The organism is Micromonospora sp. NPDC049044 (genome assembly GCF_040649215.1).
Taxonomy (GTDB): Bacteria; Actinomycetota; Actinomycetes; order Mycobacteriales; family Micromonosporaceae; genus Micromonospora.
Genome location: NZ_JBEZFA010000052.1, coordinates 1 through 47,543 on the forward strand (window position 1 = coordinate 1; position 47,543 = coordinate 47,543).

Consider the following 47,543-nt stretch of genomic DNA (forward strand, 5'->3'; position numbering starts at 1 on the left):
CACCTCCCTTACACGGGGTCACCCCCTCCCCACCCCCCCCCGCACCCCCACCCCCCCGCGGAGTCGCCCCCCCACCCCCCCCCCCTGACCCCCCCCCCGGGCCGCGGCGCCGCGCGGCGCCGAGGCCCGGATCGCGGGTCAGCAGGACAGGTTGGCCCCGGCGGGCACGCCGAGAATGCCGACGAACTGCTGGTATCTGGTGACCCGGCTCTGCACCTGGGCCGGGTTGCCCCCGTTGCACTCGATCGAGCCGTTGATGCTGCGGATCGTCTGGCCGAACCCGGCTCCGGTGACCATCGCGTCGTGCGCGGTCATGGTGCCCGGTCCGTTCTGGGTCATCCAGTACCAGATACCGGTCTTCCAGGCCACCGCGGCGTCGGTCTGGACCAGCCACGGGTTGGTCAACAGCGGCAACTGGAGGGCGATCCCGGCGGCGTTGTAGTTGAAGTTCCAACTGAGCTGGATCGGCCCCCGCCCGTAGTAGGCGGCCTGCCCGGCGGGACAGCCGTAGGGCTGGCCGGGATCGCAGTAGTGCGGGTAGTTCGCCGTGTTCTGCTCGACGATGTGCACCAGGCCACCCGTCTCGTGGTAGACGTTCGCCAGGAACGCCGCGGCCTCCTGGCGTTGGACGGTGGCGTTGCCGGACCTGGCGAACGCCGGGTAGGCGCTGAGGGCGGCGACGAGCCCGGAGTACGTGTAGAAGGAGTTGCGACCCGGGAACATCTGGTTGAACTGCGCTTCGGTCACCACGAAGCCACCGGGGTTGGTGGGCGGCTGGCTGGTGGGTGGTTGGCCACCACAGGTGTACGGCTCCCAGTACCAGGTGCTGACGACCGGGTCGTACCCGGGATTGTCGTGCTCGGCCACGTAGTAGCGGCCATCGGTGTACCGCACGATCGCCCCGGTGGTGTACCAGGTCCCGGCGGCCCAGTTCGGGTAGGTGCAGCTTCCCGTGCTGGGTGGCGTGCTGCCTCCCCCACACGCGCCGAGGTCCTCCCAGACCCCTGTCGTACCCGGCGGCGCCTCGTTCTGGGTCCACCACTTCGCCCGGTAGTTGCGGCCGTTGTGCGAGACCTGCGCGTCTCCCCAGTAGACGGCCGAGGCCTGCCACGCTGCTGAGCAGGCCGCCGCCGACGCAGCGGTCGACGGGATGACCGCGACCAGTCCACCGGCGACGATCAGTGCCGCCAGTGCGACAAGCGCACGCAGTCGGACCATGTGATCACTCTCCATTCCTGGGACGCCCGGGGCCGAAGACCCGAGACAACCATCGATGGCAGTGACTGTAACACTTTCTGTTCACAAACTTTACTATTGCGGCGCCGGCAGGCCGCCTCTCGACGGGCCGCCGGTCGCCGATAGTTCCGACGCCTTTCCGGATGACGTCGCCATCATCCTCGGCAGCAGCGTCGATCAACTGCCCGCCGCGCCGATCGGCCGACCCGATGGGCTCGACATAGGACGACCAACGTCTGACTGGATAGTTTCGGATAGTTCCGGAAGTTGTTGACGCTCCGGAAATCCCGCTGCAATACTCCGATCCATCGAGGTCAATGCGGTTGACGTCGCGGCGTTCGGTTCGGCCTCCCACTCCTTCATACCTGCCCGGACCTGTGCTGCCCGCACCCTGGCGCACTCCGGGCCTCCGCAAAGGGGCACCAGATGACCAGGATCTCCCCCAGCACAGCCCTGCGATCGAGGCGGTTGCGCGCGGCGTTGGCCGCCCTCAGCACCGCCGCCGCCATGTGCGGCGTCGTTCTCGCCGCCACCTCGACCCCGTCGAGCGCCGCCGTCTGCAACGGCTACGTCGGCCTCACCTTCGACGACGGCCCGACCGGCAGCACCAGCACGCTGCTCAACGTGCTGCGCAACAACGGCGTACGGGCCACGATGTTCAACATCGGGCAGAACGTCCAGAACAACCGGTCCGCGGCGCAGGCGCAGGTGTCCGCCGGCATGTGGGTCGGCAACCACAGCTGGAACCACTCCCACATGACCTCGATGAGCCAGTCCCAGATGCAGTCCGACCTGTCCCAGACCAGCTCGGCGATCCAGTCGGCCACCGGCGTCCGACCGCAGTTGTTCCGGCCCCCGTACGGGGAGACCAACGGCACCCTCCAGTCGGTGGCCTCGTCACTCGGCATGCGCCAGGTGATTTGGGACGTGGACTCCCAGGACTGGAACGGCGCGAGCGTCAGCCAGATCGTGTCCAACGCCAGCCGCCTGCAGGCCGGTCAGGTCATCCTCATGCACGACGGCATCCAGAACACCCGCGACGCGATCCCCCAGATCATGGCCAACCTGACCAGCCGCAACCTCTGCCCCGGCATGATCTCACCGTCCACCGGCCGTGCCGTCGCCCCCGACGGCACGACCCCGCCGCCCAGCACCGGCACCCCGCCGCCGAGCACCGGAACCCCCTCCCCCGGCACCGGCAGCTGCACCGCGACGGCGACGACCACAAACGTCTGGGGCGACCGGTACAACACGTCGGTGACGGTCAGCGGCGCCAACACGTGGACCGTGGTGGTGGCCATCACCTCGCCGCAGCGCATCTCCACCATCTGGAACGGCAACGCCACGTGGGACAGCAGCGGCACCGTCATGACCATGCGGTCGAACGGCAGCGGCAACACCTTCGGCTTCACCACCATGACAAACGGCAACAGCAGCGCCCGTCCACAGATCCGCTCCTGCACCGCAAGCTGACCGATTCGGTGTCGGCGGACGCCCGGGGCTCTCCGGGCGTCCGCCGATTGTGTCGGTGGCGGTCGTTAGCGTGTGGGCACTGTCGCCGCGCCGGCCCGCTCAGGCCGGTCGCTGACCCCCGGAGGCCCTCATGTCCCAGGAGACGACCTACCTCGAACTGTCCGAAGTGGACGGTGCGCACAAGTTCTACGAGGTCATCGTCGACAACGCCACGCTGACCGTGCGCTACGGCCGGATCGGCGACCAGGGGCAGGTCAAGGCGAGCGCCTATCCGGACAACGCCCGGGCCCGGGCCGCCGCGGCGAAGAAGATCGGGGAGAAGGTCCGCAAGGGCTACGCGCCGGCGGTCCCCGGCGTCCGCCAGAAGCGCACCGTGTCGCGGCGGCAGATCGTCAGCACCCGCTCCACCGCCCACACCGCGCCGGTGCTCTGGCGCTACGACTCCGGGGCACCCGCCTTCGGCATCTTCGTGGACGGGCAGCACTGCATGGTCGGCAACGAACACGGCGTCATCACCACCCTCGACCACGACGCCCGGGTGCGCAGCCAGGTCCGCCTCCCCGACGGGGTGAAGTGCATCGTCGCCGACGACGCCTGGGTCTACGCCGGCTGCGACGACGGCAACGTCTACGACCTGTCCGGCAAGGTGCCCCGGGTGGCGTACACGATCGCCCCGGAGATCGACATCTACTGGCTGGACATCCACGACGGCGTCCTGGGCGTCTCCGACGCCGACGGCGGGATCACCGCCGTCGACCACGAGGACGAGTTCCTGTGGCGCAGGCCCGGGCGGGGACGGTCGGCGTGGATGGTGCGGTGCGACGACGACGCCATCTACCACGGTCACTCGCGGGGCGTGACCGGCTACGAGTGGCGTACCGGCCAGGAACTGTGGCACACCAGCACCGGTTCGGTGCTCTTCGGCTGGCAGGAGCGGGGCAGCGTGTTCGCCGGCACCAACACCCGCGAGGTGGTGCGGCTGTCCAAGGCCGGTCGACTCGACGGCACCTACCGGTGCGACGCCCCGGTGTTCTCCTGCGCCACGGCCGAGGACGGCCGGTACGTCTTCGCCGGTGACAGCCAGTCCTCGATCTACTGCTTCGACGCGGCCGGGACCCGGCTGTGGAAGCTCGGCACCGGCTGCGGCTCGGCGTATTCGATGCAGTACCACGACGACCGGCTCTACGTCGTCACCACCGGCGGCCACCTGGCCTGCGTCGACGCGAGCGAGCCGGCGATCCGGGCCGCCCAGGCCGGGGACGTGCCGCAGGTACGCGACGTCAAGGCTCCCCGCCAGGCGCCACTGCCGGTGCAGCCGACAATCGTCGAGGTGACAAGCGACTCGGCTGCGGGCGTGGTGGTGCAGTGCCTTGACGACCGGGGCCGCCTGCGGGTCCAGGTGCTGTCCGACGGCTATCGACACGACTGGTCCGTGCAGTTCCCCAAGGGGATTCGCGAGCCGGGCGCCCGCTATCTGGTGACCGAGGTGCGCGAGTCCAGCCGGGGTGGGTTCTACCGGGCGTTCGGCGACATCCGCCGCCTGCGCTGACCGGCGATCGCCACGGCTCCGGCGGCGTGTGCCGACCACCGATCGCCGCGCCTCCGGCCGCCTGCGCTGACCGGCGATCCGCCACGGCTCCGGCCGCCGGGCCGGGCGTCGACGGGACGCCACCCGGGTTCGCCGGTGTCGTAGGGTGCCGGCATGGCCCGACCCGTCCACGCCGACGGGGCCTGGTGGGCCGCCCCGCCCACGCGGCGGGTGAGTCACCTGCCGGCCGTCGACCCCGAGGTGCTGCGGGTGGCACTCGACCCGTTGCCGCCGGCGGCACCGGCGGTCGTGCACTACCGGCCCACTGTGGTGGGTCCGCTCGGCGACCTCGTGGACGACCTGCTCGATGGGCTGGACACCGCGGCCCTCGCCATGTTCCCCAGTTGGCTTACCGGCGCGGACAGTTTCGAGAGCGGGGGCACACTCGGCGTGGCGGCGGTACGCGCCCTCGCGGCCCGGGCAGCGGCCCGCTCCCGGCACTTCGGCCCGTTCCTCGCCGACCTCGCCGAGCGTGGGCTGCGCGGTCCGCGCCGGCCCGTCGGCCGGTCCCGCTTCGCCCCCGGGGTACGCGCCGCCGGGCTCGCCCGGGTGCTCGCCGAGGCGTACCACCGGGAGGGCTGCCTCCTCGTCATCGCCCTGCCCGACCTCGGCGCGGATGCGGAGCGGACGCTTGTGGCCGCCGCCGAGTGGCTGGTGCGCCACGGCGGCTTCACTGTGTGGCTGGCCGGCGGGCAGCTGCGCCACGCCGACCGGGTGCGGTCGGTGCCGGTGCTGGTGCCGGTGCGGTTCGCCGAGCTGGCCAGCTCGACCGATCAGCCGGCGGCCACGCCCGCGCAGCCGGGTCCGACGGTGCTGGCCTGGCCGCCGCTCGCTGGCGTTCCCCGTGGTGACAGCGCGGCCGAGCAGGCACTGGAACGCGCGCTCGCACCACACGACTGGGCGCGGGGCCGGCGGTGGAACCACACCTACGAGTGGCACGTGCTGGGTGTGGCGTACCGGCTGGATCTCTTTTGGCCCGCTGAGGGTCTTGCGGTCGAGGTGGACGGCCCGGAGCATCGTGGGCGAATCGCTTTCGCCAACGATCGGCGGAGGGACGTGCAGTTGCAACTCCTCGGGCTGGACGTGCTCCGCTTCACCAACGAGCAGGTGCTCACCGACGCGCCGGCGGTGGTCGACGGGATCCGTCGACTGCTGGCCCGGCGGCGCGCGGGCGGCACGTACCCCCACGGAGATGAGACACCATGACGAGCCCGGCGGACGTCCCGCACCTGACGCCGAACCAGATCAACGCCCTCGTGGTGCTGATGGTCGAGGCGCGCCGACTCACCAATGTCGAGCTGAAGGAGCTGGCCGGCTTCACGCTGACCGGCAAGGACAACAAGAAGCTCGTCGACCTGGGTCTGGTTGACACCGACAAGTCCCGCCGCACGTTCGCCCACGAGCTGACCGACGAGGGCTGGCGGGTGGCCCGTCGGCTGCACACGGCCGCGCCGCCGAAGCAGGGCGGGTCGACCACCCGGTCGCTGTTCGTCGTGTTGTCCAACCTGCACCGTTCGCTGGACCGGCTCCGGGTCAGCCACGGCGACTTCTTCAAGCAGACCGATGAGGCGGCACCGGCGACCAGCGAGTCACCGCACCAAGCACCTGCACCGGCACCGACGACGGCGGCGGCACCCGCATCGGTGCCGGCACCCGCGTCGGCGGCGGCGGTGGAGGCGCTGGTTCGGTCGGCGTACCGGGATCTGGCCACCGCGCCGGGCGCCTGGGTCGGCCTCGCCGACGTCCGGGACCGACTCGCCGACACCGACCGGGCCTCCCTGGACGCCGCGTTGCGGGCGATGGTCGGCCGGGAGGACGTCCGCATCATCCCGGTGGCGAACACCAAGTCCCTCACCGCACGGGACCGGGCCGCCGCCGTCCGCATCGGGAACGAGGACAACCACGCCCTGGCGATCGGCGCGGCATGATCTCGGACGACCAGCGGGCCGCCCTGGAAGCGGTGAGTCTCAACCCGGCGGTCACCCCGGACGACGTCTGGCGACCGAGCCCGCACAACGTGCCGGAGCTGCACGAGAAGGTGGCCGCGGAGATCCTGCGCGGGGTGGCGCGAGCCCGCACCGACGACACCAGCATGCCGCTCGGGGTGGCCATGCAGGGCCGCGCGGGCGCCGGCAAGACGCACCTGCTCGGGGCGGTGCGCGAACGGATCCAGCGCGACGGTGGCTACTTCTTCCTGGTCGACATGGTCAGCGGCAAGACCTTCTGGGAGAGCGTGGCGTTGGCCCTGGTGGAGGGGATGGGCCGCCCCCACGTTGGCTGGGGCACCCAGCTGAAGACCTTCCTGCGTCGGCTCACCCCGCAGCTCGGCCTGCCGGTGGAGGTCCGCGACGCGGTCGCCGGCGCCCGCCCGGTGACCCGCGCGCAGCTCGACACCTTCATCTGGGCGCTGCGCGAGCGCGACCGGGAGGTCGGGCGGGACGCCCAGGACACCGCCCGGGCGCTCGTCCTGCACGGGGCCATCGACTTCGAGGCACAGGACGTCGGTTACGCCCACCTGATCTCCGAACCGGGTGACTCGGCGGCGCGGGCGGCGTGGGGGTTGAGCGCCGCGATCCGCACCCCGCAGCAGGTCGTGCAGGACATCTCCCGGCTGATGGCCCTGACCCTGGACCCGACGGTCATCGCCGTGGACCAGCTCGACACGTTGTTCGCCCAGACCAGCACCTCGCTGCTCAACCATCATCAGGGGCTGGAGGACGCCCAGGCCAAGGTGCTCGGCCCGATCGCCGACGGCCTGCTCAAGCTCCGCGACATCACCCGCCGCACCCTGGTCGTCGTCTCCTGCCTACCGGACACCTGGGTGCTGATGACCCGCGCCGCGCCCACCCCGGTCGCCGACCGCTTCCGTACGTCGACCCTGCCGGACCGGATCCCCACCCCGGAGATCGGGCAGGCGATCGTGGCGAAGCGCCTCACCGCCGCGTTCGCGGGCATGTACTTCGGGCCACCACACCCCACCTGGCCGATCGCCCCCGCCGCCTTCGCCGACGCCCCCACCCTGACGCCCCGCGCCCTGCTGCGCCGGGTGGACCGCCACATCGCCTGGTGCCGGGACCGCGACGAGGTGGTCGAGCTGGACCGGCTCATCGACGGCACCGAATCGACGCCGACGGTGAGCGCCGTCCGCGCCGTTTCCGGTGACCCGACGACGGACGAGCGCCGCCTGCACGAGTTGGACGCACGGTTCGCCGAGCTGGTCGAGGCCGCTGACGTATCGGCCGCCGTCGACCCGGCGGGCGAGGACGAACACATGCCGCGCCTGCTCGCCGCCGGTCTGGCAGCCTGGATCGCCGAGCAGGCGCCGACCGGCGCCACCTACAAGTACGATCCGCCGCCCGGTCGCAAGCCCGCCTTGCACGGGCGGCTGATCGAGGTGCTCGACGAGGCCACCGAGAACGAGGCGCACTGGTGCTTCCGGGCCGTCGCGCACCCCAACGCCATCGCCGTCACCGCCCGGGTCAAGGCCGCCTGCACCCTCGCCGGGTTGGATCGGGACCTGCCCCAACGGCGGTTGATCCTGCTGCGCAACGGTCCGTGGCCGACCGGGAAGCGTACGACCGAGGTGTTGGCCGGCTTCGACGCGGCCGGCGGCCTGCGGTGCGGCGTGTCGGAGGCGGACCTACGGGTCTTCGCGGCGCTGCGGTCGTTGGCGACCGAGCCGTCCGCGGCCCTGCAGGAGTGGCTGGTGGCCCGTCGACCGGCCAGCGGCACCGAACTGTTCCGCGCGGTCCTGCCCGGGCCCGACGGGACGCGCGACGGCATCCCGCCGGCGACACCTGACGGCGACCCACCGTCGGGCGACCCGGAACCCGACCCGACGAGCGTGCCCGTCGCCGACGTGGCAGACGCGCCGTCGGCCGGCCCGGTAGCCGCTGACCCGGCCGACCTCGTGGTCGACGCCGGCGGTCCGGCCGTCGGGCTGGGGCGCACCGTCGACGGCGGCCACCCGTTCACGGTGCCCCTGGAGTCGCTGCGCCGCCACGCCGTGGTGTTCGCCGGCTCGGGTTCGGGCAAGACAGTGCTCATCCGCCGGCTGGTCGAGGAGTGCGCCCGCGTGGGTGTCTCCGCGATCGTGCTCGACCCCAACAACGACCTCGCCCGGCTCGGCGACGCGTGGCCCGAACCACCGAGCGGCTGGGGTCCCGGCGACGCCGAACGCGCCGCCGACTACCTCGCGCACACCGAGGTGGTGGTGTGGACGCCCCGGGTCACCGCCGGTCGACCGCTGAGCTTCCAGCCGCTGCCCGACTTCACCTCACTGCGGGACTGGCCCGACGAGTTCGACCAGGCCGTCCGCTCCGCCGTGGAGGCGCTCGCGCCACGGGCCGGCGTCGACCGGACGAGCCGGCTCGCCCAGCAGGGCAAGGCCGTCCTCACCGAGGCCCTGCAGGCGTACGCACGCAGCGGAATGGTGGGCCTGCCCGGCTTCACCGAGTTCCTCACCGACCTGCCCGAGGGGGTCAGCCGGCTGGCCCGCGCCGGGAAGCTCGCCGAGGAGTTGGCCGAGGCGCTCAAGGCGGCGATGGTCACCGATCCGCTCTTCGGTGGGGTCGGTGCGCCCGCCGACCCGGGGCTGCTGCTGACACCGTCGGCGGGGCGGCGGGCCCGGGTGTCGGTGATCAGCTTCGTCGGTCTCACCTCGGACCAGGAGCGGCAGAGTTTCGTCAACCAGTTGCAGATGGCGCTGTTCGCGTGGATCAAGCGGCACCCCGCTGGTGACCGACCGTTGGGTGGGCTGTTCGTGATGGACGAGGCGCAGACGCTCGCGCCGTCGACCGGCACCACCGCCTGCACCGCCAGTTCGATCGCGCTGGCCGCACAGGCGCGCAAGTACGGGCTCGGGCTGGTCTTCGCCACCCAGGCGCCCAAGGGTCTGCACAACCAGATCTCCGGCAACGCGACGACGCAGTTCTTCGGGTTGCTCAACGCGCCGGCGCAGATCGACGCGGCCCGACAGCTCGCCGAGACCAAGGGTGGGCGGCTGCCGGACATCGGCCTGCTCAACAGCGGTGAGTTCTACGCCGCCGGGGAGGGATTCTCGTTCGTCAAGGTCCGCACCCCGCTGTGCCTGACCCACCACCCCAAGGCGCCGTTGACTCCCGAGGAGGTCGTCGCCCGCGCCCGCCCGGCTGGGTAGCCTGGGGCCATGATCTTCATTACCGCGAAGTTCCGGGTCCTGGCCGAGCACGCCGACCGGTGGCCGCAGATCGCCGCCGAGTTCACCGAGGCCACCCGCGCGGAGCCGGGCTGCCTGTGGTTCGACTGGTCCCGCAGCGTGGACGACCCGACCGAGTACGTGCTGGTCGAGGCGTTCCGCGACGACCAGGCCGGTGCGGCCCACGTGCAGTCCGCCCATTTCCGCGCGGCGCAGGAGACCCTGCCGCCGCACCTGGCCGAGACGCCGCGGATCGTGAACGCCACGGTGCCGCAGGAGGACTGGTCGCTGCTCGGCGAGATGGCCGTCCCCGAGGGCCGCTGACCGCCGCCGGTCGGCGGTCCCGCCGCCCGCCGTCAGCGCAGCCGGCGGGCGGTGAAACGGGCCGGTGGGTCGGCGATCACGTCCTGCGCCGCGATCAGCTGGATCTCCCGGGTGCCCGCCGCGAGGGTCGCCTCCAGCACGGCGTAGACGGAGGCGATGGTGCGTTCCAGGGCTGTCGCGGGTGAGCCGGTCGTGCACAGGTGCGCGAGGTACAGCGCCGCGGTGACGTCGCCCCCACCGTTCGGGTTGATCGGCAGCAGCGGTGTGGTCACCGCCCAGGCGCCCTCGTCGGAGACCGCCACCACCTCCAGCGAGCCCGGCGGCAGATCGCCGTGCAGCACGCTTGTCACAAGCACGTGGCGGGGTCCGGTCGCGCGCACCACGTCGACCGCGTCGAGCACCTCGGCCAGCGAGTTCGTCGTACGGCCGGCGAGGAAGTCCAGCTCGAAGTGGTTCGGCGTGATGATGTCCGCGCGCGGCACCACGGTGTCCCGGAGGTACTCCGGAATTCCGGGCCGGACGAACATGCCCCGACCGGCGTCGCCCATCACCGGGTCGCAGCAGTACACAGCGGCCGGGTTGGCCGCCTTCACCGTCGCCACCGCGTCCAGGATCACCGCGCCCACGGCCGGGTCGCCCTGGTAGCCGGAGAGCACCGCGTCGGCGCTGCCGAGGACCCCACGGTCCCCGATGCCGGCGATCACGTCAGCCACGTCCGCCGCCGGTATCACCGGGCCACGCCAGGCGCCGTAACCGGTGTGGTTGGAGAAGTGCACGGTCAGCACCGGCCAGACCTCGTGGCCGAGGCGTTGCAGGGGAAAGGCCGCCGCGGAGTTGCCGACGTGTCCGTAGGCGACCGACGACTGGATGGACAGGATCTTCACCGGCCCATCATCGCCGCTGCGGCCGGCGCCGCAGGACGGCCCGCCGTTTCTGTCGGGTGGCCCACTCGCCGCCCACCCACCCGGGCGCACGGGCGGGCGGCCCGGACCGTGCCGTCCGGGCCGCCCGAGCGGGTGTACGGTCAGCCGCCGAGGCTGGCCGCTGCCGAGGCGATCGACGAGGCGAAGTAGCTCACCTGGGTGTAGACCCCTGGGTAGTTGGGTCGGGCGCAGCCGTTGCCCCAGCTGACGATGCCGACCTGGATCCAGGCGTTGTTGGCGTCGCGGCGGAACATCGGGCCACCCGAGTCACCCTGGCAGGTGTCCGTGCCGCCGCTGGCGTAGCCGGCGCAGATCTCCTGTGCGGGGATGAGGTCCCCGCCGTAGTTGGCGTTGCAGACGGAGTCGCTGACGAACGGCACCGTCGCCTTGAGCAGGTACCGCTGCTGGCCGCCGCCCTCACGCGCGGCGCCCCAGCCGGCGACGGTGAAGGTGCCGCTGTCGTACGCGGTGGTGGTGGTGATCGGCAGGGTGCTCAGCCCGGTGACGGGGCTGGCCAGCCGGATCAGCGCCCAGTCGCGGCCGGCGCCGTTGTAGCCGGGGGCACGGTAGACGTAGTTGGACCGGACGGTGATCCGGCTGGACGACTGGAGGTCGACCGTCCCGAGCGTCGCGGTGATGCTGGTGTTGGTGCCGGTGGAGCCCACGCAGTGCGCCGCGGTGAGCACCAGCCGGGGGCTGTACAGCGCCCCGCCGCAGCCCATCGAGAGCCGCACCATGAACGGGAACTCGCCCTGTGCGGCGCGGGTGCCGCCGACGACGTTCGGCGTCATGGGGTTGTCGGCCGCGGCGGCCGGCGCGGAGAGGGTGAGACCGGCCGCGGCCACCGCCGCCAGTGCGGCGGCCAGCAGGCCAGTGCGGGTACGCCAGCGAAGCATTGCATTCCTCCGTATCAGGAAGGCACGCCTCGTGAGCGCACCCCGATCGAGATAACGGTCATCGTATTGAACGACATGGATTAGATGGGTCATCCTCGCTGGGTCCTACCACCGGAGTTATGGCTCTCGCGCCGAGCGTCGCCCGCTCGTTCGCCGATCCGCCGGCGAGCAGGCGTTGACGGCAGGACCAGCAGGGCTCTATAACGTTGTACAAGCAATGATGTTCGTCGATTTCAAACATCCGTCGGTGACCACCCGATGCCCCCACCCACGCGCTTCGGGCCTGGCTGCACCGCCCGCGGCGACTCGTCCCTCGGAGCCGGCATGACACGTCAGGTCCCCATCCGCCCCGCCCTGCCGCTGCTGCTCATCCTCGCCCTGGTCGTCGGCGTGCTCGCCGCGCCAGCCCGGCCGGCGCACGCCGCACCGGCCAAGACGCCGCCACTGACCACCCCGTGGACCAGCCAGGCTCTGGTCGGCACACCCCTGCCCGAGTACCCGCGCCCCCAGATGACGCGACCGGACTGGCTCAACCTCAACGGCGAGTGGCAGCTACGCCAGTCGTCCACCGACGACGCCCCGCAGTTCGGCGCCAACCTGCCCGAGCGGGTAAACGTGCCCTTCCCGGTGGAGAGTGCGCTCTCCGGCATCCAGCGAGCCGCCAACGACAACCGCAACTACCTGTTCTACCGGCGCACCGTCACCGTCCCGGCCAACTGGTCGGGACGGCGGACCCTGCTGCACTTCGGCGCCGTCGACTGGCAGAGCACCGTCTGGGTCAACGGCGTCCGGGTCGGCGCGCACACCGGCGGCTACGACGCCTTCACCTTCGACGTGACACCCCAGCTGCGCGCCGGGCTGAACGAGATCGTCGTCAAGGTCTGGGATCCCACCGACACCCGGCAGAACGGCAGCCTGCCCGCCATCGGCAAGCAGACCAAGACGCCGGGCGGGATCTTCTACACCCCCAGCTCCGGCATCTGGCAGACGGTGTGGTTGGAGCCAGTCCCCGCCGCCTCGATCAGCAGGGTGGACGTCTCTCCGAACCTGAGCACCAACACCCTGCGGGTCCGGGTGTCCACCCGCGGCGACGTGGGCGGCCACCGCGTGCTCGCCGAGGCGCTTGACGGAACCACACTGGTCGGCTCGGCCACCGGCGGTTTCACCGAGTTCAGCGTTCCGGTCCCGAACGCCCGCCGCTGGTCGCCCGACGACCCGTTCCTCTACAACCTGCGAGTGTCCCTGCGCAACGCCGGGGGCGCCACGGTGGACCGGACGACGCACTACTTCGGCATGCGGGAGATCACCACCGGCCTGGTCGACGGTGTGTTGCGCCCCAAGCTCAACGGACAGTTCGTGTTCCAGGTCGGCACCCTCGACCAGGGCTTCTGGCCGGACGGGCTCTACACCGCGCCGACCGACGCCGCCCTCGCCTTCGACCTGCAGAAGCACAAGGACCTCGGCTTCAACATGGTGCGCAAGCACATCAAGGTCGAGCCGCAGCGCTGGTTCTACCACGCGGACCGCCTCGGCCTGCTGGTCTGGCAGGACATCCCGTCGCTCACCGCGCAGGACGTCAACCCCACCGACGCCCAACAGGCGCAGTTCGAGGCCGAGGCACGCGAGATCGTCGACGAGCACCGCAGCTCCCCCGCCGTGATCGCGTACACGCCGTACAACGAGGGCTGGGGCGAGCGGTCCCTCACCGACACCCGCCGGGTCGCGCAGAACATCAAGAACCAGGACCCGACGCGCCTGGTCAATCCGCACAGCGGCCACAACTGCTGCCAGTCCCTCGGCGACCCCGGCAACGGCGACATCGACGACTGGCATGTCTACCTCGGGCCGGACTCCCCCGTGCCGTCCAGCACCCGGATCGCCGTGCTCGGCGAGTTCGGCGGCCTGGGCCTGCACACCCCGGGCCACGAGTACAGCCCGAATGGCAGCTTCTTCGCCTACGAGTGGCAGACCAGCTCGAACGCGCTCACCGACCGGTACGTGGGGCTGGTGCAGGGCAGCCAGAACCTGATGCTCGGCAAGGGGCTCAGCGCCTCGATCTACACCGAGATCACCGACCTGGAGGGCGAGCTGAACGGCTTCCTCACGTACGACCGGCAGGTGACCAAGATGGATCAGGCGCGGGTCCGGGCCGCCAACACCGCCCTGATCAACGCCTCGAAGACCATCGGCAGTTCGGCTCCCGTCGCCCTACCGGTGAACAATCGACGGTCGTTGCAGGTGACGACACCCGGCTACACCAACCGGTTCCTGCGCCACCGGGACAGCCTGGCCTACACCGACGTGGTGGACGCCGCGAGCTCCAGCCTGCTCAAGGCCGACGCCACGTACACGATCCGGCCCGGGCTGGCCGACGCCGGTTGCTACTCGTTCGAGTCGGTCAACTTCCCGGGGCAGTACCTGCGGCACCAGAACTCCCGGGTGCGCAACTCGCCGGACGACGGCTCGGCGCTGCTGCGCGCCGACGCCACCTGGTGCGCGCGCGTCGGACTGACCGGCACCGGGGTGTCGCTGGAGTCGTACAACTTCCGGGGCAGGTACCTGCGGCACTACAACTCGGAGATCTGGCTCAGCAACGGCACCGGCGGCGACGCGTACAACACACCGGCATGGTGGGCCGCCGACAGCACCTGGGCGATCGCCGCCCCGTGGGCGCCCTGACCCCGGCCGTGGCCACCGGGTCGCGGTAGGACGTCGCGGGAGGCTCCGGCCTGGCTGAGCGCCTCCCGCGACGCGCGGGCCACCGGCACGGCGTACGGGCCGGCGGCCCGAGACCGGCGTCACCTGCCGTCCCGGAGGTCGTTTCTCCGGTCATGAGGGAGAGCGGCGAATCGGTTGCACCATCGGTAGTGGTCGGTTGTCCGCGCGGCAGCCGTCCCTGATCGTCTCGTTGCCGCCGATCCCGGACGGTCCGCCAACCGGCCCTGACCGGTGGCAAGGACCGAGCCGCAAGTTGCATTCGGCCAACCCCAACCATGCATTGCAACACGCAGATATTACCCGTCGGTAAATAGATGCCGGCCAATCTTGACTTGCGCAGCCAGTCAGCGCACCGTAAAGAGCCAGAGGCAGATGCGCGCCATTATCGGCCCGACTGACGTGGATCGCCGAATGAAGGCGCTGCCGGTTTTCGCGCCGCGTTCACCAGGAGGCGTCCCATGCTGTTGAATCCGTTCGCCGGGGTTTATCTCACCGATCCAGCACGCACGTGGCGACACATTCTCGACGACCCCGGCGAGGTGCACTACGCCGAGGATCTGGGCCTGTGGTTGATCAGCAGGCACGCCGACGTACGTCGTGCCCTCGCCGACGCCACGACGTTCACGAACGCCCTCACCCTCGCCCCGGTCTACCAGGTGTGCCCCGAGGCGATGAGCGTGCTCATGCGGCTCGACGCGCCACCCACGACGGCTGCCGCGGACCCACCGGTGCACCACCGCACCCGCCGGGCCCTGCGGGCGACCTTCGCGAACACCGCCGAGCGGGTCGAGACCGAGTACGGCGCGATCGTCCGGCGGCGGGTCGATCAGCTGGTCTCCCGGCTCGCCGCCCGTCGGGGCGAGCGGGTCGACCTGATCCCGGAGCTCGCCACCGAGCTACCCCTGCTGGTGGTCCTGGACATCCTCGGCGTGCCCGACGCCGACATCGCGCGGATCCGGAGCTGGGCGGACGGCCAGATCGCCCTCGTCTGGGGGCAGCCGGACCCGGCCGAGCAGGTACGCCTCGCGCAGGGCCTGCTCGACTTCTGGCACTACTGCGAGGAACTGGTCGATCAGCGCGTCGACGGCGGCCAACCGGGCGACGACTTCATCGGCCGCGCCCTTACCTACCGGGACGACGACGACGCGGTGCTGAGCGTGCCCGAGGTGGCGAGCCTGGCCTTCAACCTCCTGGTCGCCGGGCACGAGACCACCGCCGGCCTGCTCGCGCACGCCCTCGACCAGGCGCTGTCCAACCCCCGGCACTGGTCGGCCCTCACCGCCGACCGGGGGGCCGTGGGCGCCTTCGTGGCCGAGACCCTGCGGTTCGCGCCCGCCATCGACGGCTGGCTCCGGGTGACCAGCCGGGACGTCACGGTGGGCACCGTGACGATTCCCGCCGGGGCACGCTGCCTGCTGCTGATCGGGGCGGCGAACCGCGACCCCGCGGTCTTCGCCCATCCGGACCAGTTCACTCCCGGGCGGGCGGACGTGGGCAACCACCTGTCGTTCGGCCACGGCCCACATTTCTGCATCGGCGCGGGATTGGCGCGACTGGAGGCCGAGATCACCATAACCAGACTCACCGAAGCCATTCCCGGTCTGCGCCTGGCGACTGCGCAACAGCGCTCGTACAAGCCGAATGTCGCGTTTCGCGCCCACGACACACTGCTCGCGGTAATCGATTCGGTGGCGCCCGCCGAGGCGTCGGCGACGAGCGGTGCGGCGGCCACCGATGCGGCCGCCGCCTGAGCGTGCGCGTGCGCGTGCGACAGCAGGTTCACCGGCGCGCGGGACGAGTGCGGGCCACGCGACGCCGCCCGCCCCACCCGGCGCCGCTCGACCCCGGGACGCACCTTTCCGCTTCGCCCGACGATTCATGTCGGTGAACGTCTTCACACCCATCGCGTCCTGGGTTAAGAATTGCCCTCTATGAATGTTCGGCTCATCGGCGAATTTCGATCTGGCGTCCGCTGCTGATTCCCCGTAGCCACGAAGGTGAGCGCATGGAGCACACGTCCCCGTCGAGTTCTGCTCCCACTGCGGCCAGCGAACGGTTCCGCTGGGAACTGCGCACCTGCCGGGTTCGCCGGGGCCTGACCCAACGGGCCCTCGCGGATCTGGTGCGGTTCAGCCGGGAGACGGTGGCAGCGGTCGAGTCGGGTCGCCGGTTCGGCAGTCACGAGTTCGCGCTGCGCTGCGACGACGTACTCGGCACCGGCGGTCGGCTCGCGGAGCTGTGGCCGCAGGTGGCCGCCGAGCAGTTGGCCGCCGACGGCCGCCGCGGCCCCCGCGCCCCGGGACCGGTTCGGCGAGATCAGCCGGTGCCGCGCCAGCGCGCCCGGCGCGACGCGCGTGACCCGGGCGCCGTGGTGGACGCCATCGACGAGCTGCGTGAGCTGATCGGTCAGGTGCTCAACGGTGCACCCGAGCCGGACGACGCGCAGCGGCGACAGCCACGGAGCAACCCCCTCGACGACCAGCGCTGATCACACCGCTCCAACTCGGTCTCGCGGTGTCACCGGCCGCTGACGTTGGGTACAGATGCTGGTACGGGCAGTTTGTACCACGGCCAGGTCTGGTCTACGAGCGCGGCTTCCGGCCGAATGGGACTTGCATTCGGCAACGTGCGGATAGACCGTCATCGACGAGTCGTGGGAGTCAATCTTGGCGTCGAGCACCCGGTCCCACGCGGCCAGACCCTACCCGACCCGCCGACGCGGCTGGAAGATAGCCGGGCGGATGCGCCTCATCGTCGCGGCACCACTCGTGGCCGTGATCGGCTTCGCTGGCCTCGCGCTCACCGAGAGCGCCCGCCAGACCGCGCGCGCCAGCGACCTCCGGGCCCTGGCACAGGTCGGTGCGGCGGCCGGTGACCTGGCCTACCGGCTGCAACGCGAACGCATCGCCGCCGCCGACCTGCTCACCTACCCCACCGCGGAACAGCAGGACACCTTCGGCGTGGAGCTGGCGGCCACCGACGACGTCGTGGCGCGCTACCGCGCCCAGCGGGACCGGCTCTCCCCCGACGCCGGCACCAACCGCGACCTCCTGCACCGCATCGACGCGGCCCTGGACAGCCTCGCCCCGCTGCGCACCCAGGTACGCACGGCGGCGCACGCCTCGGTGTCCGCGATGACCTTCAGCTACCGGATCGCGATCGCCGACCTGATCAGCCTCCGGGAGAACATCTCACACGGCGTGGTCGACGCCGAACTCGCCGACGGGATCCGCGCCTCGGCGGCCCTGTCGAAGACGGCCGAGGCGATCGGTCAACAGCAGGTCGCCGTGCTGCGGGCGATCGCTGGCGGCGAACTCACCCCCGCCATGCAACAGGACATCACCGCGGCCCGGACCAGCTACACCGAGTCGAGCCTGTCGTTCCTGGCACTGGCTCCGCCCGCGTGGAGCGTCTGGTGGGAACAGGCCGGCACCGGCCCGGAGGCGCTCGCCCTGCAACGGATGCAGGACGAGGTGTCGCGAGCCCAGCCCGGATCGCCACTGCACCTGGAGACCGCCGGCTGGGTGTCCACCACCCAGGCGCGGGCCGCCCGCCTGGCCGACCTGCGCGCCCGGGTCGACGCCGCGGTCGGTGACGACGTCCGGGCGGCGCACGCCGACCAGCGCCGCCGGGCCGTTGCCGAGGCGGTCGGCGTCCTGCTGGCACTGCTGCTCACCGCCCTGGTGACCTGGGCCGTCGCCCGGCAGATCACCCGGCGGCTGCGGGCGCTACGGGACGCGGCGAACGCCGTGGCGTTCGAACAGCTCCCCGCCGTGGTGGCCCAGCTCCAGCAGCCTGGTAGCGCCGCCGTCGACCCGCACCAGTTGGCCCGCCAACAGGCCTCCGCCGCCCTCGAACCGTCGAGCGACGACGAGATCGGCGAGCTGGGCCAGGCGTTCAGCGCGGTCCACCAGGCCGCCGTGCGGACGGCCGCCGAGCAGGCCGTCATGCGCGCCAACACCGCCGACATCTTCATCCACCTCAGCCGCCGCGAACAGCGACTCGTCGACGCCGTACTGGCCCAGGTCGACCTGGTCGAACGGGACGAGACCGACCCCGACCGGCTGCACCAGCTGTACACGTTGGACAACCTGGCCACCCGGATGGGACGCATCAACGCGAGCCTGCTCGTGCTCGGCGGCGTCGGTGTCGGTCGGGTACGCCAGCGCGACGTCCCGCTGCAACAGGTGCTCCAGGCGGCGCTGTCCCAGATCGAGCACTACTCGCGGATCCGGCTCGGCATGATCGACGGGGACGTCGCGGTGGCCGCGAAGACCGTCGACGAGGTCGTGCACCTGCTCGCCGAACTCATGGACAACGCCACCACGTACTCGCCGCCCGGCAGCGAGACCTGGGTGAGCGGTCGAAGCCTCGGTGACCGCGTCATCGTCCAGATCAGCGACGAGGGCATGGGGTTGTCCCCGCAGCGGATGCAGCAGCTCAACGAACTCCTGGCCCAACCTCCGGCCACCGACGTGGCGGCCGTCCGGGCGATGGGCCTCGTCGTCGTGGGCCAGCTCGCGGCCCGGCTGGGGGCCACCGTCCAACTGCGCCGCGGCCCCCGACGCGGCACCCTCGCCGAGGCGACGCTGCCCGCGACCATCATCCGGTCGCTGCCGCCGGAGGAGTACCTGCTCGCACCCGGCCGCCTCTCCCGCCGGGCGGCGCGCACGGCCAGCCCGCCGCCGTCGTACCAGCCGCGTCCCGAGCCCACCGCCGGCCGTCCCCCGGCCGAACGGACCCTGCCGGCGGCGCCGGTGTTCCGGCCAACTCCGCCACCCCCGGACCGGGGTGACGCGCCCACCGAGGAGTTGCTCATCTTCGAACAGGTCAACCACTGGTTCCAGACGGACGCCGCCGACGGCACCGACGACCGGGAGTGGGCCAGCCCCGCCGACGACGCCTGGCACACCGCCGCCCAGGTGAACACCCCCGACGTCACCACGACCACCCCGTCCGGCCTGCCCAAACGGGAGCCGCAACGGCATCTGGTGCCCGGCGGCGTGAGCGTGCCCCGCCAGCAGCAGCGGTCCGAGTACCGCGACCCGGCCCAGGTGGCGACGGCGATGGCCGCGTACGCGCGGGGGGTGGCGAACCGGCGGCGTACCCCGATCAACCTCGGCAACAAATGACGCGACAGGAGCGCACGTGAGCGACCAACAGGACCTCGGCTGGCTGCTGGACAGCTTCGCCGCGCGGGCGACCGAGGTCAGCCATGCGATCGCCATCTCCAGTGACGGCCTGATGGTGGCCGCCACCCGGGACCTGCCCCCGGACCGGGCCGACCAGTTGGCCGCGACGGGCAGCGGACTGGTCAGCCTGCTGCGCGGAGCGGCGGCCTTCTTCGACGCCGGCGCGGTGATCTCGAACGTCACGCAGCTCGAGGGCGGGTTCATGTTCTCGATGGCCTTCAACGACGGCGCCTCGCTGCTGGTGCTCGCCGCACCCGAGTGCGACGTGGGCAAGGTCTCCTACGAGATGACCGAGCTGGCCAACCGCATCGGAGACGCTCTCACCCCCGCGGCCCGGGCGGCACTCGCCCGCAGCCGCTGACCACTCCGGCGCCCCCACGCCGGAGACCCACTTCCCCTGGAGTTCAGACATGCCTCACCTCACCCCTGGGCGCAGCCATGCCCTCACCGCCACCCTGCTGGCTGTCGTCCTCACCGCCAGCGCGGCCTGTGGCGACGACGCGCCGGGCCCGAGCGCCAGCGGCTCGATAAAGATCGGCCTGCTCGCCTCGCTGTCCGGGACGTACCAGGCGGTCGGTACGGAGATCCGCGACGGCTTCCAGCTCTACCTGGACACCCACGACGGCAAACTCGGCGGTCGGCAGGTCGACCTCGTCATCGCCGACGAGGGCAACGGCGCCCAGACCGCGGTCCCGGCGGCGACGAAACTGCTCAAGCAGGACCGGGTGTCCGCGCTCACCGGCATCGTCGGTGGTGGTTCCGTCGCCGGGGTCACCCCGCTGCTGGCGGAGACCAAGGTGCCGCTCGTCGGTTCGAACGGGCGACCGGAACTCAAGGACGTCTCCCGGGTCTGGCACACCTCGTACCTCTCCGACGAACCCGGGGCGGCGATCGCCCAACACGTGCGCGACAACGTGCGGGGCTCGGTGTACGCGATCGGCCCGGACTACCAGGGTGGCTGGGACGAGCTGCGAGGGTTCACCGACGCGTTCGGCAAGATCGGCGGAAAACTCGCGAACGCCGACGGCAAGACCACCTTCACCCCGTTCCCGGCCACCACCAACTTCACCCCGTACTTCGCCCGGATCAAGGCCTCCGGCGCGGCGGCCGTCTACACGTTCTACGCCGGCAGCGCCGCCGTCGACTTCGTCAAGCAGTACGCGCAGTCCGAGATCAAGGACGTCCCGTTGTACGCGGCCGGGTTCCTCACCGAGGGCGGCGTGCTCAACGCGCAGGGCGAGGCGGCCCGGGACATCTACTCGGTGCTCAACTACTCGTCCGACCTGGACAACGCGGAGAACCGTGCCTTCGTGGCGGCGTGGAAGGCCAAGCACGACGGGTCCCCGACGACCTACGCGCTCGCCTCGTACGACGCGGCGGCCGTGCTGGACCGGGCGGTCGGCGCCGCCGGCAGCAACCCGACTCCGGAGGCCATCAACACGGCGATCGGTCAGCTGGGCCAGATCGCCAGTCCGCGTGGCACCTGGCAGTTCTCCACCACCACGCACTCCCCGGTGCAGAAGTGGTATCTGCGGCAGGTCCGCCAGGACGGTCGCGCGCTGTCCAACACCGTCGTGGGTGACCTCGCGACCGTCGGCCGGTGACCGCTGTGGCGGCCGGCCTGAACCGGATCGACCCGTACCTGATCCCGGCGCTGGACGGGGTCGCCTACGGGCTGCTCGTGTTCGTCGCCGCGGCGGGCCTGGTGTTCTGCTTCGGCGTCGCCAACATCCTCAATCTGGCGCACGGCCTGCTCTACGCGATCGGCGGCTACACCGCCGCGGCGGTCCTCGACGGTGGCTGGGCCAGCCTGGCGTTGGCGCTTGTCGTCGGTGTGCTGGCCGCCGCCGCGGCGGGTGCGCTGCTGGCCGGCCTGCTCACCCCGGTCGCCACCGGCAACCACCTCGGTCAGGCGCTGTTGACGTTCGGTGTGGCACTGGCCGGCGGCAGCCTGCTCGTCGCCGGTTTCGGCGCCGACGATCCGCAGGTTCGGGTGCCGGCCGTCCTGGAGGGGTCGGTGGTGGTCGCCGGGCACCGCTACGCCGCGTACCGGCTGGTGTTCATCGTCGTCGCGGCGGTGCTCGCGGCCGTGCTCCACCTCGTGGTGCGGCGGACCAGGGCCGGGATGCTCGTCCGCGCGGCCGTCGACGACCCGGAGATGGTCGCCTGCCTGGGGGTGAGCCCGGCGCGGATCCGCGCCGGGGTGCTCGCCGCCGCCGGCGCGCTGGCCGGCGCGGCCGGGGTCCTGGGCGCGCCCATCATCGGCCCCGGCACGGACAGCGCCGACACCGTGCTGCTGTTGTCCCTGGTCGTGGTCGTCCTGGGTGGTCTCGGGTCCATGGGAGGCACCCTGCTGGCGGCGCTCGCGATCGGCGAGATCCAGACGCTGGGCGTGGCGCTGCTGCCGTCCACCGCGCCGTTTCTGCTGTTCGCGGCGATGGCGGCGGTGCTTGCCGTGCGGGCCCGAGGCATCGCCGGCCGCTGGCGGGCGGCATGAGGGACGAGGTGGTTCGGCGGGCGCGCGGCGCGGTCGCGGCGCTCGTCCTGGCCGGCCTAGTCGTGGCGCCCTGGGCGGTCGACGACTACACCACCGCGCTCCTCGCCCGGACGTTGGCGTTGGCCCTGGTCGGGGTGAGCGTGGCAGTGCTCACCGGTGTCGCCGGGCTGCCGACGCTCGGGCAGACCGCGCCGTACGCGGCGGGCGCCTACGCCTGCGCCGTGCTCGGCAGCCGGATCTCCGACGTCGGCGTCGTGCAGCTCGCCGTCGCGGCGGCCGCCGGGGCGGCGCTGGCCGCACTCACCGTGCCCCTGGTCGTGCACGCCCGGGGGGTGATCGTCCTGATGATCACCCTGGCCATCGGTGAACTTGTCGTCACAGTCCTCGGTCGCTGGCGGTCGGTGACCGGCGGCACTGACGGGTTGGCCGGCAGCTCCGCGATCCGCCCGTTCTGGGGGCTCCCGCCGCTCGCCAGCGACCAGGCGCGTTACCTGTACGCCCTGGTCGTCGTGGCGACGCTTGTCGGTGCGCTGCTGGTGCTGCTGCGTACCCGGGCCGGGCTGCTGCTGCGCGCCGGCCGGGACGACGAGACGCGGTTGCGGGCCAGCGGCCACCGGATGCCGCTGCACGTCTCCGGGGCGCACATCGCCGCGGGGGCGATCGCCGGGGCGGCCGGTTCGCTCCTGGTCGTCGCCCAGCAGTACATCTCCCCCGCCGACTTCGGTTTCGACACCTCAGCGCTGCTGCTGCTCGGCGTCGTCATCGGTGGCACCTCCTCGGTCGGTGGCGCCCTGGTCGGCGCGGCGCTGGTGATCGCCGTGCGGGACTGGTTGTTCGGGGTGCTGCCGGGGCACGCGCCGCTGGTGTTGGGACTGCTGTTCATAGCGACGGTCTACCTGCTGCCCAGCGGTGTCAACCGGGCCCGGGGTCGGCTGCGTCCGCCGGCGGTCCGGTCGCACCAGCCTGCCGCCGCCGAGCGGGCCGCCGTACCGGAGCTGCGCCGATGACCTGCCTGCTCAGCGCCGAAGGCATCAGCGTGCGGTACGGATCGCTCGCCGCGCTGGACGGCGTGGACCTGTGCGTCCACGACGGCCAGCGGCACGCCCTGATCGGCCCGAACGGTGCCGGCAAGACAACCCTGCTCAACGTGATCGGCGGGTCCACGAGACCGCAGCACGGCACCGTGCGTTTCGCCGGGCAGGACGTCGGTCGGCTCGGGCCGGCGGCCCGCGCCCGACGAGGCATCAACCGCATCCACCAACGTCCGGCGGTCTTCGCGACACTGACCGCCACGGAGAATGTCGTGGTCGCGGCGTTGCCGCGGGTCATCGCGAAGCGCCGCTGGTGGGCGGACGGACGTCGCCGCGTCGCGCACCACCGGGCGGGCACACTGCTGGGCCAGCTGGGCCTCGCCGACGTCGCGGCGGTGCCCGCCGGGCACCTCGCCCACGGGCAGCGACGCCAGTTGGAGATCGCGATGGCCCTTGCTGGTCGTCCCCGCCTGCTGCTCCTCGACGAACCGGCGGCCGGGTTGTCCGCCGCCGAGGTCGGCCGGCTGGTCGAGCTGCTCCGGGCGCTGCCCCGGGAGGTCGCAGTGCTCCTTGTCGACCATCGGCTGGACCTGGTGTACGCCCTGTCCGACACGGTGACCGTGCTGCGCGACGGTCGGACGCTGGCCGCCGGGACGCCTGACGAGATCCGTTCCTCGCCGCTGGTGCGGCGCGCCTACGCCGACGGGGTGGCCTGATGTTGTCAGTGGATCGCCTGAGCGCCGGCTACGGCGGCGGGACCGTGTTGCACGAGGTCAGCCTGCGGGTGCGGGCCGGCAGCATCCAGGCCGTGGTGGGCCGTAACGGGGCGGGCAAGAGCACCCTCGTGCACACGATCGCCGGGCTGGTGCGCGCCTCAAGCGGTCACGTCGAGGTCGGCGGGGTGCACGTGGCCGGCCGGCAACCACACCGCGTCGCCCAGTCCGGCGTCGGTCTCGTCCCGCAGGGCCGCCGGGTCTTCTCCCGGCTGACAGTGGCCGAGCACCTGCACCTGGCGGCGGCGCCGTGGCGGGCCCGCACCTCCGGCGGCGAGGGCTGGACGGTGGCCCGCACCCTCGACCTGCTGCCGAGGTTGGCGGTGCGGCTGCGCCACCGCGGTGGTGAGCTCTCCGGCGGCGAGCAACAGATGCTGGCGATAGCCCGCGCGCTGCTCGGCCAACCGCGGGTGCTGCTGCTCGACGAACCGTGTGAGGGCCTCTCGCCCGACCTGGCGGCGCGGGTCCGCGAACTCGTCAACGGTCTCGCCGCCGACGGCTTGACGGTGCTGCTCGTGGAACAGCAACTCCAGCACGCGATCGAGATCGCGGACCGGGTGGCGGTGCTGGAGTACGGCCGGGTGGTCTACGACCGACCGACGGCCGAGGCCCGCGTCGACCCCGCACCGCTGGCGGCGATGTTGAGCGTCGCCGCCACCCCGCCACCCCCGCCCAACCGGGCGGCCCCTCGGCTCTGGGCCGACACCCCGTAGTCACCTGATCCCTCGGAGAGGTAGACACCGATGACAACCGTGACGAGCGATGGCGCGTACACGTTCGACAACGGCGCACCCGACGCCGTTGCCCAGATGCACGCCCTGGAGTCCTTCCTGGATCCGATCACCACACGTCGGCTGGCCCGGCCGGTGCTGCGACCCGGTGCGACCTGCTGGGAGGTCGGGGCGGGGGGCGGCTCGATGGCCCGGCGGATCGCCCGCGCGGTCGGCGACCACGGGCACGTGCTGGCCACCGACATCGACCCCACCCACCTCGTGGCCGACGACAACCTGCACGTACGCCGGCACGACGTGCGGACCGAACCGCCGCCCGGGGACGCGTTCGACCTGGTCCACGCCCGGCTGGTGCTGCTGCACCTTCCCGATCGGCGACGGGTCCTGCGGACGCTCACCGGCGCGCTGGCTCCCGGCGGGTGGCTGGTGGTCGAGGAGTTCGACTGCACAGTGCCACAGCGGGTGCTCACCGCACCTACCGACGACGCCGCGAAGCTCTTCGCGCAGGTGATGGACGCCATGATGGGTGTCCTGGAGGACCACGGCGCCGACCTGGGCTGGGCGCAGGACGTGCACACCGAGATGGCCCTGGCCGGCCTGACCGACCTGGACACCATCACCCACTCGCAGAGCTGGGCCGGCGGTTCGACCGGAACGTCGCTCTACGAGACGAACTCCCGGCAGTTGGAACCGGAGCTGCTCGCCGCCGGGCTGTCACCCCAGCAACTGAACGCCTTCCGGCGGCTGGTGCGTGACCCCGGGTTCGCCGTCATGTCGTACCACTTCGTCTCCACCCGGGGCCGCCTGCCAAGCTGACAGCAGGTAGACGATCGCACGGAGAACTGTCCCGTAGCTCTCCCGCCGAGCCGGACAGCTCTACGGAGCACCGGCCGGGCTCCCCGTGCGGAGCCCGGCCGGTCTGCGCGGGTCAGCGTGGGACCGTTTCCTGGCCAGCCAGGACGATCAGGTCGGCGGGACGGGCGGCCAGCGGCGCTGTCGCTCCGTCGAGCCACACGAGGTACTCCACCGGCGGACCGGACGACCCCCACCTGGCACCGACGATCGTGGCTGAGCTGGCGTTGTCCGGCTGGGCACACAGGCGCACCCGGGTGCCCGGCGCGTGGCCGTCGTCGGCGACGATGAGCAGCGCGTCGAGGATCTGCCGAGCACCGACGATCGGCAGCCCCTCCACGTACGGTTCGCCCGCGTATCCCAGGCGCGGCGTCATCATCGTGCGCAGGAGCGCGGCCTGCCGAGCGGCCTCCTGGCGGACCTGCCCGTCCGCGCTGCGTGCCGCGATGCCGAGCGTCTTCTCGATGCCCGACCAGACCTGCACCGTCTCCTGCTCGACCAGCCGGCGGGCCTCGCGGTCCACATCGGCGCAGGCCGTGTCGAGGGCGGTCTCCTCGCCCAGCTCCGCGATCCAGGCGAGGTCTCCCGCCTCGGGCAGCAGCCCCGGCGACTCTGTCGCGACCACGAGGTACACCATCGTGAGCAGTTCCTCCCGGCCGTTGCCGTGGTAGAGCGCGCCCACCCCACTGCCCGCCCGCCCACGGCTCGGCGGGAAACGCTCGACGAGGTGCCGGGCACGGCCATGGGGCAGAAGCGCCGCTCGCCTCGTGTCCGACACCCGCTGCTCGAACGACCGCCGCTCGCGGCGTTCGACGAGCAGCTGACGGTGGCTGTCGAATCCGATGGGGTAGATCGTCCGCCCGTACGCGCAGAGGGTTTCGCCGGGGCGCAGCCCGACCGAATCGAGGTGCCGGGCAGCCACCGAGTAGGCGACGCCGGCCTGGGTCGCGTACTCCCGGATGGCGCGCTTGCGGGCCCGACCGGGGTGCGGGGTTCGCCGTGCGTGGTGATCAGACATGATGCCTCCGGTGCAGCCCCACGCACTCCACCGAACAGGCGGCGTGACCGCACGCCGGGAGTCGACACAACCGCGCCGAGTCGGAGACTCTTGGCCCAGCATGCGGTCAGGCGTGGGCCACCGCATCGGGCGCAGGCAGGCGCTCTGCCAGGGCCCAGCATATCGCGACCGCGGCGCCCGGCGCGGCCGTGTGCGCGCCGGGCGGACGGCAGGTGGTCACTTCGGAACGTGGAAGCGCAGGTGGGTGACGTGTGGTGATTCGATCACCGCGGTTCGCTGGAGTTCGATGTGGTCGGTGCCGAGATCGTCGAACGGGCGCGTGCCGGTGCCGAGGAACACCGGTACGAGTTGGATGCGGATCTCGTCCACCAGCCCGGCCTTGACGAACTGTCCAACGGTGGTGGGCCCGCCCATGATCAGGACGTTGCGGTCGCCGGCCACATGACGCGCCTGGCGCAGCGCGCTGTGCAAGCCGTCGTCGACGAACGTGAAGACGTCGCTCTTCATCGTCAACGGTTGGCGTGACTGATGGGTGACCACGAAGCACGGCACCGGGAACGGGGTGTCCTCCCACAGGTCCACGCCGACGTCGAACGTCCGTTTGCCGATCACCACGGCGCCCGTCGTCGCGTGCAGCTCTCGTGCCTGGGCGGCGTCGACGCCGGCCGGGGTGACCCCGTCGGCCGCCACGGCGCGGTCCTCGCCGGAGCGGAACAGCCACTCGTGCAACCGCTCGCCGCCCACGCCCATCGGGTGCTCCCTGCTGACGTCAGGCCCGGCGGCGAAGCCGTCCAACGACACGCTCATGCTCACCACGGTGCGGCCCATCGTGTCCCCCTCATCGTTCGTTGCCGGGTCACTGTCGATCGGGCCGCTGCTTCTCGTCAGCAGCCGTGCCCGGCCCAGTCGGGCATCGCGGGGCGACCCATCCGACACCCCGGCTCCTGCCGCACCCATCTTCGCGCCGGGCACCGACAGTCGGATCTGACGGGCAGCGCAGCGGACACCGTGGCCGGCCGACCGTGTCAGCCGGTGTCGGTGGCGTGTCGGGACGGTGTCAGCGGGCCCACGCATGCTGTCCGCATGACAGCTGACCTGGTGATCGAGGCCGAGGGCCTCGTGAAGACATTCGGGAAGACGAGGGCGCTGCAGGGCGTGGACCTCGCGGTGCCCCGGGGGACGGTGCTCGGGGTGCTCGGCCCCAACGGCGCCGGCAAGACCACCGCCGTCCGCATCCTCTCCACCCTGCTGGTTCCGGACGGCGGAACCGCCCGGATCGCCGGTTTCGACGTGGTCCGGGACGCCGAGCGCGTTCGGCAGAGCATCGGCCTCACCGGCCAGTACGCCTCGGTCGACGAGGATCTGACCGGACGGCAGAACCTGGAGCTGTTCGGCACGCTGCTGGAGTTGGGGCGCACCGGTGCCCGGCGACGGGCCGCCGAACTGCTCGACTGGTTCGATCTGACCAACGCCGCGAACCGGCCGGCCAAGACCTACTCCGGTGGCATGCGGCGACGGCTGGACCTGGCCGCCAGCCTCGTCGGCTCCCCCGACGTGATCTTCCTGGACGAGCCGACGACCGGGCTCGACCCGGCCAAGCGTGAGGACATGTGGGACGTGGTCCGTTCGCTTGTCGACAACGGCTCGACGGTGCTGCTCACCACGCAGTACCTGGAGGAGGCCGACGCGCTCGCCGACGCGATCACGGTGATCGACCACGGCCGGGTGATCGCGCACGACACCCCCGAAGGGCTCAAGCGGGTGGTCGGCGGGCAGACCCTGGAGGTCCGCCCCTCCGACCCGGCGCAGCTGCCCCGTACCGCGGAGATCCTGACCCAGGTCGGCTCCGGCGGGCAGGCCGACGAGATCCGCAAGGGCGTGCTCGCGGTGCCGGTCACCGACGACGCGGCCCTGACCGAGAGCGTCGCGCGGTTCGCCGCGGCCGGCATCTCGATCACCGAACTGTCCCTGCACCTGCCGAGCCTCGACGAGGTGTTCTTCACCCTCACCGGGCGTACGGCATCCGACGACGACACCACCCGCCCCACGGAGGTCGCGGTATGAGCACTCTGACCGACACAGCACCCACGAGAAGTCGCGCGCTCTCGAACTCCGCGCCGAACCCCCGGCCGTTCCGGCTGGTCCGGCACTCGTTGGCGCTCGCCAAGCGCAGCCTCATCAAGACCTGGCGTACGCCCGAGGCGCTCATCGACGTCACCCTGCAGCCGGTGCTCTTCCTCATCATCTTCGTGTACGTCTTCGGCGGCGCCGTCGCCGGATCGACTCACGACTACCTGCAGTTCCTGCTGCCCGGCATCCTGGCGCAGACGATCGCGACCGGCGCCATCGCGATCGGTGTCAACCTCAACACCGACATCGCCAAGGGCATCTTCGACCGGTTCCGGTCGTTGCCGATCCCCCGCTCGGCACCACTTGTCGGCGCGGTCCTCGGCGACGTCGTCCGGTACGTGATCGTCACCGTGTCGACCCTCGCGATCGGCTACGTGCTGGGTTTCCGGATCGACACCGACCCGTTCCGGGCGATCGCCGGGTGTCTGCTCGCGGTGCTGTTCGCGCTCTGCCTGAGCTGGCTGCCGGTGCTCGTGTCGATGAAGGTGCGCACCGCGGGCGCCGTGCAGGGTGTGATGTTCGCGCTGATCATGCCGCTGAGCTTCGCGTCCAACGTGTTCGTCGGCGCCGACACCCTGCCGGGCTGGATGCAGGCGTTCGTGGACGTCAACCCGATGACCCACCTGGTGGCGTCGGTACGCGGGCTGTTCCTGGGCACCCCACTCGGTAACCACGTCTGGTGGACCCTCGCCTGGTGCGCCGGCTTCGTGGCGGTGTTCATGCCGCTGGCGCTGCGCGCGTACCGCAAGAAGATCTGACCTGGTCACGGCGTCGGCACCTCGACCTGCCGACGCCGTGGCCGAATGGCGGTCCGGAGGATGAGCCGCCGACGGGCCGGGCCCGTGGCGCAGGCCGCGTTCAGTCGTCGCGCCCGACACCTCGGTCGGGCGCGGCCATGTCTCCCGTGCTGGGCGTGCCGTCGGCAATCCCGTACCGCAGGTAGACGGTGCCCTTCGAACTGGCCACCGGCGGTTCGAGGAGCGTGACGTTCGTGGGCACCGCCCCTCCGTCGAACACCTTCTTGCCGACGCCGAGCACGATCGGGTGCACCCAGAGGTCGAGTCGGTCGAAGAGGTGTTCGCGCAGGAGGGTCTGCACCAGGTTCAAGCTCCCGACGACCTTGACGTGCTGGTGCCGGTCACGGATCTCGCGCACCGCGCCGGCCAGATCCGGGCCGAGCTGCGTGGACCCGGCCCAGGAAAGGTCGGGCGTAGCCCGGGAGGCCACGTACTTCGGGATGCTGTTGAAGAGCGTGGCGATGGCGTTGTCCTCGCCGCCCTCCTGGTGGGGCCAGTAGGCGGCGAAGATGTCGTAGGTCCGCCGGCCGAGCAGCAGGGCGTCAGTGCCCTCGTACGCGGCGGCGACCTGCGCCCCGGCGACCTCGTCGAGCAGCGGCGCCTGCCAACCACCGAACGCGAAACCCTCCGGGTCCTCCTCGGGGCCGCCGGGTGACTGCCCGACCAGGTCGAGGGTGGCGAACAGTTCGATGTGGATCAGACCCATGCCCTGCTCCCGATGAGTGTGTGGCTCGGCCGGAGGGCGGACCCGCCAGGCATCGGCAGGCGTCCCGGCAATGCCGACTCACCATAGACCAACGGCCGCGCCCAATCCCGGTACGACAGCCGCTCGTGTCCGGACACGCCCACCGTCTCCGGGCGCGATACGACACGCCGGGACGAAACAGATCCTCATCAGCGCGATTGCCGCAGCTAGGCGAGCAGGTCGTCCATCAGCTCGCGGATCCGGGCGACGGCGGCGGCGACCGGCCGCCCGCGCCACACGGCCAGCAACGGCTCACGCTGCTCCTCGTCGCCGAGGGCGGCGTTGAGCCGTTCGGGGTCTCCGGGTGGGAAGAACGTCCCGGCGTGGGTGCCGGTCCGCGTCGCGAGGGCGAACAGTTCGCGGGCGGTCGTCACGTCGTTGCGGTGCGCCGCCAGTTCGGCGCCGCCCTGGGCCCACGCCCCGATCACCGGCAGGTCGTTGGAGGAGAGCGCCTCGTCGCGGGCGACGATCAGCGCGGCGACCGCGCGGGCGTCGGCGTTCTCCGCCGGCACCGGGCGCACCTGCGCCACCCGTAGCCGCAACACCGCCTCCGCGACCCGCAGCATGGCACGGGCCTGCGGCGGTGGGCCGGTCCAGCCGGCCAGGATCCGGACGACGCCGTCGCCGTACGCCTCGGCCTCGTCGTACCGCTCGCGCTGCCAGGCCAGGTGCGCCAGCCCGAGACACGCGACGGCGGCGTCCACCGCCTCGGCTTCGCCCGGCGCGGCGGTCTCGGACAGTCGCCGCTCGGCCTCCCGGTCGCCGGCCAGGGCCAGTTGCACGTCCAGCCGAACCCGGATCGAGCGGGCGTCCTGGGTGGCCCCGATCAACTCCATGTGTCGGACGCTGCGCGCCAGCCACTCGGCCGACGGGGAAGCCTCGCCCGGCACCAGGAACTGCCCGACGGCCCCGGCCGCCATCGCCATGCCCCAGTGGTCACCGGCGATCTCGAAGCGGCGATAGGCCTGCTGGGCGTCCTCGACCGACGCCGTGTGCATGCCGTTGTTCTCCCGGACCGCGGCGCGGGCGAACAGGCCGAGCCCCTGCACGTACGGGTCGGGGTGCTCGACCATCACGACGGTGCCGCGAATGCTCTCGTCGGGGTCGGACGCGTCGAACGTGGGTAGCGCCGAAGCGAGCACCGCCATCCGGGACGACACCTCGTCGGGCCGCTCGGCGAGGACCCGCCGAAGTGCCCGCCGGGCGAGCACGGCGAGCCGGAGATCGCCGCTGATGCCGGCGTTGACCCCGACCACCAGGCACATCCAGGCGAGCCGGTCGGCGTCGGGCAGTTCTCGGCCGGTGCGCCGGCCGTGCAGGAGCGCGGAGTGGACCCGTCGCTTCGGGTCTTCTACGTGCAGCAGACCCGCCGCCCAGCCGGACACCTCCAGGTGCAGTCCCCGCACCACCCAGAGGTGGAACAGGGCGGTGGCGATCTCGACGGCGGCGGGCTCGTCGTCCACGCCCAGCGCCCACCGCAGACCCGCGACGAGGTTGTCCTGCTCGTCGGCGCAGCGGGCGAACGCGTCGATCTGTTCGGGGCCGATGAAGCGGTCGGCGAGCGCGACGGCCTGCTCGCGCGCCCACTCGACCAACCCGCTCACGGCCGGTCCCCGGTCGCCGGCCGCGCCGAGGCGGGCCTCGCCGTACTCCCGGACCGTTTCGAGCATCCGGTAGCGTGGCGGACCGTCCCCCTCGACCAGGGTCAGCAGGGACTGTTCCACGAGTCTCGCCAGGCCGCGACGGACGTCCGGGGTCCGCGCGACCGCGGCGGCGAGGTCGGCGGTGAACGGCGCGGGGATGACGGCGACCCGCTGGAGCAACTCCCGGTCGTCCTCGGCGAGCAGTTCCCTGCTCCAGTCGACCATCGCCCACAGGCTCGCGTGCCGCTCCGGTAGGCCGCGCAGGGCGTCGTCGAGCAGCGCGAACCTGTCGCTCAGTCCGGCGAGGACGTCGTCGATCGGCATGTGCCGCAGCCGGGCGGCGGCGAGTTCGAGGGCCAGGGGCAGATTGTCGAGCCGGTGACACAGTGCGAGCGCCCGCGCGGTGTCCCAGGTCGGCACCGCGCCCCCGGCTCTCGCCCGGGACTCGATCAGGGCGAGCGCGTCGTGGTCCGGCAACGCGGTCAACCGGTGGACCCGTTCGCTGGCGAGACCCAGCGGGGCCCGGCTGGTGGCGAGCACTGTGACCTCCGGTGCGGTCACCGCGACCAGGTCCGCGACGACGGTGGCCACCGCGTCGAGGACGTGTTCGCAGTTGTCGAGCACTACCAACCCGTCGAGGTCGGGTGCCACGGCGCGCAGGCGTTCCTCGGGGCTGAGCACCCGCCGTTCCAGGCCCAGGTTGCCGCCGGTCGCCGAGGTGTCCGCGCCGCCGAGGGCCGCGAGCACCGTGGGCAGCACCTCGTCGGGCGAGCGCAGGCCGGCGAGTTCGATCACGCGTACCGACTGGCCGGCCGCCGCCGCCCGGCGGGTCACCTCGGCGGCGAGGCGGGTCTTCCCCGCGCCTCCGGACGCCACGATCGTCACCGGGGTCGCGTCGGCGAGTGCCGTCACCACGGCGTCGACGTCGCGTTCCCGGCCGACGAGGGCGGTCATCGGCCGCCGCCAGGCGGCGGGCAGGGCGATCCGCGTCGGCTGCCGGGGGGTCGCCTCGACGACCGCTGTGGTCAGTTCGCCGCGCAACAGTGCCAGATGGACCTGTGTGATCACCGGCGACGGGTCGGTGCCGTACCGGTCGACCAGGTCGGCCCGGAGCCGCTGCACCACCTCCAGCGCCTCCGCCTCCCGTCCCTGGGCGGCCAGGACCCGGACGAGCAGGGCGGCAGAGGGCTCGTCCGGCGGTGTACGCGCGACGAGCCGACCCAGGTCGGCCTCGTCGAACGGCCCGGCGCCGGCGAGGGCCGCCTGCGCGCGCAGCGCGGCGACGTCCGCGAACAGCCGGGTGTCCTCGGCGGTGACCAGCTCCGGCACCTCGGGGAACAGGGCACGCGCCCGGTCGGCCAGGATGCGGGCGGCTGGCACGTCGCCGCTGTCGAGGACCGTGCGTGCCCGGTCGACGAGCGCCCGCGCCTCGACCGCGTCGATGACGATCTCCTCGGCGGGCAACCGGTATCCACCCGGCACCGCGAGCACGGGCAACCCCAGTCTGCGTACCCGGGACATCAGCGCCTGCACCGCGCCCGTCGCGTCGTCGGGGGGCGCGCCGTCCCACACGGCGTCCACCAGCAGGCTTGTGGAGACCGCCCGCCCGCGTGCGTCGACGAGCGCGCGGACCACCGCCGCGAGCCGTTCACCCCGAACGGGCTGACCGTCGACAGCGAACGGGCCGAGGGTGGTGATCTGCACGGACCCAGCATCCCTCACGCGTGCGCGTGAGGGACGACCGCCGGTCCGTGCGGATCAGCGCGGCCCCGCCACCGGCTTGACAGGCCGCCGTTTGGTTAGGTTAGCCTAACCTCATGCAGAACGAGTTGGCGTCGGCCAACGGGGGGCGCAGCCTGTCCGGCGTCGACCTCCGTCTGGGCTATCACGGTGTGCCGGTGGTGCACGGTGCCGTGATCAACCTCCGGCCGGGTGCGGTGACCGCGCTGGTGGGGCCGAACGGCAGCGGCAAGTCCACGCTGCTGCGGGCCCTGGCCCGGCTGCACCCGATCGAGGCCGGGATCGTGCACCTCGCCGACGGTGTCACGGCCGCCAGCCTCCCGGCCCGAGAGTTCGCCCGTCGGGTCACCCTGCTGGCGCAGAGCCGGCCGGTGCCCAGCGGCGTCACAGTGCGCGACGTCGTGGGCTACGGCCGCCACCCCTACCGGGGACGCTGGCGCACCGAGGACCCGGACGGTCCCGCCGCCATCGCCCGCGCCATGGACGTCACCGGCGTCGCCGCGATGGCCGAGCGTCCGGTCGACGAACTCTCCGGCGGCGAGTTGCAGCGGGTGTGGCTGGCCACCTGCCTGGCCCAGGACACCCCTGTTCTCCTGCTCGACGAGCCCACCACGTTCCTCGACCTGCGCTACCAGGTGGAGATCCTGGACCTGGTTCGGGACCTCGCCGACGACCACGGCGTCGCCGTCGGCGTCGTCCTGCACGACCTCAACCAGGCCGCCGCCGTGGCGGACGAGGTCGTCCTGCTGCAGCAGGGTCGGGTCCGCGCCACCGGCGCCCCGGCCACCGTGTTCACCGAGGACGCCCTCACCGAGACCTATGGAATCCGGATCGAGGTGACGACCGATCCGATCAGCGGGCTGGTCACCACCCGCCCCGTCGGGCGGCACCCGATTCGCGCCCTGGTCTGAAACACCCCTCATCCACAGCAGAGAAAGACCGTCATGACCCGTACCCGTTTCACCGCCCTCATCGCCGTCGCGGCCGCCCTGACCCTCGGCGCCTGCGGCACCACCGAGAAGGCCGCCGCGCCCGAGACGTCCGCCTCGTCGGCCGGCGGCCCGGTCACCATCACCGACAGCCGGGGCAAGGAGATCACCCTCAAGGCCCCGGCGACCACTGTCGTCGGGCTCGAGTGGGGTGAGGTCGAGATGCTTGTCAGCCTGGGCGTCATGCCGGTCGGTGTGGCCGACCCGAAGGGCTACGGCACCTGGGTCACCTCGGCGAAGCTCGACCCCGGCGTCAAGGACGTCGGCACCCGGGGCGAGCCCAGCGTCGACTCGATAGTCGCCCTCCAGCCCGACCTCATCGTGATGGAGGACGACCGGGGCGCGAACATGGTCAGTCAGCTGGAGAAGTACGCCCCCGTCGTGGTGGCCAAGGGCAGCGACGCCACCGACAACCTCGGCCGGATGCGTACGGACCTCACCATGATCGCCAAGGCGGTCGGCAAGACCGCCGAGGCGCAGAAACTGCTCGCCGACTTCGACGCGGCGATCGCCGACGGCAAGAAGAAGATCGCCGACGCCGGTGCCGCCGGCCGGCCGTTCGCCATCGCCGACGGCTGGAAGGAGGGCAGCACCGTCAGCATCCGGATGTTCGGCAAGGGCGCGCTGGTCTCCCAGATCGGCATCCAGCTCGGCCTCACCAACGCCTGGACCGGCAAGGTCGACGAGGTGTGGGGCCTCGGCCAGACCGACGTCGAGGGCATGACGGTCCTCAAGGACCCGAACACGCACCTCTTCTACAACGCCTCCGACGGCGACGACGTGTTCGCCGACGGTCTCGCCGGCAACGCCATCTGGAAGTCGCTGCCCTTCGTGCAGCAGGGCAACCTGCACAGGATGCCCAACGGCATCTGGACCTTCGGCGGACCGCTCTCCGGCAAGCAGTACATCGACGAACTCGTCAAGACGTACGCGGTGTGAGCGTGCTGAACGCACCTGCGCGCCCGGAGCCGGCCACCCGGCCGGCTCCGGGCGGGCGCCCGGCCGGACCCCGCATCGTCGGTGTCTTCGTCGCGGCGATCCTGCTGCTGCTCGTCGTCGGCGCTGTGCACCTCACCCAGGGCACCTCGAGCGTCGGCGCTCTCGACCTGCTGCGACTCGTCACCGGCAACGACGACGAGGCGGCCCGCGTGCTGATCGCCGCCCGGCTGCCCCGGCTGCTCGCCGGACTGGCCATCGGCGTGGCGCTCGGGTTCGCCGGTGCGGCGTTGCAGTCGATCGCCCGCAACCCGCTCGCCTCCCCCGACACTCTCGCGGTCAACGCGGGCGCCCACCTGGCGATCGCCGCCGTGGCCGCGTTCGGCGTCTCGCTGCCCGCGCTGCCCGCCGGCGGCCTCGCCTTCTGCGGCGGGTTGGCCGCCGCCGGTCTGGTGCTGGCGATGTCCTCCGGCGGGCAGGCCGGCACCACCCGGCTCATCCTCGCCGGCTCGGCGACCGCGCTGGCGCTCGGCTCGGTGACCACCCTGTTGCTGCTCCTGTTCGAACAGGCCACCATCGGGCTGTTCGCCTGGGGAAACGGTTCGCTGGTGCAGAGCGACCTGGCCGCGCTGACCCAACTGGCACCGGTGATCGTCGGCGCCGCCGTCGTGCTGATGCTGCTCGGGCACCGCCTCGACATCCTCGCCCTCGGCGACGACACCGCCACCGTGCTCGGCCTCGACGTGCGGCGCACCCGACTCACCGTGATGGTGCTGGCCGTACTGCTCTCCGCCGCCGCCGTCACCCTCACCGGCCCGGTCGGTTTCGTCGGCCTGTGCGCCCCGGTGATCGTCCGGCTGCTCGCCCCCGTGGTGCCCGGGGTGCACCGGCACCGCGTCCTGCTGCCCCTGTCGGGCATCGCCGGGGTCATCATCGTGCTCGGCTCCGACGTGCTGCTGCGCGCCGTCATGGGCGGGCAGGCCGGGGTCGACATCCCCACCGGCGTGGTCACCACCCTGTTCGGCGCGGCGATCCTCATCTGGCTGGCCCGCCGGCACCGCGACGCGGGCCCCACCCGCCGCCCGCCCGGCGGGCACGCCGCCGTGCGCTCCGCCGCGTTCCACAGCGGCGTCGTCGCCGTCACCGCAGTGGTGACCGTCTGCGCCGTGGCGGTCGGCATGCTGGCCGGTGACACCTGGGTGCTGCTCGGGGACATCGTCAACTGGGTAAACGGCAGCACCGGGCCGGCGTACACCTTCGTGCTGGACCAGCGGTGGCCGCGCGTCGCGGCGGCGGTCCTGGCCGGGGCGGCGCTCGCGGTCGCCGGCACCACAGTGCAGGCGGTCTGCCGCAACCCACTCGCCGAACCGGGCATCCTCGGCATCACCGCCGGCGCCGGACTCGGTGCCGTCGCCCTGCTGACCTTCGTGCCGCTGGCCGGGGTATGGGCCGTCTCCGGCGTCGCCGGCCTCGGCGCGATGCTGGCCTTCGCCCTGGTCTACGGGCTGGCCTGGCGCGGCGGACTCAGCTCCGACCGACTGGTGCTGATCGGGTTCGGCGCCTGGCAGGGCGGCATGGCGGTGATCACCTACCTGGTCGTCGCCTTCGACCCGTGGAACACCGGGAAGGCGTTGACCTGGCTGTCCGGCTCCACCTACGGACGGCTGCCGACCCAGGTGCTGCCGGTGCTGATCGCCCTGCTGGTGCTCACCCCGGCCGTGGTCGCCGCCCGGCGCGACCTCGACCTGCTGGCCCTTGACGACGACACCCCCCGGGTGCTCGGCGTCCGGCTGGAGCGCACCCGGTTGGTGGCGCTCGGCGCGGCAGCGCTGCTCACCTCCACAGCTGTCTCGGCCGTCGGGGTGATCGGCTTCGTCGGGCTGGTCGCCCCGCACGCCGCGCGGGCGCTCGTCGGTGGGCGGCACTCCCGGGTGCTTCCCGTGGCGGCCCTGCTCGGCGCGGCGCTGGTGAGCATCGCCGACACCCTCGGCCGGACGGTCATCGCGCCGGCCCAGATCCCCGCCGGCCTGGTCACCGCCATGATCGGCGCTCCCTACTTCGTCTGGCTGCTGTGGCGCTCCCGCGCCGTGGCGAACAACCCCCGGTAGCTGCCGGCCCGATCCCGGAGAGACATCATGACCGAGACCCTGCCCATCGCGCCGTGGCGGGTGTTCACCGTCAGCGTGCGCGCGGTACGTCGACTCAGCCCATCGTTCACCCGGGTGACCTTCACCGGGGCGGACCTCGACCGGTTCGCCGACAACGGCTACGACCAGCGGATCAAGCTGGCACTGCCCCTGCCCGGCGAGCGCGGGGTGCAACTTCCGGCGGTACCGGACTGGTACGCCAAGTGGCGAGCCCTGCCCGAGCACCGGCGCCACCCGATCCGTACCTACACGGTGCGGGCGGTCCGACAGCACCTGGCCGAGGTCGATGTCGACCTGGTGCGGCACGGCGACGGCGGACCGGCGACGCGCTGGGCGCGCCGGGTCCGCGCCGGTGACGAGATCGCGCTGGTCGGGCCGGATGCCGGCTACGTCGGGGACCACGGCGGGATCGAGTTCCGGCCGGCGGCCGGGACGGTCCTGCTGTTGGCCGGGGACGAGACCGCCGTGCCGGCGATCGCCGGCATCTGCGAGCGGCTCCCCAGCGATTCCCGGGGCATCGTCGTGCTGGAGGTGCCCGATGTCGACGACGTGCTGCCGTTGGCGGCGCCGCCGGGGGTCGAGGTGCGCTGGATGCCCCGAGGCGCCGACGCCCACGGCAGCCGGCTGCTGCCCGCCGTCGCCGTGGCGGCCGGAGAACTGCTGGTCCCGGGCGCGGCGAGGGCGGCCCAACCGGTCCCCGACGTGGACGTGGACACCGACATCCTCTGGGAGGTGCCCGGCGAGGTGACCACGACACCGCTGTACGCGTGGCTGGCCGGGGAGGCCGGCGTGATCCGTACCCTGCGCCGGCACCTGGTCACCGAGCGGGGCCTGGACCGCCGAGCGGTGGCCTTCATGGGTTACTGGCGTCTCGGGCGCGCCGACGGCAGCTGACCGCGGCGAACGCGCGGCGGGGGCCGGAACGGCAGCGAGGTGCGTCGGTGCTCTCGCGGTGCGTACAGTTTCGGGTCGGATGTGGGCGAGCCGGGGTGATCCGGCACGGGATACGGGACGTGACGACGACGCATGACGGTGGACAACATTTCCGAAAACGGTAAGCCGGGCATTGACCGCGCGCGGTTGGAGACCTGCCTCAGCGTCTTCGAGGCGTTGGAGGCGTTGCCCTCCGACCATCCGGACGTGGTGCGGGTGCAGCGGGCCACCGCCCGGCTCTACAAGGTGGTCAAGCAGCGGCGACGCGAGGAACGGCGAGACGCCGTCCTCGCTGCCGACCGGGCGGTGACGGAGGCCACCGCCACCGGCGCTCCCGGGCGGATCGACGACGAGACCCAGGGCATCCCGCTCGCGTCCTCCGCCGCGGGCGAGACGGCGGGCTTCCTGCACAACCCCCGTGGCTGCTACGTCTGCAAGCAGCGCTACCGCGAGGTGGACGCCTTCTACCACCAGCTCTGCCCGTCCTGCGCGGCGCTCAACCGGGAGCGCCGCGACGCCCGTACCGACCTGACCGGTCGGCGTGCGCTGCTCACCGGCGGCCGGGCCAAGATCGGCATGTACATCGCGTTGCGGCTGCTGCGCGACGGCGCGCACACGACGGTGACCACCCGGTTCCCGCACGACGCGGTGCGCCGGTTCGCCGCCATGCCGGACAGCGGGGACTGGCTGCACCGGCTGCGCATCGTCGGCATCGACCTGCGTGACCCGGCCCAGGTGATCGCCCTCGCCGACTCGGTGAGCAGCCAGGGCCCGCTCGACATCCTGATCAACAACGCGGCGCAGACCGTCCGCCGCTCCCCCGGTGCGTACGCGCAACTCATCGCCGCCGAGGCCGCGGCCCTGCCGGACGGCCCGCTGCCGGAGCTGATCACGTTCGCGAAGTCGGCTGGGCCGGGCACCCCGGCCGGCAGTCTCACCGCCGGGCTCACCCCGCACGCGCTCACCGCGCTGGCACTCACCAGCGGCTCCGCCTCGCCGGAGCGGATCGCCGCGTCCACCGCCATCGACGCCGGCGGTCTGGTGCCCGACCTCGACTCGGTGAACAGCTGGGTCCAGCGGGTGCAGGAGGTGGACCCGGTCGAGCTGCTCGAAGTGCAACTGTGCAACGTCACCGCGCCGTTCGTGCTGGTCAGCCGACTCCGAGCGGCGATGGCCGCCGCGCCGGCCCGGCGGAAGTACGTGGTGAACGTGTCGGCGATGGAGGGCCAGTTCGGCCGGGGTTACAAGGGGCCGGGGCACCCACACACCAACATGGCCAAGGCCGCGCTGAACATGCTCACCCGCACCAGCGCACAGGAGATGCTCACCGACGGCATCCTGATGACGAGCGTCGACACCGGCTGGATCACCGACGAACGCCCGCACCCGACGAAGATGCGGCTGGCGGACGAGGGCTTCCACGCCCCGTTGGACCTGGTGGACGGGGCCGCCCGGGTGTACGACCCGATCGTCCGTGGCGAGCTGGGCGAGGACCTGTACGGCTGTTTCCTGAAGGACTACGCGCCCTGCGCCTGGTGATCAACCGGCACGACGAGGAGAAGAGTCATGGCAACTGAACGTGAATCGTGGCCGACGCTTGACGAGCTGCTGCGCGAGGAGGCAGAGCTGGAGCTCGCGGGCCTGTCCGAGACCGACGCGTACGAGTTGGGGCAGCTCGCCGTCGCCGCCGCCCGGGAACAGCGGTTGCCGGTCTCGGTGGGTGTGTGGCGGGCCGGTCGTCAGTTGTTCCACTGTGGCCTGCCCGGGTCGACGGCGGACAACGACGGCTGGTTGCGCCGCAAGGGGCGGGTGGTGATGCGGTTCGAGCACTCGTCGCTCTACATGGCCCGGTTGTGCCAGGACAAGCAGGTGACGCTTGCCGAGCGCTTCGGCTTGCCGGCCTCCCGGTACGCGGCGGCCGGCGGTGCGGTGCCGCTGCGCGTACGCGGCACCGGCGTGGTGGGCTGGGTCGGTGTCTCCGGGCTTCCGCAGCTGGACGACCACCGATTCGTCGTCGACATCCTGCGCAAGCACTCCCGTTAGGGCGGCCACTGGTCAGCGTGCGCGCCGGTTGGCGCGCAGGGCGCCGAGGAGCACGCCGGGCCTGGCCAGCGTGAGTGGGTGTTCCCGCATGGAGACGACCTCGTTGAACCGGCGAGCAATCGCCACGTCGGTGACGGTCGCGGCGATGATCTGACTGCTGGCCCAGCTCGTGATCCGGTGTCCGCGCGGATAGGGCCCGTCGACATGCGGCAGCGCCAGGTCGGCCGAGGTGGACGTCGACCACGCGGCGTCGACCACGATCTTCTGCAACGCGAGGTACTCGCGGGCGGGGGCGCTCAGGTCCGGACCGCCACGCAGGTACGTCGACAGGCAGGCCGCGTGCAGGGCCGCCGCCGTCATGCCCTGCCCGTACACGGGGTTGAACGACGCCACGGCGTCGCCCACGCTGACCAGCCCGCCCGGGAACCGCCGCAGCGCGTGAAAGTCCCGCCGTCGGCTGTCGGCATGGTGGTAGGTCTGGACGTCGCCGATCATCTCCTGGTCGGCGACGTCGCCGAACTCGGGTGGAAACTGTTCGCGTAGTCGGCGGACGAAATCCGCTGCCGTCCGACCGGGGCGGTTGTCCCCGTAGCCGGCCATCATGGCCATCCAACGGCCATCCTCGATGGCGAAGAACGCGGCGCCGGCCACGTCCGAGGCGAGCTTCGGGGTGTGCAGTGCCAGGGCGACCGTCGGGGCCGTAGTCGCGTCCGGGCGCCGGAACAGGGCCGTCGCGTAGTTGAGGTGCACTGTCATCCGCCGGGTGACCGGCGGGTTCCAGCCGGCCTGTTCCAGCCAGGCCGACAGCTTGCTCGACCGCCCCATGGCGTCGACCACCAGGTCACCGCGCTCCACGCCGGGGACCCCACCGACTTCGCAGTGCACGCCGGCGACCACGCTGCCGTCGAACACGAGACCCACGGCCCGGGCGGTGACCGTCTTGACGTTTGGCAGTCGCAGCACCTGTTGGCGGATCAGCCCCTCCAGCAGTGGTCGGCTGGCGGCGAGGCTGTCGGCGTCGTCGGGGACGACGACCCGCAGGCGGCCGTCGAGGTAGTTGCGCCGGGCCGCGGGCGGCGCCTCGACCGCTCCGCGCGCCAGGGCCTCCGCGCGGAAGCCCGGAAACAGCCGCTCGAACTGGAGGAAGCCGCCGGGCAGCAGCGCGTGCAGCTGCGTCCCCTGGGGTACGCCGGGACGCGCCCCGGTGACCTGCGGATCGTCCCGGTCGATGATGATGACGCTGTCGGCGTAGTCGGAGAGCACCCGGGCGGCCAGCAGGCCGGCGACGCTGCCGCCGACCACGACCGCCCGGCCCAGCACCGGGGACGGCTGACCGGGAGGCCGCACCGCGTTCAGTGCGGCGAAGATCCGCGCGCGGGAGTGGGACATCGTGCTCTCCAAGGGGTGTGGACGATCGATTGGTATGACGCTCGCAGATCGTCGCACAACCATCCACCTGGTCACCGTACGTGTCTGCAAGGTGACTGGTTGTTGATCGGGCGACCCGGTTGGCGTGCGTCGATGTCAACTGTCACGATTCCCCGCATGCCCGTTACGCGTCGTACCCTCCTCGGGACCGGCCTGGCCGCCGCGACCTGCACCCTCGCCGGCTGCGGCGACGACGGCGCGTCGAAGCCCGGCCCTGGCCAACCCGGTGACGCGGTGACCGCGACCGACGCCGCCGGCAACCGGGTGGGCTTCGGATCGGCCGGCACGAGCACCGCGCCGCCGGACCCGCCGAAGGCCACCGGGGCGGCGGCCGGCCAGGCCCGGTACGCGCCGAACGTGACGGCACTGCTTCGCAAGCACCTCCCCGCCACCGCGCAGACCGTCGTGCACAAGGGCTTCCCCGGCGCGGTCGCCGTCGTCCTGGTCGACGGCAAGACGACTGTGCACACAGCGGTCGGGGAGGCGCTGCGCTACGGGGCGGGCCCGAGGCTCCTCCCCGCGAACCAGCGCGTCGCGATGCGTCCCGACTCCATCTTCGACCTCGCCTCGGTGACGAAGGTCTACACGGCCATCCTGCTGCTCCAGCAGGTCGACAAGGGCCGCGTCGACCTGGCCGCCCCGGTCCGCGACTACCTGCCGGCCTTCACCGGGACCGGCAAGGAACGCGTCACCGTCGAGATGCTGCTCACCCACACCAGCGGCCTCCCCGTCGGCGCCACGGTCACCGGCCGGAGCGACAACGCGGCCCGCTGGAACGCCGTGCTCGGCACCGCGCTGGTCTCCGGCGCGGTACCCGGGGACACGTTCCGCTATTCCAGCGTCGGCCTGATGGCCGCCGGCAAGATCGTCGAGAAGGTCACCGGCCAGCGGCTCGACCAGGCCCTCAAGACCAACCTCACCGCCCCACTGGGTTTGCGCGACACCGGTTTCAACCCCAACGGTTGGCTGTCGAGCAACGCGAGGGCCAGCCGCCTGGTCGCCACGGACGCCCGCTCGTCTCGGGGTCTGCTCCGTGGCACAGTGCACGACGACGTCGCCAACCACCTCGGCGGCGTCGCCGGTCACGCCGGCGTCTTCGCCACCGCCACCGACCTCGCGGTCATCGGGCAACTGCTGCTCAACGGGGGGACCCATGACGGCCGGCGCATCCTCGCCGCGGCCACCGTGCGCCGGATGCTGACCAACCACAACGCCGGGAAGCCCGCTGTCGACCCGGAGCGGCCCAACCGGACGGCCGCCCACGGCCTCGGGGTCGTCCTCAACCAGAGCTGGTTCATGGGCCGGCTCGCCTCGCCCCGGACCTTCGGCCACACCGGCTTCGCCGGCCCCTCGCTGCTGGTCGACCCCGACCGCAAACTCGTCCTCGCCCTGCTCACCAACCGGGCGCACCCCAACTGGAGCTGGGCGAATCCTGATCCGGTCCGCGCCGCGGTCGGCGACCTGCTCGCCAGAGAGGTCGCCTGACGCGGGCCAGCAGGTATGGACCACGGACCCGCACCCTGACACGATACTTGCGCTAGCAGTGCAAATACTTCGTCTCGCACGGTGGAGGATCGATGCACACGTCTCGCCGGAGGTTGCTCTCCACGCTGGCCGGGGTCGCGCTCGCCGCCAGCCTGTCCGTCGCCCCGGTCCCGCGTGCCGCCGAGGCGGCAGCACCGCCGTCGTACCGTCCGGTGGTCTTCGTACACGGCAGCGCGGGATCGGCCGCGCAGTTCCAGTCCCAGGCCAAGCGTCTGGCCAGCAACGGTTACCCGATCGACATCATCGAGGCCCACGAGTACGACTCGCCGAACATCGCCACGATCCTGCCCCAGGTGTACGCGGGGCTCGACGCACGGATCTCCCGCCTGCTGACGGCGACCGGCGCGGACCGGGTCGACCTGCTCGCGCACTCCCTGGGCACCTTCGTCATGCAGGGCTATCTCAACAGCTCACCGGCACGCGCCGCCCGGGTGGCGCACTACGTCAACCTGGACGGACGCACCGCGACGAGCCTGCCCGGCGGTGTTCCCACCCTCGCGATCTGGGGTGAGGGTGACCCGGCCCGCGCCGTCGTCGGCGCGACAAACGTGCACCTCCCCGACCAGTCGCACACCCAGACCGTGTCGTCGCCGGAGTCGTTCGAGGAGTTCTACCGGTTCTTCCGTGGTCGTGCGCCGCACACGACGCGGATCGTGCCCCAGCTTTTCGGCACGGCCCGGGTCTCCGGCCGCGCGGTGCTCTTCCCGAGCAACGTCGGTGTCACCGACGCGTTCCTGGAGGTCTACCCTGTCGACCCGCTTACCGGCGGTCGGCTGTCGCAGCGACCCGCGCACCGGGCGCCGCTGAGCGGCGACGGCTCGTTCGGCCCGTTCCCGGTGCTCGCCGCGGCCCGCTACGAGTTCGCGATCGTGCGCGCCGGCGCGGCGACGCACCACTTCTACTTCCAGCCGTTCCGACGCTCGGACTCGTTCCTGCGCCTGCCGACAAGCGTGCCGGGCGAGGGCCTCAGCGCGCTCGTCGACACCAGCGACCGGCACACCGCGCTGACGATCCAGCGCCAGAAGGAGTGGTGGGGCGACCAGGGCGACACCGGCGACAATCTCTGGATCAACGGCAGGGATGTCCTGAACGCGGCGAACACGCCACGCGTCAAGCGGACGATCGCCATCTTCGCCTTCGACGACGGCAGCGACGGCGTGACCGAGCTGACAGCTCCGTTGCCGGAGTTCTTCAGCCAGACCTTCATGACCGGCGTGGACGTGTTCATCCCGGCCACCCCTGCGCACCTCGGCCTCGTCGGGATCACCGTGGGTCAGCGCGGTGGTGGTTACGAGTTCGTCAACGTGCCCAACTGGAGATCGAGCGCCCATCGGGTGACGGTCACCATCGACGACTTCTGAGCAGCCCGCCGTGGGTCTCCGGCCAGCTCAGCTCGCGACGGTGGCCGGGACCCGCTCGCGGGTCCGCCGACCGACGGAGAAGCTGACAAGCCCCAGGGCCAGCCCGAGGATCCCCAGGACCACGCCCACCCGGGCGGGTGCGAGGTAACCGAGCCCGGCGGCGATGGCGACGCTGCCCAGGGCGGCGCCCAGGCTGTTCGCGATGTTCATGGCCGACTGGTTGACCGCCGCCCCCATCAGCTGCGCTCCCGGGGCGACGGTGATCAGGCGTGCCTGTAGCACCGGGCCGAGGTAGAGGCTTGTCGCGCCGACCAGGAACGCGCCAACGAACAGGCCGACCGGGGTCGCGGCGACGAGGCTGAACGCGGCGATGCTCACGATCATCGCGACGAACCCGATGATCATGCTGCGGCGTAGGTCGCGGTCCGCGAACCAGCCGCCCAGGGCGTTGCCGACGGTCATCCCGAGACCGACCGCGACCAGTGCCCACGGCACCGTCGCGGCGGAGAATCCGGCGACGTCTGTGGTGACCGGCGCGATGTAGGTGTTCACCGCGAAGAACCCGGCGAACCCGACCGCGCCGGTGGCGGCGACCAGCCAGACCTGCGAGGTCCGCAGCGACCGCAGTTCGGCGGCCGGTGAGCCGTCGACCGCCGCGGCCACCTCCGGGACGACCGCCAGTACCGCCAGCAGGGTGAGCACGAAGACACCGGCGATGACCAGGTACGCGGCACGCCAGCCGGCCGTCTGCCCGAGCCGGGTGATGAGGGGTACGCCGACCACGTTGCTCACGGTCAGGCCGCTGAGCACGATGGCGAAACCCCGGGCCTCGTTGCCGGGTCCCATCAGCGTCGCGGCGAGGAGGCCGGCCGCGCCGAAGTACGCGCCGTGCGGCAGCGCCGCCGCGAACCGGGCCACCAGCACCAGGTCGAAGGTGGGGGCGAGCGCGGATGCGACGGTGCCGGCGGCGAAGAGCACGAGCAGTCCGAGGACGAGCTTCTTGCGGGGCAGACGCGCGCTCAGCGCGGCGATCAGGGGCGCGCCCACGACCACGCCGAGCGCGTACGCGGTGATCATCCAACCCGCGTGGGCGACCGCGTCCGACGACGACCGGGCGTACTCCCGGGAGAGCAGATCGCGGGCCATGTCGGGCAGCAGGCCCATCGCCACGAACTCGGTGAGGCCGATCGCGACGCCACCAAGTGCCAGGGCGACAAGCGCCGCCATCCGTCGTCCGCTGCTCAACTCGATCACCGAGAAAATTTAGCAACAGCGTTGCGTAATAGAGTGTCGAGATGACTCGCATCACTGCCGACGTCAGGTTCCTGCGCGGGTACAACCAGGCGCTGGTGATGGGCGTGGGTCGCACCGCCCGGCGGTTCGAGCGGTCGACAGTGGTCCAGGCCACCGGCCTGACCCCCCAGGCGGTCTCCAAGGTCATCGCCCGCCTCAGCGCCGACGGCCTGATCCGTGCCACAGGTGTCCGCCGGCCGGGCGTCGGCAAGCCCGCTGTCGTCTACGAACTCGTTCCCGACAGCCGGTACGCCATCGGCGCCCACGTCGCCCGCCGCACGCTACGGCTGGTCCTTGTCGACCTCGCCGGCACCGTGCGCCACTCGGCGGTCAGCCCGCTCCCCGGTGACTTCACCCCGCAGCAACTTCTCGACGCCCTGGCCGCCGGCATCACGGCGATCACCGGCAGCAGCGACGTCAGTGGTCGGCTCACCGGCGTGGGCATCGGCATGATCGGCCCACTTGACCACGCCCACGGGTTGGTTCGCGGCGCCCACGGGCTGCGGCACTGGCACGACGTGCCGCTGCGCGAGATCGCCGAGAAACACCTGGGACTGCCCGTCCACCTCGACAAGGACGTCACCGCCGGGATAACCGCCGAGGCCTGGCGACACGGCGCGACGTTCGGCGACGCGGCGCTGATCATGATCGAGTCCGGCATCGGCGGGGGTTTCTGGCTGGGCGGCGCGGCGCACCGGGGCGCGCACACCAACGCGGGAGAGTTCGGCCACACGGTGGTCGACCTGAACGGTCCCCGCTGCGTCTGCGGCCGGCACGGCTGCCTGGAGATCGTGCACCAGCACGCCATCGAGGCCGGCGACATCGACCGGGCCGCCCGGGTGGTGGCGGTGGGTGTGGTCAACCTGCTCCAGACCCTCGACCTCGCGCACGTGGTGTTGGCGGGCGCGGATCTCCTGCGGCACCCGGACACCTATCTCGCGGCCGTCACCGAGGCCGTCCAGGCGGACGCGCGACGCGTGCACTGGCTCACCACGAAGGTGACCCTGTCCGGCCTCGGCGCGGACGCCATCGCCGCCGGCGCCGCCATGCAGATCCTCGACAGGCACTACGGCATCCCGGAGCTTGCCCCGACCTGAGGGCCGACCACTCCCCCGCAGCGACGGCGCATCAACCCGGCATCGTCGCCAGCGCATCGGCCGGCTGGCCCGCCCGCGTTCCGGCACCGCCCGGCCTGCTCCCGCTGCTTCGCCCCTGCCTGCCCGCAGCCAGACGCGCAGTAGTGCCCGATGGCCTCCCGCAGCAGCGCGGTCATCCGTTCCCGGGCCGCCTGCTACAGAGGTTGAAAGGCTGACGGTCGTCGGCGTGTCTGCGTGATCTGCGTCGATGGTTTCGGTAGGCCGGAGGCATGAGGTATCCGGCTGGTG

At 72.0% G+C, this 47,543-nt stretch carries 37 protein-coding genes; 28 read left to right on the forward strand and 9 right to left on the reverse strand.

The features are described 5' to 3' along the window. Positions 1–138 precede the first annotated feature (138 nt). Positions 139–1,218 carry a glycoside hydrolase family 19 protein gene (locus AB0B85_RS30225; protein WP_357412608.1) on the reverse strand — a complete coding sequence of 360 codons (1,080 nt, stop codon included), beginning with the start codon at positions 1,216–1,218 and terminating at the stop codon, positions 139–141. Positions 1,219–1,662: 444 nt separating this feature from the next. Between AB0B85_RS30225 and AB0B85_RS30230 the strand changes: the two genes are divergently transcribed. The 6 genes from AB0B85_RS30230 (at position 1,663) to AB0B85_RS30255 (ending at position 9,797) form a co-directional block, all read left to right on the forward strand. Beyond that, entirely contained in the window at positions 1,663–2,709 is a 1,047-nt protein-coding gene (locus tag AB0B85_RS30230; protein ID WP_357412610.1) for a polysaccharide deacetylase family protein, read from the forward strand. A 130-nt stretch (positions 2,710–2,839) separates the two neighbouring features. Beyond that, entirely contained in the window at positions 2,840–4,258 is a 1,419-nt protein-coding gene (locus tag AB0B85_RS30235) for a PQQ-binding-like beta-propeller repeat protein (RefSeq protein ID WP_357412612.1), read from the forward strand. Between the two features lie 153 nt (positions 4,259–4,411). Then, positions 4,412–5,503 carry a DUF559 domain-containing protein gene (locus AB0B85_RS30240; RefSeq protein WP_357412614.1) on the forward strand — a complete coding sequence of 364 codons (1,092 nt, stop codon included), beginning with the start codon at positions 4,412–4,414 and terminating at the stop codon, positions 5,501–5,503. Further along, on the forward strand, positions 5,500–6,225 hold the full coding sequence (locus tag AB0B85_RS30245) for a hypothetical protein (RefSeq protein WP_357412616.1): 726 nt from the start codon (positions 5,500–5,502) through the stop codon (positions 6,223–6,225). Before AB0B85_RS30240 ends, AB0B85_RS30245 begins: the two co-directional genes overlap by 4 nt. Then, a complete protein-coding gene (locus AB0B85_RS30250; protein ID WP_357412618.1) occupies positions 6,222–9,455 on the forward strand; it encodes a DUF87 domain-containing protein in 3,234 nt (1,077 codons plus the stop codon). Before AB0B85_RS30245 ends, AB0B85_RS30250 begins: the two co-directional genes overlap by 4 nt. Before the next feature lie 9 nt (positions 9,456–9,464). After that, on the forward strand, positions 9,465–9,797 hold the full coding sequence (locus tag AB0B85_RS30255) for a putative quinol monooxygenase (RefSeq protein WP_124853383.1): 333 nt from the start codon (positions 9,465–9,467) through the stop codon (positions 9,795–9,797). Positions 9,798–9,829: 32 nt separating this feature from the next. Here AB0B85_RS30255 and pdxY read toward each other — a convergent pair whose 3' ends face one another. Both pdxY and AB0B85_RS30265 read right to left on the reverse strand, forming a co-directional pair. Continuing rightward, positions 9,830–10,681 (reverse strand): pyridoxal kinase PdxY, encoded by an 852-nt coding sequence (gene pdxY / locus AB0B85_RS30260; RefSeq protein ID WP_357412620.1) that lies wholly within the window; start codon positions 10,679–10,681, stop codon positions 9,830–9,832. A 140-nt stretch (positions 10,682–10,821) separates the two neighbouring features. Further along, a complete protein-coding gene (locus AB0B85_RS30265) occupies positions 10,822–11,616 on the reverse strand; it encodes a serine protease (protein ID WP_357412622.1) in 795 nt (264 codons plus the stop codon). Positions 11,617–11,940: 324 nt separating this feature from the next. Between AB0B85_RS30265 and AB0B85_RS30270 the strand changes: the two genes are divergently transcribed. The 11 genes from AB0B85_RS30270 to AB0B85_RS30320 all read left to right on the forward strand — a co-directional run bounded on the left by AB0B85_RS30270 (position 11,941) and on the right by AB0B85_RS30320 (position 25,374). Continuing rightward, entirely contained in the window at positions 11,941–14,295 is a 2,355-nt protein-coding gene (locus AB0B85_RS30270) for an AbfB domain-containing protein (RefSeq protein ID WP_357412624.1), read from the forward strand. Positions 14,296–14,792: 497 nt separating this feature from the next. After that, entirely contained in the window at positions 14,793–16,085 is a 1,293-nt protein-coding gene (locus AB0B85_RS30275) for a cytochrome P450 (RefSeq protein WP_357412626.1), read from the forward strand. A 254-nt stretch (positions 16,086–16,339) separates the two neighbouring features. Next, entirely contained in the window at positions 16,340–16,822 is a 483-nt protein-coding gene (locus AB0B85_RS30280) for a helix-turn-helix transcriptional regulator (RefSeq protein ID WP_357412628.1), read from the forward strand. A 253-nt stretch (positions 16,823–17,075) separates the two neighbouring features. Continuing rightward, a complete protein-coding gene (locus tag AB0B85_RS30285) occupies positions 17,076–19,466 on the forward strand; it encodes a nitrate- and nitrite sensing domain-containing protein (protein ID WP_357412630.1) in 2,391 nt (796 codons plus the stop codon). Positions 19,467–19,482: 16 nt separating this feature from the next. Continuing rightward, the gene (locus AB0B85_RS30290; protein ID WP_203174378.1) at positions 19,483–19,887 is read left to right on the forward strand and encodes a roadblock/LC7 domain-containing protein; all 405 of its coding nucleotides are present in this window, start codon (positions 19,483–19,485) and stop codon (positions 19,885–19,887) included. Between the two features lie 49 nt (positions 19,888–19,936). Continuing rightward, positions 19,937–21,130 carry an ABC transporter substrate-binding protein gene (locus AB0B85_RS30295; RefSeq protein ID WP_357412632.1) on the forward strand — a complete coding sequence of 398 codons (1,194 nt, stop codon included), beginning with the start codon at positions 19,937–19,939 and terminating at the stop codon, positions 21,128–21,130. Then, positions 21,127–22,023 carry a branched-chain amino acid ABC transporter permease gene (locus AB0B85_RS30300; RefSeq protein WP_357412634.1) on the forward strand — a complete coding sequence of 299 codons (897 nt, stop codon included), beginning with the start codon at positions 21,127–21,129 and terminating at the stop codon, positions 22,021–22,023. Before AB0B85_RS30295 ends, AB0B85_RS30300 begins: the two co-directional genes overlap by 4 nt. Then, complete coding sequence (locus AB0B85_RS30305; RefSeq protein WP_357412636.1) at positions 22,020–23,030, forward strand: branched-chain amino acid ABC transporter permease; 1,011 nt, start codon at positions 22,020–22,022, stop codon at positions 23,028–23,030. The genes AB0B85_RS30300 and AB0B85_RS30305 overlap by 4 nt, the downstream gene beginning before the upstream one ends. Then, positions 23,027–23,770, forward strand: coding sequence for an ABC transporter ATP-binding protein (locus AB0B85_RS30310; RefSeq protein ID WP_357412637.1), 744 nt, complete (start codon positions 23,027–23,029; stop codon positions 23,768–23,770). The genes AB0B85_RS30305 and AB0B85_RS30310 overlap by 4 nt, the downstream gene beginning before the upstream one ends. Then, positions 23,770–24,540 carry an ABC transporter ATP-binding protein gene (locus AB0B85_RS30315; protein WP_357412639.1) on the forward strand — a complete coding sequence of 257 codons (771 nt, stop codon included), beginning with the start codon at positions 23,770–23,772 and terminating at the stop codon, positions 24,538–24,540. Before AB0B85_RS30310 ends, AB0B85_RS30315 begins: the two co-directional genes overlap by 1 nt. Positions 24,541–24,570: 30 nt before the next feature. Then, the gene (locus AB0B85_RS30320) at positions 24,571–25,374 is read left to right on the forward strand and encodes a methyltransferase domain-containing protein (RefSeq protein WP_357412641.1); all 804 of its coding nucleotides are present in this window, start codon (positions 24,571–24,573) and stop codon (positions 25,372–25,374) included. A gap of 112 nt (positions 25,375–25,486) precedes the next feature. Here the strand turns inward: AB0B85_RS30320 and AB0B85_RS30325 are convergent, their stop codons facing one another. Next, positions 25,487–26,428: a hypothetical protein gene (locus AB0B85_RS30325; RefSeq protein ID WP_357412643.1), complete on the reverse strand. Its 942-nt coding sequence runs from the start codon at positions 26,426–26,428 to the stop codon at positions 25,487–25,489. Between the two features lie 216 nt (positions 26,429–26,644). After that, entirely contained in the window at positions 26,645–27,235 is a 591-nt protein-coding gene (locus tag AB0B85_RS30330; RefSeq protein ID WP_357412646.1) for a dihydrofolate reductase family protein, read from the reverse strand. Positions 27,236–27,511: 276 nt separating this feature from the next. On the opposite strand from AB0B85_RS30330, the gene AB0B85_RS30335 reads away from it, so the two are divergent. Beyond that, positions 27,512–28,492, forward strand: coding sequence for an ATP-binding cassette domain-containing protein (locus AB0B85_RS30335; protein WP_357412648.1), 981 nt, complete (start codon positions 27,512–27,514; stop codon positions 28,490–28,492). Continuing rightward, entirely contained in the window at positions 28,489–29,316 is an 828-nt protein-coding gene (locus AB0B85_RS30340; RefSeq protein ID WP_357412650.1) for an ABC transporter permease, read from the forward strand. Before AB0B85_RS30335 ends, AB0B85_RS30340 begins: the two co-directional genes overlap by 4 nt. Positions 29,317–29,416: 100 nt before the next feature. On the opposite strand, the gene AB0B85_RS30345 is transcribed toward AB0B85_RS30340, so the two are convergent. Together AB0B85_RS30345 and AB0B85_RS30350 are read right to left on the reverse strand one after the other, a co-directional pair. Further along, positions 29,417–30,061 (reverse strand): dihydrofolate reductase family protein, encoded by a 645-nt coding sequence (locus AB0B85_RS30345; protein WP_357412652.1) that lies wholly within the window; start codon positions 30,059–30,061, stop codon positions 29,417–29,419. Positions 30,062–30,267: 206 nt separating this feature from the next. Beyond that, positions 30,268–33,447 carry a BTAD domain-containing putative transcriptional regulator gene (locus AB0B85_RS30350; protein WP_357412654.1) on the reverse strand — a complete coding sequence of 1,060 codons (3,180 nt, stop codon included), beginning with the start codon at positions 33,445–33,447 and terminating at the stop codon, positions 30,268–30,270. Between the two features lie 113 nt (positions 33,448–33,560). On the opposite strand from AB0B85_RS30350, the gene AB0B85_RS30355 reads away from it, so the two are divergent. The 6 genes from AB0B85_RS30355 (at position 33,561) to AB0B85_RS30380 (ending at position 40,531) form a co-directional block, all read left to right on the forward strand. Continuing rightward, positions 33,561–34,394 carry an ABC transporter ATP-binding protein gene (locus tag AB0B85_RS30355; RefSeq protein ID WP_357412656.1) on the forward strand — a complete coding sequence of 278 codons (834 nt, stop codon included), beginning with the start codon at positions 33,561–33,563 and terminating at the stop codon, positions 34,392–34,394. Between the two features lie 33 nt (positions 34,395–34,427). After that, positions 34,428–35,411 (forward strand): iron-siderophore ABC transporter substrate-binding protein, encoded by a 984-nt coding sequence (locus tag AB0B85_RS30360; RefSeq protein ID WP_357412658.1) that lies wholly within the window; start codon positions 34,428–34,430, stop codon positions 35,409–35,411. Positions 35,412–35,413: 2 nt separating this feature from the next. Then, positions 35,414–37,516: an iron ABC transporter permease gene (locus AB0B85_RS30365; protein WP_357412660.1), complete on the forward strand. Its 2,103-nt coding sequence runs from the start codon at positions 35,414–35,416 to the stop codon at positions 37,514–37,516. 27 nt (positions 37,517–37,543) lie between these two features. Next, positions 37,544–38,449 carry a siderophore-interacting protein gene (locus AB0B85_RS30370; RefSeq protein WP_357412662.1) on the forward strand — a complete coding sequence of 302 codons (906 nt, stop codon included), beginning with the start codon at positions 37,544–37,546 and terminating at the stop codon, positions 38,447–38,449. A 132-nt stretch (positions 38,450–38,581) separates the two neighbouring features. Next, positions 38,582–40,027, forward strand: coding sequence for an SDR family NAD(P)-dependent oxidoreductase (locus AB0B85_RS30375; RefSeq protein WP_357412664.1), 1,446 nt, complete (start codon positions 38,582–38,584; stop codon positions 40,025–40,027). A gap of 27 nt (positions 40,028–40,054) precedes the next feature. After that, a complete protein-coding gene (locus AB0B85_RS30380; protein WP_357412666.1) occupies positions 40,055–40,531 on the forward strand; it encodes a heme-degrading domain-containing protein in 477 nt (158 codons plus the stop codon). A gap of 12 nt (positions 40,532–40,543) precedes the next feature. Here AB0B85_RS30380 and AB0B85_RS30385 read toward each other — a convergent pair whose 3' ends face one another. Beyond that, a complete protein-coding gene (locus AB0B85_RS30385; RefSeq protein ID WP_357412668.1) occupies positions 40,544–41,920 on the reverse strand; it encodes an FAD-dependent oxidoreductase in 1,377 nt (458 codons plus the stop codon). A 156-nt stretch (positions 41,921–42,076) separates the two neighbouring features. Here AB0B85_RS30385 and AB0B85_RS30390 point away from each other — a divergent pair, with 156 nt between their 5' ends. Together AB0B85_RS30390 and AB0B85_RS30395 are read left to right on the forward strand one after the other, a co-directional pair. Next, positions 42,077–43,444 (forward strand): serine hydrolase domain-containing protein, encoded by a 1,368-nt coding sequence (locus AB0B85_RS30390; RefSeq protein ID WP_357412670.1) that lies wholly within the window; start codon positions 42,077–42,079, stop codon positions 43,442–43,444. Between the two features lie 92 nt (positions 43,445–43,536). Next, a complete protein-coding gene (locus AB0B85_RS30395) occupies positions 43,537–44,865 on the forward strand; it encodes an alpha/beta hydrolase (protein WP_357412672.1) in 1,329 nt (442 codons plus the stop codon). Positions 44,866–44,892: 27 nt separating this feature from the next. Here the strand turns inward: AB0B85_RS30395 and AB0B85_RS30400 are convergent, their stop codons facing one another. After that, positions 44,893–46,119 (reverse strand): MFS transporter, encoded by a 1,227-nt coding sequence (locus tag AB0B85_RS30400; RefSeq protein ID WP_357412673.1) that lies wholly within the window; start codon positions 46,117–46,119, stop codon positions 44,893–44,895. A 41-nt stretch (positions 46,120–46,160) separates the two neighbouring features. Here AB0B85_RS30400 and AB0B85_RS30405 point away from each other — a divergent pair, with 41 nt between their 5' ends. Beyond that, a complete protein-coding gene (locus AB0B85_RS30405; RefSeq protein ID WP_357412675.1) occupies positions 46,161–47,255 on the forward strand; it encodes an ROK family protein in 1,095 nt (364 codons plus the stop codon). Positions 47,256–47,543: the final 288 nt, after the last annotated feature.

Excerpts from the sequence above, each read along its gene's own strand:
- AB0B85_RS30390 (WP_357412670.1), top strand. The coding sequence starts at position 42,077 with ATGCCCGTTACGCGTCGTACCCTCCTCGGGACCGGCCTGGCCGCCGCG.
- AB0B85_RS30355 (WP_357412656.1), top strand. The coding sequence starts at position 33,561 with ATGCAGAACGAGTTGGCGTCGGCCAACGGGGGGCGCAGCCTGTCCGGC.
- AB0B85_RS30340 (WP_357412650.1), top strand. The coding sequence starts at position 28,489 with ATGAGCACTCTGACCGACACAGCACCCACGAGAAGTCGCGCGCTCTCG.
- AB0B85_RS30330 (WP_357412646.1), bottom strand. The coding sequence starts at position 27,235 with ATGAGCGTGTCGTTGGACGGCTTCGCCGCCGGGCCTGACGTCAGCAGG.
- AB0B85_RS30235 (WP_357412612.1), top strand. The coding sequence starts at position 2,840 with ATGTCCCAGGAGACGACCTACCTCGAACTGTCCGAAGTGGACGGTGCG.
- AB0B85_RS30245 (WP_357412616.1), top strand. The coding sequence starts at position 5,500 with ATGACGAGCCCGGCGGACGTCCCGCACCTGACGCCGAACCAGATCAAC.
- AB0B85_RS30315 (WP_357412639.1), top strand. The coding sequence starts at position 23,770 with ATGTTGTCAGTGGATCGCCTGAGCGCCGGCTACGGCGGCGGGACCGTG.
- AB0B85_RS30250 (WP_357412618.1), top strand. The coding sequence starts at position 6,222 with ATGATCTCGGACGACCAGCGGGCCGCCCTGGAAGCGGTGAGTCTCAAC.
- AB0B85_RS30395 (WP_357412672.1), top strand. The coding sequence starts at position 43,537 with ATGCACACGTCTCGCCGGAGGTTGCTCTCCACGCTGGCCGGGGTCGCG.
- AB0B85_RS30380 (WP_357412666.1), top strand. The coding sequence starts at position 40,055 with ATGGCAACTGAACGTGAATCGTGGCCGACGCTTGACGAGCTGCTGCGC.
- AB0B85_RS30320 (WP_357412641.1), top strand. The coding sequence starts at position 24,571 with ATGACAACCGTGACGAGCGATGGCGCGTACACGTTCGACAACGGCGCA.
- AB0B85_RS30405 (WP_357412675.1), top strand. The coding sequence starts at position 46,161 with ATGACTCGCATCACTGCCGACGTCAGGTTCCTGCGCGGGTACAACCAG.
- AB0B85_RS30275 (WP_357412626.1), top strand. The coding sequence starts at position 14,793 with ATGCTGTTGAATCCGTTCGCCGGGGTTTATCTCACCGATCCAGCACGC.
- AB0B85_RS30375 (WP_357412664.1), top strand. The coding sequence starts at position 38,582 with ATGACGGTGGACAACATTTCCGAAAACGGTAAGCCGGGCATTGACCGC.
- AB0B85_RS30270 (WP_357412624.1), top strand. The coding sequence starts at position 11,941 with ATGACACGTCAGGTCCCCATCCGCCCCGCCCTGCCGCTGCTGCTCATC.
- AB0B85_RS30310 (WP_357412637.1), top strand. The coding sequence starts at position 23,027 with ATGACCTGCCTGCTCAGCGCCGAAGGCATCAGCGTGCGGTACGGATCG.
- AB0B85_RS30230 (WP_357412610.1), top strand. The coding sequence starts at position 1,663 with ATGACCAGGATCTCCCCCAGCACAGCCCTGCGATCGAGGCGGTTGCGC.
- AB0B85_RS30305 (WP_357412636.1), top strand. The coding sequence starts at position 22,020 with ATGAGGGACGAGGTGGTTCGGCGGGCGCGCGGCGCGGTCGCGGCGCTC.
- AB0B85_RS30240 (WP_357412614.1), top strand. The coding sequence starts at position 4,412 with ATGGCCCGACCCGTCCACGCCGACGGGGCCTGGTGGGCCGCCCCGCCC.
- AB0B85_RS30335 (WP_357412648.1), top strand. The coding sequence starts at position 27,512 with ATGACAGCTGACCTGGTGATCGAGGCCGAGGGCCTCGTGAAGACATTC.
- AB0B85_RS30360 (WP_357412658.1), top strand. The coding sequence starts at position 34,428 with ATGACCCGTACCCGTTTCACCGCCCTCATCGCCGTCGCGGCCGCCCTG.
- AB0B85_RS30280 (WP_357412628.1), top strand. The coding sequence starts at position 16,340 with ATGGAGCACACGTCCCCGTCGAGTTCTGCTCCCACTGCGGCCAGCGAA.
- AB0B85_RS30370 (WP_357412662.1), top strand. The coding sequence starts at position 37,544 with ATGACCGAGACCCTGCCCATCGCGCCGTGGCGGGTGTTCACCGTCAGC.
- AB0B85_RS30285 (WP_357412630.1), top strand. The coding sequence starts at position 17,076 with ATGCGCCTCATCGTCGCGGCACCACTCGTGGCCGTGATCGGCTTCGCT.
- AB0B85_RS30345 (WP_357412652.1), bottom strand. The coding sequence starts at position 30,061 with ATGGGTCTGATCCACATCGAACTGTTCGCCACCCTCGACCTGGTCGGG.
- AB0B85_RS30295 (WP_357412632.1), top strand. The coding sequence starts at position 19,937 with ATGCCTCACCTCACCCCTGGGCGCAGCCATGCCCTCACCGCCACCCTG.
- AB0B85_RS30255 (WP_124853383.1), top strand. The coding sequence starts at position 9,465 with ATGATCTTCATTACCGCGAAGTTCCGGGTCCTGGCCGAGCACGCCGAC.
- AB0B85_RS30225 (WP_357412608.1), bottom strand. The coding sequence starts at position 1,218 with ATGGTCCGACTGCGTGCGCTTGTCGCACTGGCGGCACTGATCGTCGCC.
- AB0B85_RS30385 (WP_357412668.1), bottom strand. The coding sequence starts at position 41,920 with ATGTCCCACTCCCGCGCGCGGATCTTCGCCGCACTGAACGCGGTGCGG.
- AB0B85_RS30265 (WP_357412622.1), bottom strand. The coding sequence starts at position 11,616 with ATGCTTCGCTGGCGTACCCGCACTGGCCTGCTGGCCGCCGCACTGGCG.
- AB0B85_RS30325 (WP_357412643.1), bottom strand. The coding sequence starts at position 26,428 with ATGTCTGATCACCACGCACGGCGAACCCCGCACCCCGGTCGGGCCCGC.